The following is a 57,263-nucleotide window of genomic DNA, read 5'->3' as shown; positions in this document are numbered from 1 at the left end:
CAGGGGGCGATAGGCGTCCTGCTGCACGGCCTTGAGTATCAGGGACGGGTTGGTGGTGGCGTCGGTGGGGCGCAAGGCCTTCATGGCTTCGAAGTCCCCGGTGTCGGCGACCACGGTGGTGTGAAGGCGCAATGCGTCGAGTTGGCTGGACATGGGCGGTGCGGCTCGCTGCTAGGGGATTGCGGCCGCCGGCTGCCCTTGCCGGGCGCGGCGACCTGGAACAGACCCTAGCGTATCACCGTCGTGATGGTCCGGGCTGGCGCGCGGCAGGGCGGCGATTGGCCGCCGGCGGGTCGGAATCACCCGTTTCGGCCTTATTTGGCGCGGTTTCCCGGGGATTAGGGCCGCTCAAGGTATAATCCGAAGGTTTAATTATAGATTCTGAAACCGGGGTTTACTGTGCTGCCGCAACTCTTTCCCGAGGGGCTCAACCGCTTCCCTCCTGCAATTCTGGCTCTGGCGGACGGTACCATTTTTCGAGGCGTATCGATCGGTGCGCCTGGCCATACGGTCGCCGAGGTGGTGTTCAACACCGCCATGACCGGGTACCAGGAAATTCTCACCGATCCCAGCTATAGCGGCCAGATCGTCACGCTGACCTATCCGCATATCGGCAACACCGGCGTCAACGCCGAGGACGTCGAGGCGAACCGCGTCTACGCCTCCGGCCTGGTGGTCCGCGACTGTCCGGCCCGCGTGTCGAACTTCCGTTCCACGCAATCGCTGCCCGAGTACCTTGCCGAGCAGGGCATCGTCGCCATTTCCGGCATCGACACCCGCAAGCTTACGCGCATCCTGCGCGAGAAGGGCGCCCAGGGCGCCTGCATCTTCGTCGGCGCCGACGCCGAGCGCGCCGTCGAGCTGGCGCGCGGCTTCCCCGGCATGGCCGGCCAGGACCTGGCCCGCGTCGTGTCCATCAAGGACCGCGCCGACTGGACCCAGGGCACCTGGGAACTGGGCGAAGGCTACACCGCGCCCGACCAGTCGCGCTTCCACGTCGTGGCCTACGACTTCGGCGTCAAGAGCAACATCCTGCGCCTGCTGGCCGATCGCGGCTGCCGCATCACGCTGGTGCCGGCCCAGACCACGGCCGACGAAGTCCTCAAGCTCAATCCCGACGGCGTGTTCCTGTCCAACGGCCCTGGCGACCCCGAGCCCTGCGACTACGCCATCGAGGCCACCCGCAAGTTCCTGGACCAGAAGCTGCCGGTGTTCGGCATCTGCCTGGGTCACCAGATCATGGGCCTGGCGGTGGGCGGCAAGACCGTCAAGATGAAGACCGGCCACCACGGCGCCAACCATCCGGTGCAGGACCTGGCGTCCAAGCGCGTGTTCATCACCAGCCAGAACCACGGTTTCGCGGTGGACGCGGCCAGCCTGCCCGCCAATGCGCGCACCACGCACGTCTCGCTGTTCGACGGCACGCTGCAGGGCTTCGAGCTCACCGACCGTCCGGCCTTCTGCTTCCAGGGCCACCCCGAGGCCAGCCCCGGCCCGCACGACATCGTCGTGCTGTTCGACAAGTTCATCAGCCTGATGGCCGGCCAAAAGTAAAGATCGCATCATGCCCAAGCGTACAGACATAAAAAGCATCCTCATCATCGGCGCCGGCCCCATCATCATCGGGCAGGCCTGCGAGTTCGACTATTCGGGCGCCCAGGCGTGCAAGGCGCTCAAGGCCGAGGGCTACCGCACCATCCTGGTGAACAGCAACCCGGCCACCATCATGACGGACCCGGAAACGGCCGACGTCACCTACATCGAGCCCATCACCTGGCAAGCGGTCGAGAAGATCATCGAGCGCGAGAAGCCCGATGCGCTGCTGCCCACCATGGGCGGCCAGACCGCGCTGAACTGCGCGCTGGACCTGGCCCACCACGGCGTGCTGAAGAAGCACAACGTCGAGCTGATCGGCGCCAACGAGCACGCCATCGAGAAGGCCGAGGACCGCCAGAAGTTCAAGCAGGCCATGACCGACATCGGCCTGGAATCGGCCAAGTCGGGCGTCGCCCACAGCATGGACGAGGCCTGGGAAGTGCAGCGCCGCATCGCCGCGGACGTCGGCACCTCGGGCTTCCCCGCCGTGATCCGCCCCAGCTTCACCATGGGCGGCTCGGGCGGCGGCATCGCCTATAACGCCGAGGAATTCGAAACCATCTGCCGCCGCGGCCTGGAAGCCTCGCCCACCAGCGAGCTGCTGATCGAGGAATCGCTGCTGGGCTGGAAGGAATTCGAGATGGAAGTGGTCCGCGACAAGGCGGACAACTGCATCATCGTCTGCTCCATCGAGAACCTGGATCCGATGGGCGTGCACACCGGCGACTCCATCACGGTGGCGCCGGCGCAGACGCTGACGGACAAGGAATACCAGATCATGCGCAACGCGTCGATCGCCGTGCTGCGCGAGATCGGCGTGGACACGGGCGGCTCGAACGTGCAGTTCGCGGTCAACCCGAAGAACGGCCGCATGATCGTCATCGAGATGAACCCGCGCGTGTCGCGTTCGTCGGCGCTGGCCTCCAAGGCCACCGGCTTCCCCATCGCCAAGGTCGCCGCGCGCCTGGCCGTGGGCTACACGCTCGATGAGCTGAAGAACGAAATCACCGGCGGCGCCACGCCCGCCTCGTTCGAGCCCTCGATCGACTACGTGGTCACCAAGGTGCCGCGTTTCGCGTTCGAGAAATTCCCCACCGCCGACGCGCGCCTGACCACCCAGATGAAGTCGGTCGGCGAAGTCATGGCCATCGGCCGCACCTTCCAGGAATCGTTCCAGAAGGCGCTGCGCGGGCTGGAAGTCGGCGTGGACGGCCTGAACCAGAAGACCACCGACCGCGAGAAGCTGCAGGTCGAGCTGGGCGAGCCCGGCCCCGAGCGCATCTGGTACGTGGGCGACGCCTTCGCGCAGGGCTTCACGCTGGACGAAGTGCACAACATCACGCACATCGACCCGTGGTTCCTGTCGCAGATCAAGGAAATCGTCGACATCGAGCTGGCGCTCGAACAGAAGACGCTGTCCGACCTGGACTACGCCACCCTGTGGGAACTGAAGCGTCGCGGCTTCTCCGACCGCCGCCTGGCCTTCCTGCTGGATTCGTCCGAGTCCGAGGTGCGCAAGCTGCGTCACCAGCTCAACGTGCGTCCCGTGTACAAGCGCGTGGACACCTGCGCCGCCGAATTCGCCACCCGCACGGCCTATATGTACTCGACCTACGAGGAAGAGTGCGAAGCCGCGCCCACCGACCGCAAGAAGATCGTGGTGCTGGGCGGCGGTCCGAACCGCATCGGCCAGGGCATCGAATTCGACTACTGCTGCGTGCACGCCGCGCTGGCGCTGCGCGACGACGGGTTCGAGACCATCATGGTCAACTGCAACCCGGAAACCGTGTCCACCGACTACGACACCTCCGACCGCCTGTACTTCGAGCCGCTGACGCTGGAAGACGTGCTGGAGATCGTGCACAAGGAAAACCCGGTCGGCATGATCGTCCAGTATGGCGGCCAGACCCCGCTGAAGCTGGCGCGCGCGCTGGAAGCCAACGGCGTGCCCATCATCGGCACCAGCCCCGAGTCCATCGACGTGGCCGAGGATCGCGAGCGCTTCCAGAAGCTGCTGCACAAGCTCGGCCTGCGCCAGCCGCCCAACCGCACGGCCCGCACCGAGAACGAAGCGCTGGCCCACGCCGCCGAGATCGGCTACCCGCTGGTGGTGCGCCCGAGCTACGTGCTGGGCGGCCGCGCGATGGAAATCGTGCACGAGCAGCAAGACCTGGAGCGCTACATGCGCGAAGCGGTCAAGGTCAGCAACGATTCGCCGGTGCTGCTGGACCGCTTCCTGAACAACGCCACCGAAGTCGACGTGGACTGCCTGTCCGATGGTGAAACCGTCTTCATCGGCGGCGTCATGGAACACATCGAGCAGGCCGGCGTGCACTCGGGCGACTCCGCCTGCAGCCTGCCGCCGTACTCGCTGTCGGCCGACGTGATCGCCGAGATCAAGCGCCAGACCGCGATGATGGCCAAGGCCCTGAACGTCAACGGCCTGATGAACGTGCAGTTCGCGATCCAGGGCGGTGACGTCTACGTGCTGGAAGTGAACCCGCGCGCCTCGCGCACGGTGCCCTACGTGTCCAAGGCCACCGGCCTGCAACTGGCCAAGATCGCCGCGCGCGCCATGGCCGGCCGCAAGCTGGCCGACCAGGGCGTCACCAAGGAAGTCGTGCCGCCGTACTTCTCGGTCAAGGAAGCCGTGTTCCCGTTCGTCAAGTTCCCCGGCGTGGACACCATCCTGGGACCGGAAATGAAGTCGACCGGCGAAGTCATGGGCGTGGGCAACAGCTTCGGCGAAGCCTTCGTCAAGTCGCAGCTGGCCGCCGGCGTGCGCCTGCCGGAATCCGGCACGGCGTTCATCAGCGTGAAGAACCAGGACAAGCCCCGCGCCGTGGAAGTGGCGCGCGGCCTGCACGCCCTGGGCTTCAAGCTGGTCGCCACGCGCGGCACGGCCGCCGAGATCGAGGCCGCCGGCATTCCGGTGCAGCTGGTGAACAAGGTCACCGAAGGCCGTCCGCACATCGTCGACATGGTGAAGAACGGCGAGATCTCGCTGGTCATCAACACCGTCGAAGAGCGCCGCAACGCCATCGCCGACTCGCGCACCATCCGCACGCAGTCGCTGGCCGCGCGCGTGACGTTCTTCACGACCATCGCCGGCGCCCGCGCCGCCGTTGAGGGCATGCAGTACCTGCGTCAAGGCCTGGGCCTGCAGGTGTATCCGCTGCAGGAACTTCACGCGTCCCTGGCGGACAAATAAGGCTCTCGGGCGTGCGCGGCACGCCCGAAGTCATTCTGGAGGTGTAGGGATGAAGTGGTTCATTCTTGCGTTATTCATTGTTTGCGCCACGGTCGTGCATTTCCGTGGCCGGGTCAGGCACAGGTTCTCGCGCCAGGCGCTGGATCATTCCACGTTCACCGCGCCGCTGAACTGCTTCATGTACGCGTTTTCCAGCGTGCCGAACCAGCCGTACCTGGACCTGAAGGACTTTCCCGAGCTGAAGGTGCTGCTGGACCGTTGCGACGAGATTCGCGAAGAGGCCGTGCGCCTGTTCGGTGACGGCCATATCAAGGCGTCCGACAAATACAACGACGCCGGCTTCAATTCGTTCTTCAAGAGCGGCTGGAAGCGCTTCTACCTGAAGTGGTATGACGCCGACCATCCCTCGGCCAGCGCGCTGTGCCCGGTCACGACCGAGCTGCTCAAGGGCATCCCGAACATCAAGGCCGCCATGTTCGCCTCGCTGCCCCCGGGCAGCCGGCTGCCGCGCCACCGCGATCCCTACGCGGGCTCGCTGCGTTTCCACATGGGCCTGATCACGCCCAACAGCCCCGACTGCTACATCAACGTCGACGGCGAGACTTACTACTGGCGCGACGGCGAGGCCGTGGTTTTCGACGAGACCTTCATCCACTACGCCGAGAACAAGACCGATCAGAACCGGATCATCCTGTTCGCCGACGTCGAGCGTCCGATGCGCTTCCGCTGGGCCCAGGCCGTCAACCGCGTGGTGGGCGGCTTCCTGCTGCGCGCGGCGGCCGCGCCCAACCAGGAAGGCGACAAGACCGGCGGCATCAACCGCATCTTCGGCGCCGTGTACGCGGTGCGCCGTGTTGGCAAGGCCCTGAAGAAGCGCAGCCAGCCGCTGTACTACCTGACCAAGTGGCTGCTGGTGGGCGGCATCCTGGCCTGGATCTTCCTGTAGGACGGCCAGCGCGCGGCGTCCGTCCAGGCAGGTTCCGGACGGGTTTGCTGTAGCATGAAGGCGGTGCTTTCCGGTGACGGGGCGCCGCCTTTTTTCTGCCCGCCGTCCGCCGGTCCCCCTACCTTCCGATCTCTCCATCCGTCATGAACCGAGTCTTCATCACTGGCGCCAGCAGCGGCCTGGGCCGCGCGCTGGCGCAGCGCTACGCCGAGGCCGGCGCGACCCTGGGCCTGCTGGGTCGCCGCGAGGCGGCCTTGCGGGAACTGGCCGCCAGCCTGCCCGGACAGCACCGCTGCTATGCGGTGGACGTGCGCGACCGCCAGGCTCTGCATGCGGCCGCCACGGATTTCATCGCCTTCTGCCAGGGGCGGGTGGACGTGGTGATCGCCAGCGCCGGCATCAGCGCGGGCACCTTGACCGAGCATGGCGAGGACTATGACGTGTTCAAGGCCATCGTCGACACCAACCTGCTGGCCACCGTGGCGACCTTCGAGCCTTTCGTCGGCGCCATGCGCGATGCCGGCGGCGGGCGGCTGGTGGGGATTTCCAGCGTGGCCGGCGTGCGCGGGCTGCCTGGGGCGGGCGCCTACAGCGCGTCCAAGTCGGCGGTGACGACCTATTGCGAAAGCCTGAGGCTGGAACTGGCGGGAGACGGGATCCGTGTCGTGACCATCGCGCCGGGCTACATCAAGACCGCGATGACGGCGCACAACCCCTATTCGATGCCATTCCTGATGGAGGCCGGGGATTTCGCCCGGCGCGCCCATGCCGCCATCGAGCGCGGCGTGTCGTACCGGGTGATCCCGTGGCAGATGGGCGTGGCGGCGCGGCTGATGCGCCTGTTGCCCAATGCGGTCTATGACAGGCTGGCGCGCAACGCGCCGCGCAAGCCGCGCAAGGCGGGCTGATTCCGCCCGCCTGGCGTCAGCGCACCACGTCGTTGCGCGTCTCGCCGCTCACGTGGCTGACGTCGCCCCAATCCAGTACCTGCCATTCGCGACCGCTCACGCCGACGCGGTTGATGCTGACGTTCAGCATCGACGCGTCGCGCGGGGCGTTCAGCGGCACGCCGCTGGCGTGGCGCCAGACGATGTCCAGCACGCCGCCGTGCGTGAACAGCATGATGCGCTCGCCGCCGTGGCGTCCGGCAATGTCGTCCACCGTGGAAATCACGCGCGACTGGAACTGGCCCAGCGTCTCGCCGCCGTCCAGCGGGCGCAGCGGATCGCGGCTTTTCCAGGAGGCCGCCGCCGCCGGGGCCAGCGTGTCGATGTGTTCCAGGTCCAGCCCTTCCAGCACGCCGAAGCCGCGTTCGCGGATGCCGGGCTCGGTGCGGATGCGCAGGTCCAGCTGTTCGGCCACGGGCTGGGCGGTATCGCGGGCGCGTTGCAGGTCGCTGCTGTAGAGGGCGTCGAAGCGGGTCTGGACGGCCTCGTCGCGCATGCGCGCGGCCAGTTGCGCGGCCTGCTGCCGGCCGGCCTCGTTCAGCGGAATGTCTTGCCAGCCTTGCAGGCGGCGCTGGCGGTTCCAGTCGGTTTCGCCGTGGCGGATGAACCAGATTTCAGTCATGCGGGGTACGTAGCGGTAAGGGAAGAGGATCCCGGGAGCTTAACGCGACGCGCGGCGTCGCGCTAACCAAGGCCGCTGGTTTGCGCGGCGCCCGACTAGCCCTGCGCCGCGCGCACGCGCCGTTCGGCGCTCTTCATCTGCTCGGACTGGACCTTGGCGATCATGCCCTGGATGTTGACCGCCTGCGTGTTCAGCGCCTGGATCTGGTCCAGCTTCTGCTCGCTGGGCAGATCGGCGTTCTGCGCTTCCTTCAATTGCTGCATCACGCGCGCCAGCTGGGCATAGAGCTGCTTCAGGGTACGCGTGTATTCGTCCTCGGGCTCGGCCGAGGCGGATTCTTGACTTCGGACGACGCTGCCCAGCTTGCCGCCGTTGATGCGCACGCCGGCCGATGGATCGGCCTGGCCGGCCGTGCTGGCGATCTCCTTGGCTTCCTTGTTGGCGCGGATCTTCTGCGCCCACAGGTCCAGCATGCTGCTGTGGGAACTGCCATTGATGGGATCGATGGGCATGGTCGGCTCCGAAAGCGCGCGGCAGCGGAAGGGAAAGAGGACTAGCCGGCCGCCTTGGCCGCCTTGGCCTTGGCAACCAGGACCTTCTGGATCTGGCCCATGATCTGTGTGGCCTGCGAGTTCAGGGACTGCAGCTGTTGCGACTTCTGTTCCGGCGGCATGCTGCTGGCCTCGATCTTGCGGATCTGCTCCATGACCTTGCTCAGCTGGCGCAGCAACTGCTTGATCTGGCGGGTGTAGATGTCGTCGTCTTCCTTGGGCTCGAGGTCCGCGGCCTCTTCGGCCTTCTTGTTCGAGGCGGACAGGCCGCTTTGCTCGCCGTTCAAGCGCAGTTTGCCGTCCGCCGAGATGCTGACCGGATCCGAGCCGTCTGCGCTCTTTTCCTCTCTGTTCGCCCGGATTTTCTGGTTCCAGAGGTCGAACATGGCGTTATTCGAGGTGCTGCCGATAGGGTTGATGGCCATGATAGTCCCGCGTTGTTGGTGATTTTCTGGGGTAGGTCCTGACAAGTACGGCATTCTGGCGCTGAAATTAAGGCCCACCCCCGAAGCGCCTTTGGCGCTTCCCCCTCAAGGGGGCATGCCTACGGACCGGCGGAGCCGGATCCGTGGCATCCCGCTGGGGGAGGGGCGTTACATGCTTGGGGGATGACTTAAATATTGCAGGGGGTTCCCGCGGGCCTTTACACTGGCGCCCGCCCGCCGCTTGCCTCAACGGAGCGGGCGCCGTCCGGGCCCATCGACCCGACAACATCCTGGGGAATCCATGTCCAAATCGTACTTTCCGCGCTGGCGCCTGGCGGACGACGCCGAGCCCGGCGTCATCATCGCGCCCGACGAAAGGCTGTCCTGGCCCAAGAACGTGGCCATGGGCGCGCAGCACGTGGTCGCCATGTTCGGCTCCACGGTGCTGGCGCCGCTGCTGATGGGGTTCGATCCGAACGTCGCCATCCTGATGTCGGGCATTGGCACGCTGATCTTCTTCCTGTTCGTGGGCGGCCGGGTGCCGAGCTACCTGGGATCCAGCTTCGCCTTCATCGGCGGCGTCATAGCCGTCACCGGCTATGCGGGCGGCGGCGCCAACGCCAATATCGGCGTGGCGCTGGGCGCCATCATCGCCTGCGGCCTGGCCTATACCCTGATCGGCCTGATCGTCTGGGCCGTCAATGCGCGCGCCGGCGGCGGGGCGGGCTGGATCGACACGCTGATGCCGCCTGTCGTGACCGGGGCCGTGGTGGCCGTGATCGGCCTGAACCTGGCGCCCATCGCGGCCAAGGGCGCGATGGGGCAGTCGGGCTTCGACACCGCCATGGCCATCGTCACCGTCCTGTGCGTGGGCGGCATCGCCGTGTACACGCGCGGCATGGTGCAGCGGCTGCTGATCCTGGTGGGCCTGATCCTGGCCTGCGTGGTGTACGTGATCTGCGCCAATGTCCTGGGCCTGGGCAAGCCCGTGGACTTCGCGGGCGTGGCGGCGGCGGCCTGGTTCGGCCTGCCTCATTTCGCGGCGCCGGTGTTCAAGGCCGAGGCCATGGGCCTGATCGTGCCGGTCGCCATCATCCTGGTCGCCGAGAACCTGGGCCACGTCAAGGCGGTCAGCGCCATGACGGGCCAGGACCTGGACCGCTACCTGGGGCGCGCCTTCGTCGGCGACGGCGTGGCCACCATGGTGTCGGGCGCGGTCGGCGGCACCGGCGTCACCACCTATGCCGAGAACATCGGCGTGATGGCCGTGACCCGCATCTATTCCACCCTGGTCTTCGTGGTGGCGGCCCTGATCGCCATCGTGCTGGGTTTCTCGCCCAAGTTCGGCGCCCTGATCCAGACCATCCCGGCGCCCGTGCTGGGCGGCATGTCGGTCGTGGTGTTCGGCCTGATCGCCGTGGCCGGCGCCCGCATCTGGGTGGTGAACCAGGTCGATTTCAGCGACAACCGCAACCTGATCGTGGCCGCGGTCACGCTGGTGCTGGGCGCGGGTGATTTCACCGTCAAGCTGGGCAATTTCACGCTGGGTGGCATCGGCACCGCCACGTTCGGCGCCATCATCCTGTACGCCTTGCTGCGCCGCAGGAAATAAGGCCCGCCGGGCCGGGCGTGGGTCGCCCGGCCCGATCAGGGCCGCCCGGCTCAGGAGCGCGACAGGCGCGTCGCCCGGGCGCCATGGGCCAGCACGGACGCCGGTTCGGCCTCGATCACCTGGCCCGACTGGGTCTTGAATACCGCCGTGGCCTCGGCCAGTTTGCGCGCCTGGTCCTCCATGGCCGAGGCGGCGGCCGAGGCCTGTTCCACCAGCGCGGCGTTCTGCTGCGTCACCTCGTCCATCTGCGATACCGCCAGGGTGATCTGGTCGATGCCGCCGGCCTGCTCCGCCGAGGCCGCCGAGATTTCGCCCATGATGTCGGCCACGCGCTGCACCGAGGTCACGATTTCCTGCATGGTCTGGCCGGCGGCCGTGACGTGGGCCGAGCCCGACGTCACGGTGTCCACCGAGGTTTCGATCAAGGTCTTGATTTCCTTGGCCGCCTGCGCCGCGCGCTGGGCCAGCGTGCGGACCTCGCCGGCGACGACGGCGAAACCCTTGCCCTGTTCGCCGGCGCGCGCGGCTTCCACGGCGGCGTTCAGGGCCAGGATATTGGTCTGGAAGGCGATGCCGTCGATGACCGAGACGATGTCGGCGATGCGTTTCGAACTGTCCGAAATGCCCTGCATGGTATGGACCACCTGGCCCACGGTCTGCCCGCCGCGCTGCGCCACTTCCATGCTGACGGCCGCGAGCTGGTTGGCCTGGGCGGCGTTGTCGGCGTTCTGCTTGACCGTGGCCGCCAGCTGTTCCATGGTGGCGGCGGTCTGCTCCAGCGCGGCGGCCTGTTCCTCTGTGCGGCTGGACAGGTTGGCGTTGCCCGCGGCGATCTCGGCCGAGCCGACGTTGATCTCGTCCACGCCCTGGCGCACCGTGGAAACGGTGCGGGTCAGGCCTTCCTGCATGCGCTTGAGGGCGGCGAACAGCGCGCCGATTTCATTGTTCGAGCGCGTTTCCACCCGGCTGGTCAGGTCGCCGCCGGCGATGCGGTCGAAGTGCATGCCGGCTTCCCGCAGCGGCTGCAGCACGCCACGGCGGATGAAGGCCCAGCACAGCGCGGCCAGCAGCAGGGCGGTGGACAGCAGGGCGATGGCCGAAATCCGGGCCGAGGCGTAGGTCCGCTGCGAACTGTCGAGCACCGCGTCGCTGCGTTCGGCCACCCGGCCCAGGAAGGCCTGCATGTCCTTGGTGAAACCTTCATCGATCTGGCGCACCTTGCGCTGCCCTTCCTGGTAGCGAGGGACGGCGTTTTCCTTCAGCGCGGCATACTGCGCATCCAGAGCGGTGGTGTATTCACTGAATCGGGCCTGCAGCGTTTGTGCCAGCTGTTGTCCGCGCTCGCTCTTGGGTACGGCCATATACCTGGCATAGCGTTCACGCGCCATTTGCAGCTGGCTGGCGGCGGCCTGGAGGAAAATCGCCGCCTGATCCGCGGCGCCGGATTGCAGTTCGGATATGGTCGCATCCAGGGCCAGGCGGGTGCGCAGCAGGGCGCCGTTCGCTTCATACAACGGATCGACCTGGTGCACGGCGACATTATTCAGGTCTTCTATTTCCACGACGCTGCGCTGGGCATTAATCCAGCCGAGCCCGCAAGCGAGCGCCAGGGCAATAACGAAGCAGAACAGCACCAGCAGCATTCCGGTACGGACTTTCAGTTTTTCCAGCATGAGAGAGCTCCTCGGTCTTGAACGCGACCCATCGCGCGCCGGGAAAGTCCCCCGCCCGGACAGCGCCATGGGAGGCGGATGTCGCGCCGAATGACTGCGATGCATCCGCCGGACTGCAACACGCACAATCGATCGTTCTCGCGGTGAGTTTTTGGGAGAAACTCCGCGACCCCTTTTTAGTAATAAAGAGAAGCGCCGGTTGAAATACCGGTTGTTTTTAATTGTTTATTAATAAAGCAACTTTCCGGTTATACCTTCTTTGGACATTTTGACTACGATTTTTTACACACGCGCGGCTATCAAAAACCGTGTCGATATTGGGCAGTATCTTTTATGCAACGAACGATTTGTTCGTAATAAACAGCGGGTGAAGACGCCGGGAATGGGCGGCGGGTCGGAAGCGGCGCGCAGGCGGGCGCGATCATCCTGAAACAGCGACCGGCGCCGAGCATCGCGTTGGCGGCGGATGGACGCGGCAGGAGCGGAAAGGCCGCGCAAGGCCCGGAGGGATCTTGGCGGCCGTCAGCGTGGCGCAGCCCGCATCAGGGGCTTCTTGCGTGGAAACGACGTTTTCTCGCGGGTTACGGCGGCGAAATGCGCGGAAAACGACGGTTTTCCCGGTGGCTTGCAATTCGTCCGAACTTTGACCACAATATGACCTTGATTGCCCCGGTTCCGACCCGAGCCGGGGTTTTGTTTTGGTCGCAGCCCGCCGCCTCGCCGGCCGGCCGATCAGAGCGGGCAAAGGGGAAACCGATCGGGTTCAGCCTTGCGCCTTCCCTGATCCCGCCGTCCCGCAACAGTCGCCACGCAGCAACGGCGGCGCGAGAGACAGGCCTACGGCCTTCACACCGAGAACGCTCCGTCGGGGGCGTTTTCTACTTTTGTTTGGGAAACGACATGTCTGCCATTCCTTTGACCGTGCGCGGGGCCGAGCGCTTGCAAGAAGAGCTCCAGCGGCTGAAAACCGTGGAACGTCCTGCCGTTATCAACGCCATCGCTGAAGCGCGTGCGCAAGGCGATCTGTCGGAAAATGCCGAATACGACGCCGCGCGCGAGCGTCAGGGCTTTATCGAGGGCCGCATTGCCGAGCTTGAAGGCACGCTGTCCAACGCTCACCTGATCGACCCGTCCTCGCTGGACGCGGAAGGCCGGGCGGTATTTGGCGCCACCGTCGATATCGAAGACCTGGATTCGGGCGACCGCCTGACCTACCAGATCGTCGGCGACGTGGAAGCCGACATCAAGTCGAATCTGATCTCCGTGTCGAGCCCCGTGGCCCGCGCGCTGATCGGCAAGAGCGAAGGCGACGTCGTCGAGGTCCTGGCCCCGGCCGGCGTGCGCGAGTATGAAGTCCTGGGCGTGCGTTACATCTGACGCGGCTGCCCATTTAGCTGTAGACCATCAAAACACCATAGGTTGAACTTCACGTTCATCGGCAATCCGCGATAACATGCGGACCGCTTATGGTGGATCGGGCGCGTAATGCGCCCGTTTTTGTTGCCGCGGGTTCCGCATCGGGCCAGATCCTGGTGATGGATGGCGCGGCGCCCCAGGGGCACTTCGTCGCGGGCCGGTCCCGAGACGAAAAAAAGCCCCCTTGCGGGGGCAGTCCCGGCGCGAACAGGCGCTGCGCCGGATGGTTTTGCTTGTTCGGGACTCAGCGCTTGGACGACGAACGCCGGCTGGTGCCGCTGCGGGCTCCGGCGCGCAGGCTGAGCGCACTGCCGGCGCGGCGCGGAATCGCATGGGCGCTGCCAGAGGCCTTGCGATTGCTCGGGCGCATGGGCTTGCCGTTCTTGTTGAGCTCGCTGGCCGGGACGCGCGCCGGCTTGGCCGGGGCTTCGTCCGGGTCGGCCCGGCGCGACGGGCGCTTGGACAGCGTCTTGCCTTCGGCGGCGAGCTTCTTGGGCGTATGCGGCTCGGAGGCGCGGCGCTTGGCGGGGCGCTCGGGCTCCAGGGCGGCCAGCGCGGCGGGCTTGACGTTGCCCGGCAGCTGGCGGAACAGGATCAGCGTCTTGCCCAGGTGGTGTACCGGGGCGCAGGACAGCTTGTCGCAGATTTCCGACAGCATGGCCTCGCGCGCCTCGCGATCGTCACCGCCGGCGCGGACCTTGATCAGGCCATGGGAAGTCAGGGCCCGGTCGATTTCCTTGAGCACGGCCTCGGTCAGGCCGTTGTCGCCGATCAGGACGACGGGGCGCAGGGGGTGAGCGGCGGACCGAAGGTCGCTGCGCTCGCGAGAGGTAAGTTCTAATATAGGCATGCGTGGAATTGTACGGTAATGGCCAAAAATAAATTCTCCAAAGACTGGATTCACCAGCACATCAACGATCCCTATGTGAAGCTGGCGCAACAGAAGGGCTATCGGGCCCGGGCGGCGTTCAAGCTCATAGAGATCCTGGACACCGAAAAGCTGATGCGCCGTGGCGACCTGGTGGTCGACCTGGGCTCGGCGCCTGGCAGCTGGTCCCAGGTCGCGCGCGAGCGCCTGGCGGGGCCGGGCGGGATCGTGGACGGGCGCATCATCGCCCTGGACATCCTGCCCATGGAGCCCGTGGCGGGGGTGGAATTCATCCAGGGCGACTTCCGCGAGGACGAAGTCCTGAAACAATTGGAGGAAATGGTGGGATCCCGCGCCGTGGATCTTGTTATTTCCGACATGGCCCCCAACTTGTCCGGGGTAGGCATCGCGGACGCCGCGCGCATCCAGCATGTCTGCGAGCTGGCGATGGAGTTTTCCTGCGCCCATCTCAAGCCCAACGGGGTGCTGATCGTCAAGGCTTTCCACGGCAGCGGCTTTTCGCAGATCGTGCAGTCCTTCAAGCAGCGCTTCAAGCGGGTGGTCGAGCGCAAGCCGAAGGCGTCCCGGGACAAGTCCTCGGAAACCTTTCTGGTCGCCCGTGATCTGAAGTAGCCCTGCCGGAGCCTGGCGCTCCGGCGCCACAAAACCACGGCCAGCCCCTGGACTGGCCAGCGAGACAGCGACCGGAAAAACCTCGAATCAGACGTAACGCCACGGCTCCCAGGCCTCCCAGGACGCAACGCAGTCCGACAGGGTAGAATGGGCTATTGACATACTTGTGACTGTGCCATACGCGGGTGCGCAGTCGCCGGTCGGAATCGAAAGCAGGAGATCGACCTTGAACAACTCATTTTCGAAAGTCGCTGTCTGGATGGTGATAGCCCTTGTGCTGTTCACCGTCTTCAAGCAGTTTGACGGACGCGCCCAGACCCAGGACGGCGTGACCTACACGCAGTTCATGGACGACGCCAAGGCGGGACGCATCCGCAAGGTGGACGTGCAGGGCGGTCCTGGCGGCGACGTGCTGTACGTCACCCCGGACGCCGGCCGCGCCTACACGCTGACCTCGCCGGGCGACCTCTGGATGGTCTCCGACCTGCTGAAGTACGGCGTGCAGGTGTCGGGCAAGCCGCGCGAAGAGCAGTCGCTGCTGATGAGCATCTTCGTGTCCTGGTTCCCCATGCTGCTCCTGATCGGCGTCTGGGTGTTCTTCATGCGCCAGATGCAGGGCGGCGGTCGCGGCGGCGCGTTCAGCTTCGGCAAGTCGCGCGCCCGCATGCTCGACGAGAACACCAACCAGATCACCTTCGTGGACGTGGCCGGCTGCGATGAAGCCAAGGAAGACGTCCAGGAGCTGGTCGACTTCCTGCGCGACCCGAGCAAGTTCCAGAAGCTGGGCGGTCGCATTCCGCGCGGCGTGCTGATGGTCGGCTCGCCCGGCACCGGCAAGACGCTGCTGGCCAAGGCAATCGCCGGCGAAGCCAAGGTGCCTTTCTTCAGCATCTCGGGTTCCGACTTCGTTGAAATGTTCGTCGGCGTGGGCGCGGCCCGCGTGCGCGACATGTTCGAGAACGCCAAGAAGCACGCGCCCTGCATCATCTTCATCGACGAAATCGATGCGGTCGGCCGCCAGCGTGGCGCCGGCCTGGGCGGCGGCAACGATGAACGCGAACAGACCCTGAACCAGATGCTGGTCGAGATGGACGGCTTCGAGTCGGGCCAGGGCGTCATCGTGATCGCCGCGACCAACCGTCCCGACGTGCTCGACCCGGCGCTGCTGCGTCCGGGCCGCTTCGACCGCCAGGTCGTGGTGCCGCTGCCCGATATCCGCGGCCGCGAGCAGATCCTGAAGGTCCACATGCGCAAGGTTCCGCTGTCGCCGAACGTGGACGCGACCGTCCTGGCGCGCGGCACCCCGGGCTTCTCCGGCGCCGACCTGGCCAACCTGGTCAACGAAGCCGCCCTGTTCGCCGCCCGCCGCAATGGCCGCACGGTCGACATGTCCGACTTCGAAAAGGCCAAGGACAAGATCATCATGGGCGCGGAACGCCGCTCCATCGTGATGCCCGAAGAGGAACGCAAGAACACCGCGTACCACGAGTCCGGCCACGCGATCGTCGCCCGCCTGCTGCCCAAGACCGACCCGGTCCACAAGGTCACCATCATCCCGCGCGGCCGCGCGCTGGGCGTGACCATGCAGCTGCCTGAGACCGACCGCTACAGCATGGACAAGGGCCGCCTGCTGTCCACCATCGCCGTGCTGTTCGGCGGCCGCATCGCCGAAGAAATCTTCATGGACCAGATGACGACGGGCGCCTCGAACGACTTCGAACGCGCCACCGCCATCGCCCGCGACATCGTCACGCGCTACGGCATGACCGACGAGCTGGGCCCCATGGTCTATGCCGAGAACGAAGGCGAAGTGTTCCTGGGCCGCAGCGTCACCAAGACCACGCACATGTCCGAAGCCACCATGCAGAAGGTGGACACCGAGATCCGCCGCATCATCGACGAGCAATACAGCGTCGCGCGCAAGATCCTGGAAGACAACCGCGACAAGGTCGAAGTGATGACCTCGGCGCTGCTCGAATGGGAAACCATCGACGCCGACCAGATCAACGACATCATCGAGGGCCGCCCGCCGCGTCCCCCGAAGACGCCGCAAGGCCCGTCCGACACCTCCGACACGCCGCCCACCGGGCTGGCCGCCGGCGGCAACACGGCAGCCGCCGTCTGAGGTTTGCCATACTGAGTCATGGCGAATAATTTTCTTTGCGGGCGCTTCGAGTTCGATCTCGAGCGCCCGCTTGTCATGGGTATCGTCAATGTCACGCCGGATTCCTTTTCCGATGGCGGCCGGCATGACGACACCGACTCCGCAGTGGCGCACGCGCGCAGCCTGATCGCCGAAGGCGCGCACATCCTGGACCTGGGCGGGGAATCCACCCGCCCCGGCGCCGAGCCGGTCTCGGCCGCCGACGAGCTGGCGCGCCTGCTGCCGGTGATCGAGGCGCTGCGCGACTGCGGCGTGCCCTTGTCGATCGATACCTTCAAGCCCGAAGTCATGCGCGCCGTGCTGGATGCCGGCGCCGACATGATCAACGACATCTACGGCTTCAGGCAGCCCGGCGCCGTCGAGGCGGTGGCGCGGTCGCGCTGCGGGCTGTGCGTGATGCACATGAAGGGCGAGCCGCGCACCATGCAGGCCAGCCCGCCCGAGTACACCGACCTGATCGGTGAGATCGGCCTGTTCCTGGGATCGCGCGCGCAGAAGCTGCGCGCCGCCTGGGTGGATCCCCGCCGTATCGTGCTGGATCCGGGCTTCGGTTTCGGCAAGACGGCGGACCAGAACTTCCAACTGCTGCGCCGGCTGTCCAGCCTGCGCAGCTCCAGCTATCCGCTGCTGATCGGCCTGTCGCGCAAGAACATGATCGGACAGGCCACCGGCCGGTCCGTCGACGACAGGCTGCCCGGCAGCATCGCCGCCGCCCTGGCCTGCGTGGCGCGTGGCGCGTCCATCGTGCGGGTGCACGATGTGGCCGCCACGGTCGACGCGCTGAAGGTCTGGCAGGCGGCCGAACAAGGAGCAATTTGTTCATGATTCGACGCAAGTATTTTGGTACCGACGGGGTTCGCGGCGAAGTCGGCGGCCCGGTGATCAACGCCGAATTCGCGCTGCGCCTGGGCTACGCCGCCGGGCGCGTGCTGGCCCGTGAGCACGCGGTGCGCGGCGGTAGCCGCCCGCAGGTCGTCATCGGCAAGGACACCCGCATCTCGGGCTACATGCTGGAATCCGCGCTGGAAGCCGGCCTGTCGGCGGCGGGCATCGACGTGCTGCTGGCCGGCCCCATCCCGACGCCGGCCGTGGCCTATCTGACCCGCGCGCTGCGCCTGGTGGCGGGCATCGTCATCAGCGCCTCGCACAATCCCTACCAGGACAACGGCATCAAGTTCTTCTCGGCGCAGGGCATGAAGCTGGCCGACGATATCGAGGCCGATATCGAGGCCGCGCTGGACGAGCCGCTGGGCTGTGTCGGGTCCGAAGGGCTGGGCCGCGCCCGCCGCATGTCGGACGCGCAGGGCCGCTACATCGAATTCTGCAAGAGCACCTTCCCCAACGACCTGGACCTGAACGGCATGTCCATCGTGGTCGACGCCGCCCACGGCGCCGCCTACAACATCGCGCCGCACGTGTTCCGCGAGCTGGGCGCCGAGGTGCACGCCATCGGCGTGCATCCGGACGGCTTCAACATCAACAAGGGCGTGGGCGCGCTGCATCCCGAGCTGCTGGCGCGCGAGGTACAGGCCCGTGGCGCCCAGGTCGGCATCGCGCTGGACGGCGACGCCGACCGCCTGCAGATGGTCGACGGCGACGGCCGCATCTATAACGGCGACGAACTGCTGTACGCCATCGTGCGCGAGCGCATGCAGCGCGGCAAGGTCGACGGCGTGGTGGGCACGCTGATGACGAACTTCGGTTTCGAGCGCGAGATGCAGCGCCTGGGCGTGGGCTTCGAGCGCGCCAACGTGGGCGACCGCTACGTGCTGGAGCAGATGCAGAACCGCGGCTGGCTCTATGGCGGCGAAAGCTCCGGCCACCTGTTGTGCCTGGACTGCCATACAACGGGCGACGGCATCATCGCCGCCCTGCAGGTGCTGACCGCGCTGCGCCGCAACCAGGCCACCATGTCCGAATGGCTGGGCGAGCTGCGCATGTATCCGCAGAAGATGATTAACGTGCCGCTGGCGCCAGGCCAGGACTGGAAGACCCATGCCGGCCTGTCGGCCGCGCGCCAGGCGGTCGAGGCCGAGCTTGCGGGCCGTGGCCGGATCCTGATCCGCGCCTCGGGCACCGAACCCAAGCTGCGCCTGATGGTGGAAGCCGAAGACGAGGCGCTGGCCGTGTCCAGCGCCGAGAAGCTCGCGGCCAGCCTGGGGTGATTCCGCTGCCGCGACCGGGCAGGGCCATCCGCCGTATGACGGCGGGTGCCCCTGCTTTGTTGTTTCCGCGTATTGATTTGTAAAGTTTTGTTGAGCTTTGCGGAAATACGGTCTATCTGCTCCGAACTAAACTTCATAGTCACGTAACATATTGGTCAAGTCTTTGACATACAGGGCGTCCAAACTGACCGGACTCTCTAGGAGCTTCGCGCAATGCTGGAACTAGCACGCATCAACCCAAGCCGTAATGCCGCCGAACCGTGGACGGGCCCCGCCCCCAGGGTGCTGGTGGTCGGCCTGGCGCGCACGGCAGAAGAAATCGAGCAGATCCAACGTCTGCGCTACGACGTCTTCACAGAGGATATGGGCGCGGTCTTTCCCGATGCCCAGGACGGTGTCGAGCATGATCGCTTCGACCCGTTTTGCGAACATCTGATGGTTCGCGAACTCGACACCGGCCGTGTGGTGGGTACATACCGCATCCTGACCCCGGAAAAAGCCCGGGAGGCCGGCGGCTACTACTCCGAATCCGAATTCGATCTCTCGGGCCTGGGTCCGATCCGCGACGAGCTGGTGGAAGTCGGCCGCTCGTGCACGCACGCAGACTACCGCAACGGCACCGTCATCATGCTGCTGTGGTCCGGCCTGGCCGAGTACCTGCGCCGCGGCGGCTACCAGTACGTGCTGGGCTGCGCCAGCGTGAGCCTGCGCGACGACGGCGTCACCGCCGCCGAAGTGTGGCGCACCATCTCCAAGCAGCTGCCGCAAGGCGATGAGCCGTATGTCGAGCCGCTGCACCGCTACCCGGTGGAAAAGCTCAACAGTACGCTGCCGGCCCGCGTGCCGCCGCTGATCAAGGGCTACCTCAAGCTGGGCGCGCGCGTCTGCGGCCAGCCTGCCTGGGATCCGGATTTCAACGCCGCCGACTTCCCGGTGCTGCTGAAGATGGACGGCATGGACGAGCGCTATCGCCGCCATTTCGGCCTCGATCAACCCGCCCCGACCGGGCAGCGCTGATCATGCGCCGCCTGTTCCGTCGTATGAAGATCAAACTGATACGGCGGGCCACGCGGCCTTTGCGCCAGGAATTGCGGCGTCTGGAAAGGCAGACCGACCTGTCTCCTTTCTGATCCGGCATCAAGAAAAAAACCAGCGGGACGCGCGAGCGTTCCGCTGGTTTTTTTTCATCGCCGGGCCGCCGCCGTCAGAACTCCAGCACCTCGAACGAAAAGCCCACCTTGGACCATTCGGCTTCCTCGGCGCGCAGCGTGAAATCGCTGAGCGGGTGCTGGGCCAGCCATTCCTTGTTCACGCGCACGACGATGGAGTCGCCGCGCACCGACGCGGTCAGCGGCAGCGGCTCGATCTCGCCGCGGCGGCGGAACAGCAGCACGGCCAGGCGCAGGCTGAGGATGGCGGTCCATTGGGCGTGGTTGCGCACCAGCGGCTCCAGCTTGCTCAGCTTGCCCTGGTGGCCCAGCGCCAGCAGCGCCAGCAGCTGCTGGTCGGCGCGCGAGAAGCCCGGCATGTCGGCGTTTTCCAGCACGTAGGCCGTGTGCTTGTGGTACGCGTTGTGCGCGATCGACAGGCCCACTTCGTGCAGGTCGGCGGCCCAGCCCAGCGCGGTGCGCAGCTCGGCGCGCTCGGCGCCTTCGGGCATCATGGCATCGAACAGCGAGAGCGCGGCGTGATGCACGCGGCGGGCCTGGTTCGCGTCCACGTGATAGCGCTTCATGAACTGGCGCACGGATTCGTCGCGCTTGTCGTGCTCGACGTCGCGGCCCAGCAGGTCGTAGAGCACGCCCAGCCGCAGCGCGCCGTCTCCGGTGTGCATGACCTCGATGCCCAGCTCGTCGAACAGCGCGCTCATGATGGCCAGCCCGCCGGGCAGCACGTCGGCGCGCTCGACCTTGATGCCGGGCAGCTCCGACGGCACGACGCGCCCGGCGCGGACGATGCGGTCCTTCAGCTTGGACAGGCCGGCGCGCGTGATGCCGCGGTCGGACATGCCGCCTTCGGTCAGGATGGCGAACAGCGCCTTGGCCGTGCCGGACGAGCCGTAGGCTTCCTTCCAGCCGGTCTTGCGGTACTGCTTGGCGATCACTTCGATCTCGCGGCGGGCGGCCAGCTCGGCCTGCTTCATCTGGTGCGCGTCGATCACGCCGTCCGAGAAGAACTGGCGGCTGTAGCTGACGCAGCCCATGTACAGCGAGGACATCAGCGTGGGCTCATGGCCCTTGCCGATGATGACCTCGGTCGAGCCGCCGCCGATGTCGATGACCAGGCGCTTGTTGGGCGAGGGGGGCAGGGTATGGACCACGCCCGAGAAGATCAGGCGGGCCTCTTCGCGGCCGGCGATGACTTCGATGGGGAAGCCCAGCGCGGCTTCGGCGCGGGGCAGGAAATCGCGGGTGTTGCGGGCAACGCGGAAGGTGTTCGTGGCCACCGCGCGCACGCGGTTGGGGTGGAAGCTGCGCAGGCGTTCGCCGAAGCGTTCCAGCACCGCGATGGCGCGTTCGATGGCCTCGTCGCCAAGGCGCTTTTCGGTGTCCAGACCGGCGGCCAGCCGGACGGTTTCCTTGAGACGATCGATCTGGTAGATCTGGGGCGTACCGTCTTGCTGGACGATGCGTCCGATGGAGAGGCGGAAGCTGTTGGACCCGAGGTCCACGGCGGCCAGAAGTTGATCCATGCGGCTCGTGATGATGGCTGTAAGAGTGGCCCGATTATAGATACCTCATGTGACAGTCCCCCCGGATTCGGGTTTTCTCTTATGGAACAGGGGCTTGGCGCGCACGGGGCGCCGTCCATGCGTCCCGGTTTTGTCGTACCCTACGTTTGCAGCATGTGTCACGGAAACGTCACGATTTTGAAGTAAAACCTCACGCTCTCTTCATGTATGGAATCTGGTATGACCACGCGCCCGCCCGCAGAGCCCTTGCTGCTGAATCGAGAGTTGTCGCTGCTCAAATTCAACGAACGCGTGCTGGCGATGGCGGAAAGTCCCAAGACCCCCCTGCTGGAGCGCCTGCGCTACGTGTGCATCCTCAGCTCCAACCTGGACGAGTTCTTCGAGATCCGGATTTCCAGCCTCAAGGAGCAGCAGCGCCAGTCGCCCAACCTGGTCGGCCCCGACGGCATGACGCCGGACCAGGCCTTCGACAACGTGCAGCGCGCCGTCCATGATCTGGTGACGCGGCAGTACGCGTTGCTCAACGACGAGATCCTGCCGGCCATGCAGGCCGAGGGCATCGCCCTGCATCATGCCTCCGAATGGAACCCGCAGCAGCAGGAATGGGCGCACGAGGTCTTCATCCGCGACGTGATGCCGCTCCTGACTCCCATCGGGCTGGATCCGGCGCACCCGTTTCCGCGCGTCTACAACAAGAGCCTGAACTTCATCGTCTCGCTGTCCGGCGCCGACGCCTTCGGCCGCCAGGCGTCGATCGCCGTGGTGCAGGCGCCGCGCGCGCTGCCGCGCCTGATCAAGATGCCGCCCGAACTGTCCGGCCATCCGGAAGGCTACATCCTGCTGACCTCGCTGCTGCGCGCTTTCGTGGGTGAGCTGTTCCCGGGCCTGGAGATGCTGGGCTGCTACCAGTGGCGCGTCACGCGCAACAGCGACCTGTTCGTGGACGAGGAAGAAGTCACCAACCTGCGCCATGCCTTGCAGGGCGAGCTGTCGCAGCGCAATTTCGGCGCCGCCGTGCGGCTCGAGATCGACAAGATGACGCCGCCCGAGCTGGAGACCTTCCTGCAGCGCGAGTTCTCGCTCAAGCCCGAGGACACCTACCGCGTGCCCGGGCCGGTGAACCTGTCGCGCCTGATGCAGCTGTGCAATGCCAACACGCGTCCCGAGCTGTTGTTCCCTGACTACCGCGCGCCGGTCCAGGCGCCGTTCGACCGCGTCGGCGACAAGCCCGCAGAGCTGTTCGAGGCGGTGGCCGAGCAGGACCGGCTGCTGCATCATCCGTACCAGTCGTTCCAGCCCGTCATCGATTTCCTGACCGCTGCCGCGCTGGATCCGGACGTGATGGCGATCAAGCAGACCATCTACCGCACCGGCGAAGACTCCGAGCTGATGAAGATCCTGCTCGCCGCCGCCCGCGCCGGCAAGGAAGTGACGGTGGTGGTGGAGCTGATGGCGCGCTTTGACGAGCAGACCAACATCAACTGGGCCTCCAAGCTGGAGGAAGTGGGCGCGCACGTGGTCTACGGCGTGGTGGCGCACAAGACGCACGCCAAGATGGCCGTGGTGCTGCGCCGCGAAAAGGGCCGGCTGCGCCGCTACGCCCACCTGGGCACCGGCAACTACCACCCGCGCACCGCGCGCCTGTACACCGACTTCGGCCTGCTGACCGCCGATCCCAAGCTGTGCGAGGACATGGACAAGGTCTTCGCCCAGCTGACCGGGCTGGGCGCGCGCCGCGCGCTCAAGTCGCTGATGCAGTCGCCCTTCACCATGCACGAAGGCATGGTCGAGCTGATCCGCGCCGAAGCGCGCGCGGCCCAGGCCGGCAAGCGCGCCCGCATCATGGCCAAGATGAACTCGCTGCTGGAAGAGCAGATCATCGAAGAGCTGTACAAGGCCAGCCAGGCCGGCGTCAAGATCGACCTGATCGTGCGCGGCGTGTGCGCGCTGCGCGCGGGCGTGCCGGGCCTGTCCGAGAACATCCGGGTACGCTCCATCGTCGGACGCTTCCTGGAGCATTCGCGGGTGTTCTATTTCTACGCGGACGGCGACGAGACCGTCTACCTGTCCTCGGCGGACTGGATGGACCGCAATTTCTTCCGTCGCGTCGAGATCGCCTTCCCGATCTACGACAAGACGCTCAAGAAGCGCGTCATCGACGAGGCCTTCACCTACGCGCTGCGCGACAACCAGCTGTCCTGGCAGCAACTGCCCGACGGCGATTACGTCCGGGTGAAAAGCCGCGCGCAGCCCTTCAACGTGCATCAGTACCTGATGCAGAAGCTGGGCGCGTAGCGTCACGCCGGGGATACGTTGATCTGTCCCCTTCGTCTCGCCGCAACCCGGCAACGCAGTTCGAGGCACGGCATCTCCAAGCCAGGCCGCGCGGATCCGGCTCCACCGGTCCGCCACCGGCGCCCCCTCCGCAGCCCGACAATGCCGTTCGAGGCAGAGCCCCCCAAGCCAGGCCGCGCGGATCCGGCTCCGCCGGTCCGCCACCGGCGCCCCCTCCGCAGCCCGACAATGCCGTTCGAGGCAGAGCCCCCCCAAGCCAGGCCGCGCGGATCCGGCTCCGCCGGTCCGCCACCGGCGCCCCCCTGGGGGGGAAGCGCGCAGCGCTTCGGGGGGGGACCTAATGTGACTGTCACTAGCCTGTAATGTTGGGCTTCTAACATGCGAGGGTCGCTGAAAGACAGGCAGCAGAAAGCCTGCCAGATCCTCTAACGAGCACAGAAGGAACCAAGATGTTCAACCGTGTCTTCAAGCAAGTTTCCCTGGGCGTCGCGCTGAGCGCCGCCGTGTTCGCAGTGCAAGCCGCCGACGTGACCGGCGCCGGCGCTTCGTTCCCGTACCCGATCTACGCCAAGTGGGCGTCGGACTACAAGGCTGCCACCAACAACGCCGTGAACTACCAGTCGATCGGCTCGGGCGGCGGCCAGCAGCAGATCATCGCCAAGACCGTCGATTTCGGCGCTTCGGACGATCCCATGAAGGCTGCCGACCTGGAAAAGAACGGTCTGCTGCAATTCCCGGCCGTCATCGGCGGCACGGTCGCCGTGGTGAACATCGACGGCGTCGAACCGGGCAAGCTGAAGCTGTCGGGCAAGGTCCTGGGCGACATCTTCCTGGGCAAGATCAAGAAGTGGGACGACAACGCCATCAAGGCGCTGAACCCCGACGTCAAGCTGCCCTCGGCCGACATCATCGTGGTGCACCGTTCGGACGGTTCGGGCACGACGTTCGGCTGGACCAACTACCTGTCGAAGGTTTCGCCTGAGTGGAAGGAACAGGTTGGCGAAGGCAAGGCCGTCAAGTGGCCCACCGGCCAGGGCGGCAAGGGCAACGAAGGCGTCGCCGCCTACGTCGGCCAGCTGAAGAACTCGATCGGCTACGTCGAATACGCCTACGCCAAGCAGAACAAGCTGGCCTGGACCCAGCTGCAGAACAAGGCTGGCAAGTTCGTCCAGCCCGAGCAGAAGGCTTTCGCCGCCGCGGCCGCCAACGCCGACTGGAAGAGCGCGCCCGGCATGGGCGTGGTGCTGACCGACGAGCCGGGCGCCGATTCCTGGCCCGTGACCGCCGCCACCTTCATCCTGGTCCACAAGTCGCAGGACAAGCCGGTGCAAGGCAAGGCCGTGCTGGACTTCTTCGACTGGGCCTTCAAGAACGGCGCCAAGTCGGCCGAAGGCATGGACTACGTGCCGCTGCCCGACGCCGTGACCAAGGAAATCCGCGCCGCCTGGGGCGAAGTGAAGTCCGCCGACGGCAAGGCCGTCTGGAAGTAAGCCGCAGCAAGGCGGGCGCTTGCGCCCGCCTGCCTTGTCCCGGTCCCGCTCGCGGGGGCCGAGGGCAGGGCGGCCCCGGCTAGACAACCTCCGTTTTCCCATCTGGCCCTAAGGAAAGTCCATCCATGAGCGCGGTAATGGATAATAGTGTGCCGCTTTCGCCCAATGGGGCGGATGATTCCGTGACTACCGGCACGCCTTCGCCTATGAAGCAAAACAATAATGCGCTGATGGATGCGCTGTTCAAGAACCTGACCCGCCTGTTCGCCTTCCTGGTGTTCATCCTGCTGGCGGCGATCCTGGTGTCCCTGGTCTACGGCAGCCGCGAATCGCTGGCCAAGTACGGCCTGTCGTTCCTCTGGCTGAACGACTGGGATCCGGTCAAGCAGAGCTACGGCGCCGTGGTGCCGATCATCGGCACGCTGCTGACCTCGGCCATCGCGCTGATCATCGCGGTGCCTGTGTCCTTCGGCATCGCCATCTTCCTGACCGAGCTGTCGCCGGCCTGGCTGCGCCGCCCGCTGGGCACCGCGGTCGAGATGCTGGCCGCGATTCCCTCGATCATCTACGGCATGTGGGGCCTGTTCGTCTTCGTGCCGGTGTTCCAGCAATACGTGCAGCCCTTCCTGATCGCCACGCTGGGCAACGTCCCCATCATTGGCGGCATGTTCGCCGGGCCGCCGTTCGGCATCGGCATCTTCACCGCGGGCCTGATCCTGTCGATCATGATCATCCCCTTCATCGCGGCGGTGATGCGCGACGTGTTCGAGCTGGTGCCGACCATGTTGAAGGAATCGGCCTACGGCCTGGGCAGCACGACCTGGGAAGTGATGTGGCGCGTGGTGCTGCCCTTCACCAAGTCGGGCGTCATCGGCGGCATCATGCTGGGACTGGGCCGCGCGCTGGGCGAGACCATGGCCGTGACCTTCGTGATCGGCAACGCCTTCAAGTGGTCCGGCTCGCTGTTCTCTCCGGGCAACTCCATCGCCTCGGCGCTGGCCAACGAATTCAATGAAGCGGGCGGCATCCAGAAGGCCGCGCTGCTGGAACTGGGCCTGATCCTGTTCCTGATCACCACCGTCGTGCTGGCCCTGTCCAAGATGCTGCTGGTCCGCCTGTCGGCGGGCGAGGGCAAGAAGAGCTGAGCCCCCGCGCGAACGACAAGGAAAAGATCATGGCTGTCTCCGTACTCAATATGCAGAACGGCATCTACCGCCGGCGCCGCGTGGTCAACCGCATCATGCTGACCGTCTCGCTGTCGACGCTGCTGTTCGGTTTGTTCTGGCTGTTCTGGATCATCCTGACGCTGCTGATGAAGGGCGCGCCCGCGCTGTCGTACACGCTCTTCACCGAAATCACGCCGCCGCCGGGCCAGACCGGCGGCCTGCTCAACGCGGTCATCGGCAGCGTGCTGATGGCCGGCGTGGGCACGCTGATCGGCACGCCCGTGGGCATCCTGGCCGGCACCTACCTGTCCGAATACGGCCAGCGCGGCTGGCTGGCGCCCGCCACGCGCTTCTTGAACGACGTGCTGCTGTCGGCGCCGTCCATCATCATCGGCCTGTTCATCTACGCCGTCTATGTGGCGCAGGTGGGGCACTACTCGGGCTGGGCCGGCGCCATCGCGCTGTCCATCCTGGTGATCCCGGTGGTGGTCCGCACCACCGACAACATGCTGCTGCTGGTGCCCAACAGCCTGCGCGAAGCCGCCGCGGCGCTGGGCTGCCCCAAGTGGCGCATGATCACCATGGTGTGCTATCGCGCCGCCAAGACCGGCATCATCACCGGCGTGCTGCTGGCCATCGCCCGCATCTCGGGCGAGACCGCGCCGCTGCTGTTCACGGCCCTGTCCAACCAGTTCATGTCGCTGAACATGAACGGCCCCATGGCCAACCTGCCGGTCGTGATCTACCAATACGCCGCCAGCCCCTTCAAGGACTGGAACAACCTGGCCTGGGCCGGGGCCACGCTGATCACGCTGCTGGTGCTGGGCATCAACATCCTTGCCCGCAACATGTTCCGCAAATAAGGACCGCTCGCCGGCTCGCGCAGCGCGCGGGCCGAAGCCTAGGGAAACCAAATGGAAAACACCGCCACCGCCGTCAAGAACAAGATCGAGGTCAAGAACCTGAACTTCTACTACGGCAAGTTCCATGCGATCCGCAATGTGAACATGTCGATCCAGGAGAAGAAGGTCACCGCCTTCATCGGCCCGTCGGGCTGCGGCAAGTCCACGCTGCTGCGCACCTTCAATCGCATGTTCGAGCTGTACCCCGGCCAGCGCGCCGAGGGCGAGATCATCCTGGACGGCGAGAACCTGCTCACCGCCAAGACCGACATCTCGCTGATCCGCGCCAAGGTCGGCATGGTGTTCCAGAAGCCCACGCCGTTCCCCATGAGCATCTACGACAACATCGCCTTCGGCGTGCGCCTGTTCGAACGCCTGTCCAAGGGCGAGATGGACGAGCGCGTGGAATGGGCGCTGAGCAAGGCCGCGCTGTGGAACGAAGTGAAGGACAAGCTGCACCAGAGCGGCAACAGCCTGTCCGGCGGCCAGCAGCAGCGCCTGTGCATCGCGCGCGGCGTGGCCATCAAGCCCGAAGTCCTGCTGCTGGACGAGCCGTGCTCGGCGCTGGACCCGATCTCCACCGCCAAGATCGAAGAGCTGATCGCCGAGCTGAAGAACGACTACACGGTCGTGATCGTGACGCACAACATGCAGCAGGCCGCGCGCTGCTCGGACTACACGGCCTACATGTACCTGGGCGAGCTGATGGAATTCGGCCAGACCGACCAGATCTTCGTGAAGCCGGCGCGCAAGGAAACGGAAGACTACATCACCGGCCGCTTCGGCTGATGCCAGTCTTCGCGGGCATCGGGACGGAGTCTTCCCGGCGCCTGCAAGTCGCGCCGCGCTTGCGCGCATGAACAAAGCGCCTCGGCATGTCCGAGGCGCTTTGCCATTTCAGCGGGCCGTCCGCTCAGGACGACTGTTCGGGGCTCAGCGGGAAATCCCGTTCCAAGGTCTCCAGCCGCACGCGTTGCCGCAGCGGGGGAGCGAGGCGATTGAAGCAGGCCTTGGCGTGGTCGTCATCGCCCAGGCCCAGCGTCAGGTTGGGATACTTGTGCAGCAGCCTCGCGTAATCGCGTTCGTCCAGATCGGGGTTTTCCGCGATCCACAGCTGGCGCAGCCGCGGGTCGGCATCGGGGCTCGCTGTCAGTTCCTCGACATGGGCGCTCGTCAAGCCGCAACCCGACATGATGAGAACCGCAGGCAGGTGTTCCTGGGCCAGCGCGCGCAGCTGTCCGGGGGGGATGTCCGTTTCCGAGATGTCGACCGTTTCCAGCGACGGATGCAGGCCCAGGTCATCCAGATACTCGCCCATGCCCGCGCGCGCCAGCGAGATGTCCGAGACCTGATTGCCGAAGAGGACGCGCTGCCAGGCCTGGTAGGCGGTCTGGTCCTTGAGGAATAGCCGGGTGTCGTCGAGCCAGAGCGTGCGCAGGTCCTTCCATTGAATGTCGTCGTCCTCCGGCGACTCGATGAGCACCGTGCCGTCGGGACCGGGCGTCGTTCGCGCCGCTTGCGGCGGCTTGCGGTCGTCCTCGGGATAGCGGGTGACATTCGTGCCGCTCAGGTTCAGGGCCTGCAACGGCAAACGGTACAGCGCCGGGATGCTGGCCTCCGACAAGTCGGGATTGTCGCTGAGGTCCACCCGGCTCAGCCGCGACGTTGCGGGTATCCGGGACGCCGCCAGCTGGGTCGAACCGTTCGTGCCGATCAGGTTGGCCGAGAGGTCCAATGCGGTCAGCTTCGGCATGCCGATCAGCGCGTTCGCGCCTTTCCCCGTCACGCCGTTCGATGCAAGATCGATGGTCTGGAGGGAGGAGGATTGTGCCAGTGCGATGGCGTCCGCATCGTTCGCGTTGGCGCGCCATGCCCGTACCGACAGCAATCCCTGATGCCGTCCCGCCTCGGCCAACAGTGCTTTGGTAGGTAGCGCGTCGCCGACGATCACCAGCGCGCGCAAGGAGCGGGGCAGGACGATGGGCTCGTCGTGCGGCTGCAGGCCGGATGCGGAGTTCAGACTCAGCAGTTCGATTGGGAACTTCTGCAATTCCTGCAGGGCGTCGCGAGTCAGGTTCACGCCATTGAGATAAAGCTCGGTTGTTTCCCTGGACAGCAATCTGATGTGCTGTGCGGTAATGGTCGAAACATACTCTTTGGACAGGAGCGCCACCTTGCTCGAGCTCCAACCCGCCAGGTCTTTCTGAAACTGAGCCAGTCCGGGATTCAGCGCGGGTTGTTGCCCAGGATGCGCGTAGGGGACGGGCGCGCTTTCGTTCTGCGGTCGAGGCGCGGAGCGGCCTGTCGGCTTGCCGACGGATTGCGTCTCTTGCTGGTTCCAGAAGTTCCTGGCCGCCTGGGGGCCGCCGGCGGGCGCGCCGGCGGGTTTCAATGGCGCCGGGGCCGGCTTGCCGAACGTAGGCGGCTTGGACGGGGGCGGCGACGCATCAGCCGGGGCCGCGCCTGTCTTCGGACCGCTTTGCGACGGTCGCGAAGCCGGCTTCTTGGCGGATGCGGCGTCTTGCTGCGCCCAGAAGGTCTTGGCGGAGCCACCGGTCCCGGCAGGCGGTGCGTCGGGTGCGCCGGTTCGGCCCGAAGGCGCTGGCGATGGCTTGGGGGACGCGCCGGATTTGGGCTGGAAGGGCTTTGGCGGCACGCGGTCCGTGGCCGGTCTGGCTTGCTGGAAGCCAGCCCGGTTCTTGTCGGAGGTTTCCTGGCTTTTCTGTGTGGAGGATGGGGAGGGGCCTGTGGCGGGCAGTTTTCCGATGGTCATGCGCAGCTCTCCAGAAGGGTGCTCTGGTGAGTGACCGTCGACCGGGACCGGGTTCCGGGTTCCGGTCGCCGAGGCTGGCATTGACGAGCCGGCCGCCGTGTCGACGGCCGGGGGGAAGGCCGCTAGCGCGAGGCAGGCAGCGGGCTGCGGCGTTCCTGACCCGATGCGGACGATGCGACGCCGCCACGACGCGGGATCAGCAGCACGAAGACGGCGGCCAGTATCGCGGCGCAGGAGAACACGATGAAATTCCAGGCCAGCGGCAGTTTCAGGCTGGCCAGGTAACCGCCCACGATGGGACCGCACATGGCGCCGATGCGGGCGAAGGACAGGGCCCAGCCGGTGGCCGCGCCGCGCGCGTGCGCCGGGAAGTAACCCGTCAGGTAGCCGGTCAGGATCAGCGACGACGAGATGCTGCCGATGCCGGCCAGCGCCACCCACAGGTAGTTCACCACCAGCGGGTTGTTGTAGGTCAGGCAATAGATGCCGAAGCCGCCGAGCACGTAGAAAAGGGCCACGATCCTGCGCGGCTCGGTCTTGTCCGCGAACTGCCCCAGCACCAGGCCGCCGATGGCGGACGCCAGGCTGAAGACCAGCAGGAAGGACAGGCTGGAGCCCAGGTCGTAGCCGTTCTTGCGCATGATCTGCGGCAGCCAGGTGTTCAGGCCGTAGACCAGCATCATGCCCAGGAACAGCGCGCCCCAGAAGCACAGCGTGGCGCGCAGGTGGCGCGGCGCGAACACGGCCGCCAGCACGTCGCGCGTGGAAGTCTTCTCGCCCTGCACGTCGCGCGGACGGAAAGCGTCCAGCGAGGTGATGCCCAGGCGCGCGGCCTGCGCCCGCGCGCCGGCCTCGTCGCCCTTGGCCAGCAGGTATTCCAGCGACTCGGGCAGGAGGCGCGCCAGCACCGGCACCAGCAGCAGCGGCAGCGCGCCGACCGCGATCACCGAGCGCCAGCCCCAGTGCGACAGCAGCCACATGGCCACGGCCGCCGAACACAGGATGCCGAGCGAATAGCCGGAGTACATGACGCCGTAGTTGAAACCGCGGCGCGCGGGCGGGGAGTATTCCACCGTCAGCGCCGCCGCCACCGGGATCACGCCGCCCAGGCCCAGCCCGCCGATGAAGCGGAACGTGGCGAACCAGTTTGGCGTCGGCGCCCAGGCCGCGCCGATCATGGTCAGCGAGAACAGCGTGACGCAGGCCAGCAGCATGCGCCGGCGGCCCAGCAGGTCGCTCAGCGTGCCCACGGCGAACGAGCCCACGAACATGCCGGCCAGCGCATAGCTGCCCAGCATGCCCTGCTGCATCGGAGTCAGGTTCCAGCTCTTGTCCACGGCCAGGGCCGGCAGCACCGCGCCCATGACGCCGACGTCATAGCCCTCGAACAGGATGGTCAGCCAGCAGACGAACAGCACGGTATAGGTGGCCCGCGCGGGCGTGGCCCAGGCGGATGGGGTGGGCGAGTCTGACATGGGGTTCCCGATGGATAGGTATTGTGGTGCTGGAAGCGAAAATTAATTTAGGCTTGAAATATTTGAGTGTCAATCAGGGATTGCTCCGGATTCGCGGCTGCCCGCCGCCCGGGTTCCCTGCTTCGCTTCCCGCGAGGCCCGGCGCCAATTGGGGCATACTGCGCAACGCCGTCGGTATTACAACGGGTTGCAAGTTAAGCGTGGAATCCGCAGCAGGGTTTCCGCAAGCGCATCTCCCGCCGCGCGGCGACACCCACGACAGATACGCGCGCATCACAAGGCGCGACATAACGAAGGAAGAGACAGGCATGACCATGCAATCCAGGATCCAGGCCGCGTGCGGCGCGCTGGCGAAAAAACTGCTGCCCGCCGCATTCGTCGCCGCTGCGCTGGCCGGCCCGCTGCCGGCCGCGCACGCCGACGAGTTCCCATCCAAGCCCATCAAGCTGATCGTGCCCTTCGCGGCCGGCGGCGGCAACGACGGCATCGCGCGGTTGCTCGGGCAGTTGCTGTCCGATGGCTTGAAGCAGCCGGTGGTGGTGGAGAACCGCCCAGGCGCCGGCGGCAAGCTGGGCGTGGAGCAGGGCCTGCGGGCCGAGCCGGACGGCTATACGCTGACGCTGATTTCCAACAGCTACTCCGTCAATCCCAGCCTGTACAGCCTGCCGTTCGATCCCGTGGGCGACATGACGCCGATCGGCATGATCGCGCGCGCGCCGTTCTTCGTGTCGGTGCATCCGGGCGTGCCGGCCGACAACCTGGCCGGCCTGATCGACTTGGCCAAAAAGAAGCCGGGCCAGCTGGCCTATGCCTCGTCGGGCACCGGCGGCATCTCGCATCTGGCGATGGAGGCCTTCCTGAAGGCGGCCGGCATTTCGATGACGCACGTGCCGTACAAGGGCTCGGCGCCGGCGCTGACCGATACCGTGTCGGGACAGGTCCAGGCCATGCTGACCACGGCGGGATCGACGCTGCCCTATCGCAAGGACGGGCGCCTGAAAGTGCTGGCGGTGACCTTGCCCGAGCGCGTGTCGTCCGCGCCGGACGTGCCGACCGTGCGCGAGGCCGGCGTGCCTTTCGACGTGACGGTCTGGTACGGCATCATCGCGCCCAAGGGCGTGCCGCCGGCCATCCAGGCCAGGCTCAACGCGGCCATCAATGCCGCCGTGGTGCAGCCGGACATGGCCGAACGGCTCAAGACCACCGGCGAGGAAGCGGCGCCCGGCAGCCCGGCGGCGTTCCAGGAGCAGATCGTCAAGGAGATCGCCCTGTGGCGCGACGTGGTGCGCGACGCGGGCGTCAAGGTGGACTGAACGCGCCGTCGGGCGTCAGGCGGCGACGCCGTGGCGCTCGGCGATGCGCAGCAGCAGGGCGTCCAGTTCCTGGATGATCGGCCGATGGTCGTCGACCCGGCGCACCAGGGCCGACGGCATCGCCGGCAGATCGATCTCCACGAAGGCGATCTCGGGCGTGGCGTAGTAGCTGGCCGCGCGCTTGGTCAGCATCAGCAGGCCCTCGCGCGTGTTGACCGCGGCGATGCCCTCGCGGATCGTGCGTATCACCGGCCCGTCGCCGATCGGGCGTCCCTTGGGCGTGTGGCGGGGAAAGTGATAGTCCTGCCATTCCTGGTTCACCGAGCCGGGCACCATGCGGACCAGGCGCTCGTCGCCCAGCACCTCCGGATCCAGCAGCGTGGACGCGGTGAACGGATGGTCGTGCGGCACGCACAGCATGCGCTGGTCGCGCAGCACGATCGGACCGTGGCACAGCCCGTCCGCGCCCAGCGGCAGCCGGCAGAACGCCACGTCGACCGAGCCATCGGCCACGGCGGCATAGTGAGTGACATAGGTCAGCTCCACGAACTCCAGCTCGACGCTGGAGTGGGCCGCCTTGAATTCGGACACCAGCGGCCGATACAGCTCATAGAAACCGCCGCCCAGGAAGCCGATGCGCAGATGGCGCGGCTTGCCCGAAGCCTGGCGCCTGCAATCGTCGATGGCGCTCTTGAGCAGGATGACGGCGGGGCCGGCGCCCCTTCGCAGCGTTTCGCCCAGCGGCGTCAGGGCCACCCGGCGGCTGCTGCGTTCGAACAGCGGGCCGCCCAGCGTCCGCTCCAGCGCCTTGATGGCTTCCGATACCGAAGACTGGCTCATGTGCAGCGCCTCGGCCGCCCGGCCGAAGTGCAGGGTTTCGGCGACGGCTAGGAAACAATCGAATTGGCGCAGATCCATGGCGGCGTTCCTTTCCGGGGCGGGCGGATTCAGTGATTCAATCAATCGGAAAATACGATTGATTGGGTGAATAATACCGCTTGTTCCCCTCTGGCGGCATGGGCAGAATTCGGCCCTTGCATCTGCATTTATCGCAATCTCAATAACGCCAAGGAGAGGGGAATGACCGAATCGCGCACGGCGCGGCCGGATCCGGAAAAATCGGAAGAGCCGATTGAATTCGTGGTGGAAGGGGACCGCGTGCGCGGCACGCTCTACCTGCCGGCGCAAGCCCGCGGCCCTGTCGGGGCCGTGGCGCTGGCGCACGGCTGGTCGATGGTGGCGGGCGGCGATCTGGAGGACTACGCGGCCGCCATCGTCGAGCAGGGTCTGGCGGCGCTGACCTTCGACTTCCGCAACCTGGGCCGCAGCGAGGGCCAGCCGCGCCAGGAAATCGATCCGCAGCGGCAGATCCAGGATTTCCGCGCCGCCATTTCCTACCTGCGCCGCCGCCCCGAGGTGGACCGTGAGCGCATCGGCATCTGGGGCAGCAGCTACAGCGGCGGTCATGCCCTGACCGTGGCCGCGATCGACAAGCGGGTCAAGTGCGTGGTGAGCCAGGTGCCCACCACCAGCGGCTTCCTGGCGGCGCAGCGCCGCGTGCGCTATGACAAGGCGCAGGCCCTGCAGGCGGCGTTCGAGGCCGACCGCGAAGCGCGCGATGCGGGCCTGCCGCCCGCCACGCTGCGCATGGTCGATGCCGATCCCGAGGCGCCGGTGGCGTATCCGGGGCCCGACTCCCATGCGTACATGACCGGCGAAGCGAAGCGTTGCCCCGCCTGGGTCAACGAGGTCACGCTGCGGTCGCTGGAGCTGGCCCGCGCCTATGAGCCCGCCGCGTACATCCGCCGCATCGCGCCCACGCCCCTGTTGATGATCGTCGCGACCGGCGACGGCCTGACGCCCGCCGATCTGCAGCAGGAAGCCTTCAACACGGCCCACCAGCCCAAGCAGCTTCTGCTGCTGCCGGGCGGCCATTACTCCGTCTACACGGAACACTTCGAACGCACCCGCCGCGCGGCCGCCGACTGGTTCGCCCAGCACCTGCGCTGACCCCTCAAGGACAAGACAATGACGACAATAACAATGGAGACACAAGACCGCCGGCGCCGCCTGGCTTCGCTGCGCGCGGCGGCCGTGGGCAACGCCCTGGAGTGGTTCGACTGGACGCTGTACGGCACGTTCTCGGCCTATCTGGCCATGAACCTGTTCGACCCGTCCGATCCCACTTCGGCGCTGCTGGCCACGCTGGCGGTGTTCGCCGGCGGCTTCCTGGCGCGGCCGGTCGGCGGCTGGCTGTTCGGCCGCATCGGCGACCGCTATGGACGCAAGTTCACGCTGGTCCTGACGATGTGCCTGCTGGCCCTGACCAGCCTGGCCATCGCGGTGTTGCCGACCTACGGACAGGCGGGGGTGTGGGCGTCGGTCCTGCTGTTCCTGTGCCGGCTGATGCAGGGCCTGGCGCACGGCGGCGAGTCCGGCGTGGCCTATACCTACGTCGCTGAAATCGCGCCGGCCAAGCGGCGCGGCCTGTGGTCCAGCTCCGTCTTCGTCAGCGTGACCGTCGGCGTGATGGCGGCGACCGGCCTGGCCGCACTGCTGACGTCCTGGCTGGGCAAGGACGCGATGCAGGCCTGGGGCTGGCGCGTCGGTTTCGCGGTGGGCGCGCTGCTGGGCGTCTATGCGCTGTTCCTGCGGCGCAGCGCCAGCGAAAGCGATGTGTTCGAGCATCGCGCGGAAGCGGCGGGCGGCGTGAAGGTATCGCGGCGCCAGGCCTTGCTGATCGCGCGTAACATCATCATGATCGCCGCGGCCTCCAACGCCACCTACTACACCTGGGTGACCTTCGCGCCGGCCACCGCCATCGCGACCAAGGGCATGGATCCGTCGGGCGCCTATACCGCCAGCCTGATCGCGCAGCTGATTTGCCTGCTGTGGCTGCCGGTGTGTGGCTGGCTGGCCGACCGCTACGGCCGCAAGCCGATGGTGATGGCGTTCGGGCTGGGCGTCGCGCTGGCGGTGTTCCCGGTATCGCATCTGGTCACGAATCAGCCGTGGACTCTGTTCGTGGCGCAGCTGATCGGCCTGCTGGTCTGGGCACTGTTGGCGGCCATCTTTCCGGCGGTGGTGGCCGAACAGGTGCCCACCGGCGCGCGCGCCATGGGCGTGGGCTTCATCTCGTCGCTGTCGGTCGCCATCTTCGGCGGCACGGCGCCGTACATCAACACCTGGCTGGGCGCGCAGGGACTGGGCTGGGTCTACACGGCCTACGTGGGCGCGCTGGGACTGATGGCCTTCGCGGGCGGCTTCCTGATCAAGGAAACCGCCGGTGTGGACCTGAACGCCATCCGCCTGCCGGGCGAGCCTACGCGCGAATCCGTCGCCAAGCGTGCGGCCTTCAACTGAATTCCAACTTCTACATCCATTTCTATGAGCAACGTAAATTATCTGGACCTGGCAGGCAAAGTCGCGGTGGTTACCGGCGCGGGCGGCGGCATCGGACGCGCGGTGGTCGCGGCGTTGAGCGAGCAGGGCGCGCGCGTGGTCGCCACCGATCGCGACCTCGCGGCGATGGCGGGCGTGGACGCGGATTGCCGCGAACTGGACGTGACCCGCCCCGCCGCAATCCGGGCGCTGGCGGACGCGGTCGCGGCCGAGTATGGCGCGCTGGACATCTGGGTCAACAACGCGGGCTACATGGATCGCATGCCCGCGCTGGATCTGGACGAGGCCGCCTGGCAACGCACGCAGGACATCAATCTGAAGGGCACGTTCTTCGGCGCGCAGGCGGCCGCGCGGCACATGGTGGCGCAGCGCAGCGGCGCCATCATCAACCTGTCCAGCTATGCCGGCGTGAAGCCGCGCCCGAACTGCGCGGACTATGCCAGCGCCAAGGCGGCCGTGGCGCATCTGACGCAATGCCTGGCGCTGGAATGGAGTCCCATGGGCCTGCGCGTCAACGCCATCGCGCCGGGCTTCATCGAAACGCCCATGAGCAGCTGGATGCATGCCGACGCGGCCACCCACGCCGAATACATCGGCCGCCTGCCCGTGCGGCGGCTGGGCCAGCCCGCCGAGATCGCGGACGCCGTGCTCTATCTGGCTTCGCAAGCCTCCGCCTATGTGACCGGCCATGTGCTGCTGGTCGATGGCGGCGTGTCCAAGACCTGAGGGGCGCGCCATGACGACGCAATCCTATTGGAGCGGCAAGGCCGCCGTGGTGACCGGCGCGGCGCGGGGGCAGGGCGCGGCCGCGGCCCTGCGCCTGCTGCGGGCGGGGGCCATCGTCCATGCGCTGGATGTGCTGCCGGAAGACGACGCGACGTGGCACGCGCTGCGCGCCGAGGCGGGCGCGGACGCCGGGCGTCTGCGGGCACGGGTGGCGGACGTGGCCAGCGAAGCCGGCTGGCGGGCGCTGGCCGTTGAAATCGAGCGCGAGGGCGCGCCGCTGTACGGCCTGGTCAACAACGCGGGCGTGACCCTGCGCAAGACCGTGACGGAGACCTCGCATGCCGAATGGCGGCGTTTGCTGGACATCAACCTGGACGGGCCGTTCCTGGCGATCCACGCGCTCGCCGGCTTGATGCCGGCCGGCGCATCCATCGTCAATACCTCGTCCACCGCCGGCCTGACCGGCTACTTCAGCGCGGCCTATACGGCCAGCAAGTGGGGCTTGCGCGGGCTGACGCGCGCCGCCGCGCTGGAGCTGGCGGGACGGGGCATACGCGTGAACACCGTGTGCCCGGGGCTGGTGGAAACGCCGATGATCATGCAACCCAATGCCGTGCACGATGCCGGCCGGGCCCGGCTCTTCTATGAAGGCAACCGCGACGCCACGCCGCTGTCGCGCGGCGCGGATCCCGACGAGATCGCGGCGGCCGTCATGTTCCTGCTGGGACCGGATGCCTCGTTCATCACGGGCGCGGACCTGCCGGTCGATGGCGGCATGACGGGGGGCGGCGTGTACTGGCGGATCGGCAAGGCCACGGGCAATCTGTAGCCGCCTGACCTGGCGCTGGATGGCGGCGCGGGGCCGCCATCCGAATGCCGCTATCCGAACGCCCCGAAGTCGCCGAACCGGGGCGCTCGCGCGGACACTATTCTCCCTGGGCCTGATGAGCGACTTCGGCCGCGTACTCGGGGCCGCGACGCATGCGCAGGTAGTTCGCGTAGGCCTCGCGGTATTCCGCGCTGTAAATGTCCGGGCCGCTTTCACCTTGTTCCAGCTTGTCCAGTCCGGCCCGCTTCCAGAGCGCCAGGTCGGCCTCGACTTCCGCCCGCGACTCCGGCCGGGCGATCGCGTTGTCGTAGCCCTGGCTGGGCGCGCTCGCGCCCGCAGGAGCCGCATGGGCCTGGACGCCCACGAGAGCAATGGTGATCGACGCAATGGCAGTGGCTAGATTCATCTTCATGGCAGGATCCTCAATCATGGGCCAGGAGCGGGAGGCAGTACGGCTTCCGTAAGGCTCCTGACATCGAGGCTTCACTTTGCGCCGATTGCCGCAGCGGATAAATGCCTGTTCAGGGAAAGAGCTTTCAATAAGACGGGGCAATGCGCCGCGCGCGCCGCCGTGCCGCCAGCCGTGCACAGGCCGGGGCCTGCCCGGCGGACGCCGGAACGGGCGCAGTATCTGGTATAGTTCCCTCCCTTCGGGGCGTAGCGCAGCCTGGTAGCGCATCTGCTTTGGGAGCAGAGGGTCGCGAGTTCGAATCCCGCCGCCCCGACCAATTAAATCAAAGGCTTAGCTCATATTCTGAGCTAAGCCTTTTTGTTTGCACGCGCGGAGCTGAATCTGCTTGAACAAGCGCGCTGGCACCGTGGCTCGGGATCAGTTTTCTTCGGCGCCGGCCAGGGAGGATCGTCGATTCGCCCTCACGGCATCATGGACTGTCAGGACAGCGCCCAGGCCCAGGCCCGCCAGGAAGACGGTCGCGGCCAGAGTGGGCTTCCCTTGCGCGAGCAGTGTCGCCGCCAGCGGGAGGAACGACAAAATGGACAGGTTGTTCAAGGTTTCCGCCGCCGCCAGCGCCGCGCCCTTGTCGCGGTCCGAGCGGTTGGCCAGCACCGTGGTGGCCAACGGGGCGCCTGCCCCCAGGGATGCTCCCCACGCGGCCAGACAGGCGAGCGCGCCCCACAAGGGCAAGGGCGGCAGGTAGAACGCGGCGACCGATGCGAAGAGCAGCACATTGGTGATGACCAGCGCGCGTTCCTCGCCGGAACCCAGGCGTCGCAGCGCGCCGGCGGAAAGATTGCCCACGGCGAGTCCGATGCCGAATGCGGCCGTGCTCAGTCCGACCTGGGCCACGTCCAGGGCATAGCGCAGGCGCAGGACTTCTCCCGACAGCAGAAAGGCGGCGACACCCGTCCCGTTCCACAGTCCCTTGGCGAGCAGGGGGCGCGCGATGCCCGGCTTGCGCAGCCATCGCAGCGGGCGCCGCGCGGCCGGAACCGTCGCCGCCGTTGGGACGCGACCGCCGGGCATGGCCATGCGGCCGACGAGAAAGGCGGCGAGGCAGCCCGCCGAGACCAGCAAGAAAGGCGCGCGCCAGCCTATCCAGCCGGTGAGAACACCGGCGATGGCCGGGCCGGTCGCGATGCCCGCCGTCATGCCGAGCATGACGACGCCCATCGCCGCCGCATGACGCTGGCGCGGCAAGCGTTCGGAGACCAACGCGAAGGCGTTGGGAATGATGACGGCCGAGGCCAGGCCGCCAAGAATCCGCAGCGCCACCGCTATTTCAAAGGTGGGCGCGAGCGCGATGCCCAAGCCGTCCAACGCGAACAGGAACAGGGCGATCAGCAGGAGTCGACGCCCTCCGATGCGGTCTGACAGATGTCCGAAGACGGGCGCGGCGAGCGCATACGCAAGGGCATAGCTGGAGACCAGCCAGGTGATCTGGCCGGAATCGACGCCGAAGGCGCGACCGAGCGGGTCCAGCATCGCCGAGAGCATGAACTCGCTCGCGCCGACGAAGAACACCGACATGGAAAGCATGGACAACAACGGGCCGTTGTTGCCCGCAAGAGCAATCGTTTTGGAATGGGGCATGCCTTTCCTCGTGTAAACACACGTGTGGGGAAGGGGGGACGCGTGGAGGGATCAATGCCGCCAGGGAGGCGGCGCGTCACCGGGACGGTGGCGCGGAATGACGGAGTGCGCTTGGCAGGGGTGGCCGCAAGGACCGGGGAGCATCAGGGCCGGCGGCGCGCCGGATCAGATGCGCCATGATAGGTGCTTGCGACGGGCTTTTCAAGCCGCGCCGCCTGCGCGTCACTCGCCCGTATCGCCGGCGCCCGACGCCGCCGCCCGATGCGGTCGCGTGGCTGTCGCGTAGCGGTTGCGGCCGGCGGCCTTGGCCCGGTACAGCGCCTTGTCCGCTTCCTGCAGCAGCCGGCTCAAGGTGTCGCCATCGTCCGGAAAGACCGCGATGCCGATGGATCCGCTCAGGTCCACGAGCACGCCGGGGTAGGGGGCGGCAAGCGCCGCGTTCAGGTTCCTGGCGACCTGTTCGGCGGCATCCTGGCCGCCGGCGTCCAGCAGCACCACGAATTCGTCTCCGCCGAAGCGCGACAGTACGTCCGAGCCGCGCAGCGCGCCGCTCATGCGCTCGGCCGCGATCTTCAGGATCCGGTCGCCGGTGCCGTGGCCATAGGTATCGTTGACGATCTTGAAGCGGTCCAGGTCGATCGCCAGGATGGCGACGGAACGCGAGGTGCGCGCCGCCGCCGCCAGCGCGTGCGACGCCAGTTCCGTGAAGAGCACGCGGTTGCACAGCGAGGTCAGCGGATCATGGTAGGCGAGCCTTTGCGTATCGGACAGCATCTGGCCGGCATGGCGCAATGCGCTGCCCAGCAGGGCGGTTTCGCGATAGCGGGTGGGCGGGACGGGCAGGGTATCGCCTCGGCCCAGGGCGATGGCGGGTTCGATCAGCGCGGTGATGGACGTCCGGATCCGCAGGGCCAGCCGATAGGCTGCCCAGATGCCCATGGCGATGATCGCCAGGCTGACCGCCAGGACCCAGATCATGGAGCGCCACAGGTCGGCCTGCAGCGACGCGATGGGCGCGCCGATGGCCACGGCCCACATCCTGTCCCGGCTATGGCTGAAAGCCGTCAGTACCGGCACCCCCTCCTTGGTCTTGCTGTGCAGCGTGCCGTCCTGCTGGCTGCGCACCGCGTCGGCCAGCGTCGGCACGGCATGCTGGCCGATATACCGCGCTTCTTCGCGCGTGCGGCCCACGATCAGCGCCTCCTTGTCCAGCGCGGCCGCGACCCATCCCGTCGGCAAGGCCTGCCTGCGCAGGATCTGGCTGATGCGCTGCGGCCTGATCTCGGCGAACAGGCTGTACTGGACCTGGCCTTGCAGGGTCACCGGAATTCCGATGGCGATGGTCTGCTCGCCGCGCAGGGCGGTGTTGAACAGGTTCGTGACGACGCCCTGCGGCGACCGGGCCTGTTGCCGGACCGAGTCCGGCAGGACGCTCCTGATCGGGGGGCTGGGATACGGCGCGCTGCTGTTGGCCACCAGCATGTCCTGGCTGTCCACCAGCACGTAACCATCGACATTCTGCAATTGCAGCGCATCCTGCAGCCGGCGATGGAAGGCGCCCAGCTTGCCCTGCTGCAGTTCCTCGGACGTTGCCAGTATCCGCAGGCCGGATTCGATGCCGCGCAGCTCGCGCTCCAGTTCGGCGACCAGCGTGCGCGCCATGCTGACGGCGGTCTCATAGACGCGGTCCTTGCGCAGCAGGTAGTCCTCGTAGGCGGCCGCCGAGGCCACCAGGATGGTCGGCACGGTACAGGCTATGCCCAGCCAGAGCAGGGCGCGTCGGATGGAGGGCAGCTTTCGAGGCGAGCCATGCTCATCATCGATTGCCGCCATGGCCTTTTTCCTGCAGACGGGGTTCAGTCATCGTGGCGGGCATGGTGCGTAGCAGTAATCCGGATTCTGGCTACATGGTTTAATTTCTTCGATAATGATCTGAAAGCTTGCGGTCATAGTCAAACACTAAATCGGGGTGTGTGGTCTATGGGGAAGTTTGTAACAACGCTGGTTTTTGTTATCGGACTTGTCTTCGCTGCAACGGTGCCGATTTACTTTGGGCTTGAACTATCCACGCAATTCGCCATCGAGCGGGCCAAGACGCAGGCCAGGACGCTCTCGGCCGCGGTGCTGGCGCGCGCGGACCTCGTGTCTTCGCAGCTGCAGGACCTGAGCCAATCGCTGCGCGCGTTGAGTGGAAAGCTGCCCTGCGCCGCGTATGCGCAGTCTGAGATGGGCAAGCGGGTCTTGCAGTCCCCGGTGCTGCGCGCCATCGCCTATGCCGACGGAACGCGCATCGTCTGTTCTTCATTGGGACGCACGCTGGACGGCCTGGACCTCGGTCCGCCGGACTTCGTGTCCCTGCAGGGCATGCGCGTATGGCCGGACGTGGCGCTGCCGGCCGCGCCGGAATTGCGGTACATCGCGCTCTCCTTCAACGGCTACACGATATTCCTGAATCGCGGCGACTACGTGAACGCGATGACGCTGCTCGAGCCGTCCGCGACCATCGGCTTGTTCTATCCCGGCGAAACCAACCGCTTTTTCGGCATCGGCTATGTGAAGCCGGAATGGCTGCAGAGCGCGGCGACCAGACAGGCCGTGGTCGGGGAGCTGTCGGGCACGGTGCTGGCGATCCTGCCGTCCTCGCGGTTCCAGCATGTGGCGGTGGTGGCCATTCCTCCCGAGGCGTATCTGCACGACTTCGCGGGCACGCGATGGGCGGTCGCCGCGGCCGGCGGGATCGCCGGCGTGATGCTGTGCGGCGTGATCCTGTGGCGCAAGCGATGGGCCCGCGACATGCCCCAGCTGCTGCGCCGGGCGATACGGGACCGGGAGTTCTATCTGGTCTACCAGCCCATCGTCGATATCCGGACCAAGCAATGGATAGGCGCGGAGGCGCTGCTGCGATGGAAGCGCCCCTATGGCGCCGAGCCGATGGGGCCGGACATCTTCATACCGGCGGCTGAGCGTTGCGGCCTGTCCGAGGAGATCGCGGCGCTGGTGTTCGATCTGGTGGCCGAGGACCTGCCGATCATCGAATCGCATGTGCGGGGCTTCTACGTCTCGTTGAACATCTCCGCCAACGAGGTCAAGTCGGGATCGGGCCGGGCGCTGGCCGAAAGGCTGCTGCAGGAGACCGGCCTGCCGCCGTCATGGATCATCATCGAGCTGACCGAGCGGGGGTTGCTCGAGGAGAACGCCAGGGAAACCATAGACGGCATCCGCGCGCTGGGGGTGAAGGTCGCGATCGACGACTTCGGCACGGGCTATTCCAGCCTGGCCTACCTGGGGGCGTTTCCGGTGGATTACCTGAAGCTCGACAAGGTCTTCACGCAAGGGCTCTCCGAAAGAGGCGCCAAGCGCACGGTGGCGATGCAGATCATCGAGCTGGCCAAGTCCCTGGAGATCGAAGTGATCGCGGAAGGCGCGGAAACCGAGGAACACGTCAACGAGGTGGCCGCGCACGGCGTTTCCAAGGTGCAAGGCTGGTACTTCGAGCGCGCCCTGGCGCTGGAAAAGCTGCTCGAGGCGCTGCCCGTGAAGGGCGGGCGCGTCCTGCACGAGGACGGGCAGGACGCCGACGAAGCGCAGGCGCGGCAGCATCCCGCCGGCTAGGGGTGGATTTCGTGCGGGCGTATCTGCGGGGCAGCACACTAGCGGCCTGGCCGCCGGGAACCGTCCTGGCCGCGCCGCACACTCAATCCCTGCGCGGGACGCCGGTAGCTGGACCGCCGGCAGGGCGCGCGCCTTCCTGATCCACGGCGCCTGCCCGTCCGCGCATCGCGTCGGCCGACGCGGATCCACGCACGCACAGGGAGACCCGGATGACGATCAACCGCGACAGCATCAAACCGCATGGAGGCCCGCTGGCCGCCGGCAAGCCCGTCCTGCCGACCGCGCGGCCGGCCCAGGAACGGATCTCGGGCCTGGTCGCGGTCGTGCCGCCATCGCACGCCGGCCGGTCATATGCCAGCCGCTTCCATTCCGGCCTGGCCGGACTGTGGGCCGCCATCAAGGCATGCTTTTCCCCGGACGCCAGGACGCAGGCAGGCGAGACGGCCCGGCGCCCGGCAGCGGCGGCCACCGTGACCCGGGAGGCGCCGGCGGCGCAGGCGCCGATCGATCCCGTGGCAAGCCAGCGCGAGGCGATGGAGCAGCTGTATGCCGCCCTGGAGCAGCCGGCCGCCGACGGCGACAACCTGGACGCCGTGGTCCAGGGACTGCGCCGGGCTGTCGGAGGGCCGCAGGCGGAACGCCTGGCGTTCGCGCAGACGCTGGATGCCGCGATAGACAAGGCGATGGACCGGTACCGTGACTTTCACATGCCGGATTCCGATTCCTTCATCGAGTCCAGGCTGTGCCATCTGAAACGGCATCCTGACGTGGCCGAAAAGGTGTTGAGCGCGCTGCCGCCTGCGTTACGCGCCAAGGCCCAGACGCTGCTGTCGACCATCACCTGGAACATGGGCCATGGCCATGCCGAGGCGTTCTCCTTCCTGCTGCTGGCCCGCAAGGTCCAGGCAAGCATGGCTTGCGTCACGGCGGATGATGCGCGTTCCACGGGCGACAACCCCTATCTCGACCAGGCCCTGCGCTCCCCCTCGGGCTTGGCCTATGATGCGCCGGACCTGGGCTTGCCCGGCCTGACGCTGGGTACGCCTGATGTGCGTCTTGTGGACCTGGTGGAAAACCTGTCCTGGCGCTATCAATCCGGGCGCTACCCGGCCAGCCATGGGCCGGAGGTGACGCGCGCGGCGATGACCGGCTTCAAGGCCCTGACCCCACAGGAGCTGGACAAGCTGGAACTGGTCACACGGCTGCGCTGCGGCCAGCAGAAGTTTGCCGTGGCGACCGGGGATCACGTTCTTACCGGCGAGCAGGGGCAGCCGCTACGTGACTTCATGCGCGATGCGCTGCGGGCCTGCTACGAGGCGCGCATCGGCCAGGAACTGGCCTCATGCGCGCGCGACCTGCGGTTGCAGGGCTTTCCGCAGAGCTACGCCGGCAACATGCAGGCGGCTCGGTCGATGATGGTGGCCGTCGCTGGCAAGGTGCTGGGCAGCGCCGGCCATTACGCGCACACGCTGGGCGCGCCGCTGCCGCCCGATGCCGCCACAGCTGCCCGCCAGTTGCTCAATGCCGGCCTGGCGCAGCAATCGGCAGAGGACGCCGAACTGATCATGGGCCTGCTGGAAGGCGCTAGCGGGATGCCGCGAGCGACGGACTGATCCCGCTCGTTCCCGCGTTCTCGCGCAAGGAACGGGCGCTTCCCTGGATTCCCGTCGCCGGCTCAGATGGCGATGGGTTCCAGCCAGCTCCGCTCCACGACGCGAAAGCCGATCAACACCGGCCGTTCGCCGGACGGCACTTCCCGCACCGGGCGGACGGCGCTATCGTCGTGGCGCTCCCAGCCGGCGGCCGTCTTGCGGTACATCCAGTAGTGGCCGACGTTCGCCTCATCGTCGAGAGGGTCCGCATCCGCCACGCCATCGTGCATCACCACGGCGACGGGCTCCAGCGTGACCAGGTATTCCTGCTCCACCTCCAGATCCATGATGCGCAGGCTGACCGTGCCTTCATAGCGGATGCGCGTGGCGGCCAGGTCGGCCGCGCCCACGGGAAATCCGATGCGCAGGTTCAATCCCTGCAACTCGTTGATGTTGCGCGCCGCCAGGCCGTGCGCGCAGTACGGACCGGATTCCCCTGAGTGCGCCGGCATGTCGCTCAGGGACTTGTTCAGGATCGATTGCAGATCAAGGCCGCCGTCATGGCGTTCCAGCCTGACATTGACCAGGCTGGTTGGCAGGCCGTAAGGCTCGGTCGGCAGGCCGGCGCCGGGAATCCTGCAGAGCCGCAGCCGGTGCGAGGGCTGGTTGTCCAGGTCCATTGCCGCGATCAGCCCTTCCGCGAAGTCCGCCGCGTCGTGTTGCCGATAGGGCGACGCGTTGCGGAACAGCGCGAATTCGGGAGCGTCCTGCAATACGGAAAACAGCTGGCGCAGATCCGGCTCCAGCGCATCGGCTCGGGTCGTCAGCGCGCCCATGAAGTCCGCGATGGCCCGATGCGACGCGGTTGCGCTGGCCGGCAGCCGTGGCGAGTCGGGGGGACGCTGTACCGCCCGCGGGCCGTACGCGCTCAGCACGAACTTCAGCGCGGCGTTGGCGTAGCAGGTGTTGCCCAGGTTCGGCAGGCCGGGCAGCGGGGGCGAGGGCGGCTCCGTGCCGGTCTGCGCGGCAGGGGGCTTCATGGGCCGTGGCCTGGAGGCATGCGGGAGGATGGATGGCGTGGCGCGGGAGCCGGAGGGCGCCTGGTCCCGAGCGCCGCCAGGAGGCTGGCTTTGCCGGTTCCGTTCGAGATCGTTCCTGGCTCGCGAGATCACCCTGGGCGTCAGCGCGCCATCCAGGCTTATCCTCACGCGCCGCAGCATGCCCGATGTGGCCTGGGCGCCGTATTCGCAGGACAGGGCATGCAGGAACAAGCCGGTCGCGCGGGCGTTTTCCATTCGATAGCGCCTGGGCGCTGGAAAATTCTTCAATAGCGGCACGCAGCTGAGCAGCCTGACGAACAGCCCGGGCTGGCGGGCGCCGGCGATGGCCGGGTCGCCCTTGGCGTTGTCTATCAGGACAAGGCGGGCGTGTTGCGATGGCACGGAGAGAAAGGCGTTGAGGGCGATGCCCATGATGGCCTCTTGAGGTTGGGTTGGCGGCGGGCACTGGAAGTCGTTGGCATGACCGTCCGAGGCCATGCCCGGCATCACGAGCGGGGGCTTTTCCACCAGCCTGGCTGCTCGTCCTCCTGCATCGTGCTCAAGAGGTCTCCCTTCGTGCGAGTCAGGCGGCCACGCCCCACGCAGAGCCAGTCCATGTTCTTCCAGCGGTTATTGCTGTCCGCGGGAAGGTGCGTGATGCCGGTGCGATTGATGTTCGCCTCGGTCAGCGCAAGCCGATACAAAGCCGGGATGCTCGCGTTGGACAGCTGGGGGTTGCCGCTGAGGTCAAGCTTGCTCAGTTTCGTGTATGGGGGGACTTTTGATACGGAAAGCTGAGGGCTTCCGTTCGCGCCGATCTCCTGGTCCGGCAGATACAGGACTTCCAGCGCGGGCAGGCTGAGCAGGGCATGGACGCCCTTGGCGGTCACATGGCCTTTGCGCAGGATGATTTGTTCCAGGCTGGCGGACACCGCCAGAACGCCGATGTCCGCGTCGTCGATGCCGGTGTTGGACGCAGTGAGCATCTTCAAGCCTGGCAGCCGTCCCGCCGAGGTCAGCAGTTGCCGCAGCCCGGGCATCGGTCCTTCCAGATAAAGATCCTCCAACGACTCGGGCAGCGGAAAGGCGCCGCCGCCTGGAACGAAGTCGCGGATATGCTCCAGGGTCAGGCTCTTGATGTGCAGGTTGTGCGTCTCGCTCAGCGCCTGCATCGCTTCCTGCGTGATGCGGACGCCGTCGAAAAAGACGTGCTGCGTGCCGGGCGGGAACAACTTGACGTGATCGGCCGTCACCATCGTGACGCGGTTTGCGCTCAGCTTCACCGTGTTCTGGCCTATGCGCCATTTGGATGAGCTCTCCGCGAACCGGCGCAGCTCGTCCTTGTCGGGTCGCTGAATCGGCTCGCCGACGACCGGTTTCTGAGCGGGGGGCTGCTTGTGCGGGGCGGCGGGCGGCGCGGACGGGTTCCAGCCGCTGGCCATGCTGTTTCCGCTTGCCGTCGTCTGCAGCGCCGGTTTCGAGGATCCCGTGGCGACGCGTTCCAGCTGTTGCCAGAATGTCCTGGCGGATCCCTGGGCGCCGCCTTGCGGCGCGTCCAATGGTGCCTGGGGAGGCGCAGGCTTGCCGGCCGGCTTGGGCTCCGACACCGTCGGCTTGGGTGGCGCACCGCTTGACTTGGGCGACACGCCAGTCGAGGGTTGCGGCGGCTTGTGCGGCACCCGGTCCTTGCCGGGCGGGGCCGTCTTGAAGCCCGCGTTGCCGGCGGGCGGGGCGGGCTTGCGGTCTTGCGGTGGCGTGGCGCCGGGATCAATCTTGGGGAGTCTTCCTATCGTCATCGTGCATGTTCCTTGAGTCGCCTGCGTTGTGCAATGGCGCCCGGGCATCGCGCCGTTCCGTCCTCGTCCCTGCCCGTTGATCGGGTGGGGCCGCTACTGGATATTGGCGAGTTCTTCCATTTCGATTTCGTTCTCGGGACCCACTGGCGGGTCGCCGTCGCGGCCTCCGATCCGGTCGTCGGCAAGGGCTTCCTGCGGTGGTTGCTGATCGTTCTGCCGCGGATTTCCCTGCGACGCCACCTGTCCCGCGTTCTGCTGGGGGGGCGGCTCCACGGCCAGGTTCTGCGGCGGCGCTCCATCTCCGGCGGGGACTCGGATCAGCTGTCTCGCGGGGTCGGCGAACAGCGCATTGACGGCGCAGCCCGCCAGGGCGAAGGTCACCAGCTTCATTTCGGTCGATGCGTTCGTCGCATCGATGATTCCAGGGGCGATGCTGGACGCGGCCCAGGCGACGGCCAGGCCCAGGGCAACCTTCATGCCCAGCTGTGCGCAGGGTTCGGGCACGACGTGGCGGTTGTCATGGGCATAGCCACGGTCGTGGGTGAGGTTCTGATAACGGTCCGTGCCGCGCGCCCAGTCATAGGCATTGCCGAGCAGGCTGCCCGCGGCGCCCAGGCCCGTGTGCGAGCCGATGGCGGCCGCATAGCTCGCCGTCAGCGCGGGAATGGACAGCAGCGACATCCTGGGCAGGCTGTCGCAAAGGCAGCGGACGATCTGCATGACGTCCGCCGTGATCTGCTGCCGGTTGCCTGCCGGCTGCCATTGCGTGGCCTCGCGACTGTGCAGATTGGCGATGAAGGACTGCACGACTTTCGATGACACCGCGCCCGCCACGTTCGACAGATACGGCGCCAGCCGCTGGGCCAGCTGCTCCGCCGAAGCGGCCGAGAGCTTGAGGAATGGCATCGCGGCAAGCGCGGAGCCGGCGCCAAACAGCAGCGCCCCGCCGGCCGCGCCCGCGGCCTTCCATTTTCCGGTGGTTTCCGCGCCGGCATACTTTTCCACGATCCGGTAGCCCGCCATGCCGCCGATGATGAGGGCCGCGGCCCCGCCGATGGCCGCCGTGGAGTACACCGCGTGGCTCAGCGCGTCGCGCTGGGCCTGCGGTGAGCCGACGTAGTCCTTGACCGCCTTGCTCACGGCGCCGAAGACCGCGCCAGAACAGGCCGCGCCTATGACCTCCTTGGCGCGCACTGCATATCTGTGAGGGTCTCGTGCCTGTTGCTTTACCCAGTTGATTCCACCAGTAATGCTGACCATGATGTACCTCCCATGACGGTTGCGGATCAGGAGTGCATGCGCGGATCCATCAGCGGATCGGGCCTGGAGGCCGCCAGTCGCGTCAGCACGGTTTCTCCACGGCGCCACATCAGCGCCAGCTCGGCCAGGATGCAAAGGTGGGACGCGAGCCGTTCCGGCGTTGCGTCGGCCAGGCGTTGATAGGCCAGCAGCAGGACGTTGCCGGACTCCGGATTGACCGCGAAGCTGCTGCCGATCGATCCGCTGTAGAGCTGCAGATTGGTGTGCAGCAGGCCCAGGTATTCCCCGGCAGGATCGTCCTGCGGCAGCGGGCCGAAGTCGCAATAGATGAGGATGTCGTCGCGGCCGAGGCTGTCGTCATGGATCAGGGTGAAGGCGACTTCGCCGATGTGCAGATTGCCGTGCTCGAGGATGTCGGCGGTGTTCGCCGCCTGCACGTGCTCGCAGAAAGCGCTCAGCAGTTCGGTATATGCCTGTTGACTCATGAGTGGCTCCTGTGAAGTTGAGGGGAGGGCTGCTCGCCGCGCCGCCTGGCGCCGCAGCGGGCGCCGCAGTGGAACAGCACCGTGAGCACGAGATAGATCGCGCCCAAGAGCGCCAGCGCGCCATGCAGCCCCAGGGTGCTGGTCGCCGCGCCCACGATCAGCGGGCCGGCCATTTGGCCCAGCTTGTCCGACGCGCGCATCAGTCCCAGTGCGCCGGCGGTGCCGTAGCCCTGCACTTGCGGCAGGGCCAGCATGTAGGGCGCCTGGGACGCGCCCAGGCAGCAGCTGGCCAGGGCCAGCGTCAGCACGGCGACCGTCGCGGCGATCAGGCCGCTGTTGAAGTACAGGCCCAGCATGCCGGCGCTGCCGATCAGGCCGCCCAGGACGATCCAGCGCTTCTTGGCGCGGGTACGGTCCACCAGCTGGCCCATGAGCGGGCCCAGGTAGATCACGCCCAGTCCATACACCATCAGCACCCGGCCGATGCTCGACGCGGCCACGCCCTCCGCTTCCAGGTACAGCGGCAGCGCGTAGGAAAGCAGGCCGACCTGGGACATCGCGAACGGCGTCACGCTGGCGATCAGCAGCAGGGCGAAATCCCGGCTGCCCAGCAGGCTCGCGGTCCTGCGCAGGTGTTCGCGCGCGGTCGTGGCGATCATGCTGGCCCCCAGCGTCGGGGAGGGATGGGCGCCGCCGTTGTACGGGCGCAGGAGCAGCAGTACGCCGGCCAGGGGCGGGAGCAGCGCGACCGCTCCCGCGACGAACACGGCATGCGGACCCAGCTGCTCCATCAGCATCGCGCCGACGGCGGCGCCGGAGAGATGCCCCGCGAACAGCCCGGCGATCAACCCCGTCATGTTGCGCCCTCGGCAGTCCGCCGGGCTGCGCGACACCACCAGGCCCTGCAAGCCCATCCAGGTCAAGCCGTATCCCAGGCCGACCAGGCCGCGAGCCAGGATGAACTGCGGCAAGGTCGCGGCGGCCAGGCAGGCGAACATGCCCGCGCAGCTCAGCGCCAAGCCGATCAACACCGGCACGCGCCAGCTTTTCAGGTCGCTCAGGCGGCCCGCGCACAGCGCGGCGACCAGGCCGCAGGCCATCTCGGCGGAGATGGGCAGCGCGATCATGAGGTTGGGAGGCAGCGACAGGCCATCGGCCGGCAGCGAGCGCGCGAACAGCGGCAGGAATCCCAGCGGCAGCGCCCAGGCAAACAGGAAGCCGAACATGACGGGCCGGGTCGCGCGGCCCACGTCACGGCCGTCCTGCGTGATGGCGCCGGCCGTGGGGCCGCGTCCGGCCAGCAGCGACAGGAGCAGCAGCATTTCGATGGCGGCGACCATGGCCACGGCGATCACCGTGGCCGCGTCCAGGGCGCGCGCCAGCACGCTGGAGGCAATCACCGCCTGGGATAGCTGGATGATCAGGCTGCCGCGCGACTGGGGCGGCGCGCTGGTCGCGCCCAGCGGCAGCGTGATGGTCAGTTCGCCGGGCTGGCCGGAGGCGCTGGCGTCCGGCGCGCCGCCGCGCGCCAGCGCCTGGCCGTCCGCATCGGCCAGCTCGACGCTGGCGATGGTGGGGAAGGTCGCGATCAGCCGGTCGAACGGCGCCTCGACGCCGCGCAGCCTGCCGGTCTCCACGCCGTAGGCCAGCACGCGGTTCAGGTCGCGCTGCAGGCCTTCGGCCAGGTCCTGGGCATTGCCTCGGGTCACGTCCAGCCAGGCGCCGCGAAAGGTATGGATGGTGTATCCGGCATATACGCCCTGGGCGATCATCAGGGCCAGCAAGGGCGCGGCGAAACGGCCGCGCCGTCCGCGCACCGGGCCCGGCGGCGCGAAGATGCGGCGGGAGGCCACGGCCAGGCCCAGGCCGGCGACAAGCGTCACCAGCACCAGCATGCGCAGATTGTCCTTGACCAGCGCGCGCGATGCTTCGGTATTGCGCTGCGTGGACAGGATCACGGCGCCTTGCGTGACGCCGGCCGCGTCGCGCAGCGGCGTCGCCAGCGTCACGCTGCCGGGCAGGCGCAGCGTCAGCGCGCCGCCGGCGCGCCGCGTCATGCCCTTGGGCAGCACGTCGGTGGCGGGCACGCCCAGGGCGCGCAGCAGTTGCGGCACGCCAGGAACGGCGCGCTTCTCGGCGGCCAGCTCGCGGCCACCCAATAGATGGACGGCCGCGCCGCCCAGGTGCGCGGTCGCCTGGACGCTGTCGTGCAGATGACGGGCCAGCCCGAAGTACTGGCCCAGCGGCTTGCCCAGGCGCATCCCATTCTCGACGCGTCCGCCGATCTGGCGCGCGGCCACCTCCAGGCGGTCGGCGGTCATGTCGGTGATCTGCCGGTTCAGGGCCGACAGGCTGAGCACGCCGATCAGCGCCTGCGCCAGCAGCAGCATGGCCAGGCAGCCCAGCGTCATCGGCAGCGCGGGGCGGGCGCGAGTCTTGCGCCACAGGCGGCGCAGCAGGTGTCGCGCGCGCCTCAGCATGGCCGGGCCGCGCGCGCAGTCGGGGAAGGGGAGAGTAAATGCGTGGCGTGGGGCATGGCGTCGTCGTCCGTCTCGTCGGTTCGCTAATGTGAAATTGAGTGACGGCTTGGCGAATCCGGGTTCCGTCCGCGTGGCGGCGCGCCAGGGAACCGAGGCGGATCGGGGGTGACTCAGAGGGCCTTGCCCTCATTCCCGGACCGAACATGATCCTGCGCTTCCTGCTTGCCGCGCTGCTCTGCCTGCCTCATCCCGCCTGGCCCCAGAATGGGCCGCGCGACCTGGCGGGGCCGCCCCAGACCGCTTTCTTCCCGACCGCGCCGGTGGCCAAGGCGAACGGCGCGAAGTGGCGCATCGGCTACTACGAAAGCGGCGACTACGACGACTACCCGCGCGTACTGCGGGCGATCGCCGCCGGGCTGCAGGAGCTGGGCTGGATCAGCCTGCCGGCGATTCCGCAGAACCTGGGCGGCCGCGAACTCTGGCAGTTCCTGGCGCGCAACGCGCGCAGCCAGACCATCGAGTTCGTCGGCGACGCCTATTGGAAGCCGGCCAATTTCGACGAGGCCTCGCGTCCGGCCGTCAGGCAGCAGGTGGGCGTGCGTCTGGTCCAGGGTCAGGACATCGATCTGGTCATCGCCATGGGCACCTGGGCCGGGCAGGACATGACCGCGCTGGGCGCGCCGGTGCCCACCATCGTCGCGTCCACCAGCGATGCGGTCGGCGCGCGCATCGTCGCCAGCGCGCAGGACAGCGGGCTGGAGAACATGCACGCGCGCGTCCAGCCGGAGCGCTACCAGCGGCAGCTGCGGCTGTTCCACGAGATCGTGGGCTTTCGCAAGCTGGGCCTGGTCTACGAGGACAGTCCCTCGGGGCGCAGCTATGCGGCGGTCGACGCGGTGCGGCAGATCGCGATGGAGAAGGGTTTTTCCGTGCGCGCCTGCGACGCGCGCGCCAGCGGCGTCAGCGCGCGCGAGGCCACCGCCAATGTCCTGCATTGCTACCAGGAACTGGAGGGGCGCGTGGACGCCATGTATGTCACCGTGAGCCGGGGATTGACCCCGGCCGCCGCCGCGCAGCTGGGGCAGATCCTGCGCGCCGCGAAGATCCCGAGCTTCTCGATGCTGGGCTCCGAGGAAGTGCGCGCCGGCCTGCTGATGAGCCTGGCGCAGGCGGACTACTCCTACGTGGGGCGCTTTCATGCGGAGACCATGGCCCGCATCTTCAACGGCGCCAGGCCGCGCCAATTGACCCAGGTATGGGTGGACCCCGCCAAGATCGCGCTGAATCTGGAAACGGCCCGTCTCATCGGCTTCGAGCCCACGGTGGACATGCTGCTGGCGGCGGACGAGGTCTACGAGACGCGCTGAGCGCCGGCCGCTCTTGCTGTCCGGTCGATCCCGCGATCCGTGCTCAGGACGGGATATCCAGGGCGCGCCAGCGGGCCAGCAGGCCGAGGCGGGCGGCGCTGTCGCCGCCGCAGCGCCACAGGCGCAGCATGCGGTCGGCGCCGGTGCTGCGCGTGGCCACGCAGTGGCGCGCATAGGCCAGCCAGGGCCGGTCCCCGGGTTCCAGTCCGTCGTGGGCGACCTGGACCACGTCCCGCGCCAGGGCATGAACGGCATCGTCGGCCAGCGCATCGCGGATGGCGATCTGGCGCAACGCGCGCAATCGGTGCCAGCCCCAGTCGCGCATCAGCGCTTCGGCCTGGGCCAGGTTGCGCAGCAAGCCCAGCTGCAGCGCCGAGGGCGCCAGCGGCGCGCTGCGCGCGATATCGGCGCCGGCTTCATCGGCCAGCTGGCGGTCCGGAAACACCGCGCCGGGCGCGCGGCCTTCGATGTAGCCCTGCGCGCCCAGGCGCTCGAACAGGATTTCCAGGCCGCCCGGCCGATCCCACATCTCGCGCAGCTCGCGCAGGTCCAGCGGCGCGTCGAGCCGGTAGCGCCAGCGCGCGTCCAGGAAATGGGCGAACTGCGAATAGATGAAATGCGCGGCCTCGGGAACCAGCGACGATTCCCGGCCGGTCGAGCCGTCGCGGGCGGACCAGCGCGGCGCCGCGAGAAAGCGGGCCAGGCAAGGCGCGCCGCGCAGATAAAGCGGCGCGGCGCGCTTGTAGTCCTGCGAGGGCGCGGCCGGCAGCGCGCGGCTGGCCGTGGCGGGGCCGAACATCCAGCGGAAGTGGTCCCCCAGGTCCTCGAACGGCTGGGGCGGCAGCTGCTGCAGGTAATGATCGCCGGCGTAGCGCGCGTGGCGGAACATGCGATCCCACATGGTCAGGCGGTTTTCCTTCAGGCCGGTTTCGCGGCCGGCCTGCAGCGGGCTGTTGGCGAACAGCGCGATGGCCGCCGGCGCCAGGCCCAGGGTCACGTTCAGGGCGCGGCAGGCCAGCGCGGCCGGCACGGAGGTGCAGGGGCTGTTCTGCGCCTTGGCGTCGATGCCCACGCGGTGCAGCCAGCCGCGATGATCCACCAGCTCGTCGTAGATGGGGCGGGGCGCGCGCACCCGGCGATACCACTCGGCATCCAGCGTGCAGGCGGGATGCTCCGACGCGTTGAGCAGCACCGCGTCCTCGGCGGCCAGCGCGGCCTGGGCGTCGGCCAGTTCGCGCCATACCTGGCGGGCCAGCCGGTCCAGGCCGCCGGCACGGCCCGCGACCGGCGCGAAGGAGGTCTCCAGCAGGTTGAAGCCGTTGTCCACGCCGCTGACGCCGTGCTCGCCGAGCACCGCGATGTCGCGCCCGCCCTGTGCCGCGAGGCGCGCCGTTGCGTCCCGGCCGCGCTTCAGCCCGGCCAGCGTGTCGAAGTACCGGGCGACGGGATGGCTCAGGCCGGAGTCGCGGCGCGCGACGACCATTTCCATTTCCAGGCCGAGCGTGGCGCCGGGCGACGGCGCGGGGGGCACGCTCGTATCGGCGGGCGGCGTCGCGGCCCTGGGCGGGCAGGGGAAGGCGTGGATCATCGGCTGGCCTGTTCGGAGTCTCAGCGCCTTGTGTCGCGCCACGCGGGCCAAAGTTCCCGATGCCATCGCGCGGGGCGAAGGAACCGGCGCGCCGCCGGGGTTACACAGCGGGCGGTATTTCCTCAACGGCTCGCGCCGCCCTGGCGCGCGGACCTTGCCGACGAGCCCTTTCCCTTCTTACGGAGCTGCTCCATGGATGTGCATACCCTTGTTTCCCAGCTCGGCGATCGTACCGGAACGCCGCTGGCCCTGGACGAAGACGGAACCCTGACGCTCATGTTCGAGAACGACGTGGAAGTCACGATGGAGTACGACGATGAACTGAACGTGCTTCAGCTCTATGCGGTGATCGGCGAGGATCCGCTGGACGACGATATCCGCCTGACGCTGTACGGCACCCTGCTGGAAGCCAACATGGCCGCGGGGGGCATCTCCGGCGGCACCCTGGCGCTGGACGACGAGAGCGGCGAACTGCTGCTGACGCGCGAGATCGATCTGTCCGTGGCGGACCTGGACCATCTGGCCAACGCCACGGAAGCCATGGCCGAAACCGCCGCGCAATGGCGCGACATCCTGGATACGCCGCTGCAGGACGAGGGCGAGGAAACGTACAGCGAATCCGACGCCCTGGCCTGAGCGGAAACAGGGAGGGCGGAGAAGGCGGGCCGTCCGCCGCTTCGGAAATACGCGTCGCGCACGACGCTTCAGCGGGAACCGTCCGCGCCCGCGCGGCCACTCAGGGAATGCGTATACGACAGCTGCGCACCGGAAGACCGCCACGGCCGCCTTGGTCCGATGCGCGGCGCCGGGCTGGGCCTGCCCCTGTCGGAAAACACGGTTCAGACGCGCGACTGAACCGACTACAGAGACGAGAAAATGACGATCATATCGACCCTTAACGCCGCCAAGCAGGTGGCGCGCAATGACAAGCAGGACTACGCCGCGACGTCGATGGGCACGCTGGGGAACCTGAAGTTCCTGCTGACCGGAGGCACCATGGCGCGACGCCCCGAGGGACTGTTCGGGCGGCTCGGCACGGGCCTGAAGGCGTTCAAGATGGCGGTGTTCAGTTCGTCCTCCCAGCGCGCCGAGATTCGCAAGCAGGGGCAGGAACTGCGCGCGATGAAGCGTTGCGGCCATCTCTACGGCAAGCTCACCGCGGACCTGACCGAGCCCAGGAATGTCGCCAGCGTGGCAAGGACGCTGGCCCGCATGGGCGCGTCGGTGCCGCAGGGACAGGGCGCGAAGCAGACCTGGGGGCAGATGCTGGAGAAGACGCTGGGCCTGGTCACCGATCAGGACCGGCAGGATATCCTGGATGGGGTGCTGGCGATGAGGAACGCCGACGCGGAGCCGGGCGGCGTCGCGCTGCCCCATGCCAGCATGATGATCCTGGATCATATCGCGCGCACGCTGATGAACGCGGGCGGCGCCAGGGGCGCCGGTCAGGCCGACGCCGCCACCGCCACCGCCACCGAGACCAACACCGTCGCCGATGGCAAGGCGCAAGAGGTGCCCGTCGTCAAGCTCACCCAGACGGATTCCGGCTCGCCCGTGGCGCCGTCGAAGCTGTCCCCGCTGAATCTGTCCGAATCCGCCGTGACGCCGCCGCCGATTCCGCCGCGTCCGCCCGGCTTTGTCTCCAAGGCGCACGCGAAACCGGCGGGCCCTTCGCCGAAGATTCCCCCGCGTCCGGCCGGCCATGCGTCGAAAAGTCCGACCGCGCCCGCCGCCGATTCGAAGATGTCGCCGCCGATTCCACCGCGTCCGCCTGGTTTTGTTGCCACGCCGCGCATGAAGCCGGCGGGCCCCTCGCCGGCGATCCCCCCGCGTCCGGCCGGTCATGCGTCCGCGTCGACCGTCAAATCCGCCGAGGCCAAGCCGTCTGGCGCGGAAACCGTGCTGCCGAAACCGGTTCCCAGCCGGAAGTCACGGGTCGCGGACATCGTGAAGCAGATCGCCGAGGCGGCCCTGAAGGAACAGGAAAAGGCGGCCGCCTCCGGAGTCAAGACGCCCGGCGTGGCTCCCCGCGCCAGCGTCAGCGCGACGTCGGTTCGCGTGAAGTAGCGGATAGCCCCGCCAGGGCGAGCCCTGGCGGGGC

Annotated in this window: 45 protein-coding genes and 1 tRNA gene (1 of these 46 running past the window's edge); 27 read left to right on the top strand and 19 right to left on the bottom strand. The window is 67.3% G+C overall.

Going from position 1 to position 57,263, the window contains the following annotated elements; translation table 11 throughout:
• Nucleotides 1-153 carry the start of a transaldolase gene (gene tal / locus AC6LJ9_RS13265; RefSeq protein ID WP_498147908.1) on the bottom strand. 801 nt of this gene lie to the left of the window's left edge, so the window shows 153 of its 954 coding nt (coding positions 1-153); the start codon lies at nucleotides 151-153; its stop codon lies beyond the left edge, outside the window.
• Between the two features lie 246 nt (nucleotides 154-399).
• Here tal and carA point away from each other — a divergent pair, with 246 nt between their 5' ends.
• From carA to AC6LJ9_RS13245, 4 genes are all read left to right on the top strand, one after another.
• Entirely contained in the window at nucleotides 400-1,554 is a 1,155-nt protein-coding gene (gene carA, locus AC6LJ9_RS13260; protein ID WP_199770908.1) for a glutamine-hydrolyzing carbamoyl-phosphate synthase small subunit, read from the top strand.
• A gap of 10 nt (nucleotides 1,555-1,564) precedes the next feature.
• Complete coding sequence (carB, locus tag AC6LJ9_RS13255) at nucleotides 1,565-4,807, top strand: carbamoyl-phosphate synthase large subunit (RefSeq protein ID WP_498147907.1); 3,243 nt, start codon at nucleotides 1,565-1,567, stop codon at nucleotides 4,805-4,807.
• Between the two features lie 49 nt (nucleotides 4,808-4,856).
• Nucleotides 4,857-5,753, top strand: a complete 897-nt coding sequence (lpxO, locus tag AC6LJ9_RS13250; RefSeq protein ID WP_498147906.1) for a lipid A hydroxylase LpxO — start codon at nucleotides 4,857-4,859, stop codon at nucleotides 5,751-5,753.
• Nucleotides 5,754-5,896: 143 nt separating this feature from the next.
• Nucleotides 5,897-6,661 carry an SDR family oxidoreductase gene (locus tag AC6LJ9_RS13245; RefSeq protein WP_498147905.1) on the top strand — a complete coding sequence of 255 codons (765 nt, stop codon included), beginning with the start codon at nucleotides 5,897-5,899 and terminating at the stop codon, nucleotides 6,659-6,661.
• A gap of 16 nt (nucleotides 6,662-6,677) precedes the next feature.
• On the opposite strand, the gene AC6LJ9_RS13240 is transcribed toward AC6LJ9_RS13245, so the two are convergent.
• The 3 genes from AC6LJ9_RS13240 to AC6LJ9_RS13230 form a co-directional block, all read right to left on the bottom strand.
• On the bottom strand, nucleotides 6,678-7,322 hold the full coding sequence (locus AC6LJ9_RS13240; protein ID WP_103275743.1) for a histidine phosphatase family protein: 645 nt from the start codon (nucleotides 7,320-7,322) through the stop codon (nucleotides 6,678-6,680).
• Nucleotides 7,323-7,417: 95 nt separating this feature from the next.
• A complete protein-coding gene (locus AC6LJ9_RS13235; RefSeq protein WP_498147904.1) occupies nucleotides 7,418-7,834 on the bottom strand; it encodes a FlxA-like family protein in 417 nt (138 codons plus the stop codon).
• A gap of 41 nt (nucleotides 7,835-7,875) precedes the next feature.
• Nucleotides 7,876-8,298, bottom strand: coding sequence for a FlxA-like family protein (locus AC6LJ9_RS13230; protein WP_498147903.1), 423 nt, complete (start codon nucleotides 8,296-8,298; stop codon nucleotides 7,876-7,878).
• 301 nt (nucleotides 8,299-8,599) lie between these two features.
• Between AC6LJ9_RS13230 and AC6LJ9_RS13225 the strand changes: the two genes are divergently transcribed.
• Nucleotides 8,600-9,910, top strand: coding sequence for a solute carrier family 23 protein (locus AC6LJ9_RS13225; RefSeq protein WP_212314087.1), 1,311 nt, complete (start codon nucleotides 8,600-8,602; stop codon nucleotides 9,908-9,910).
• A 50-nt stretch (nucleotides 9,911-9,960) separates the two neighbouring features.
• Here the strand turns inward: AC6LJ9_RS13225 and AC6LJ9_RS13220 are convergent, their stop codons facing one another.
• Nucleotides 9,961-11,583 (bottom strand): methyl-accepting chemotaxis protein, encoded by a 1,623-nt coding sequence (locus AC6LJ9_RS13220; protein WP_498147902.1) that lies wholly within the window; start codon nucleotides 11,581-11,583, stop codon nucleotides 9,961-9,963.
• Between the two features lie 900 nt (nucleotides 11,584-12,483).
• Here AC6LJ9_RS13220 and greA point away from each other — a divergent pair.
• A complete protein-coding gene (greA, locus tag AC6LJ9_RS13215) occupies nucleotides 12,484-12,960 on the top strand; it encodes a transcription elongation factor GreA (RefSeq protein ID WP_103275738.1) in 477 nt (158 codons plus the stop codon).
• A 283-nt stretch (nucleotides 12,961-13,243) separates the two neighbouring features.
• On the opposite strand, the gene AC6LJ9_RS13210 is transcribed toward greA, so the two are convergent.
• Complete coding sequence (locus AC6LJ9_RS13210; protein WP_498147901.1) at nucleotides 13,244-13,849, bottom strand: YhbY family RNA-binding protein; 606 nt, start codon at nucleotides 13,847-13,849, stop codon at nucleotides 13,244-13,246.
• Between the two features lie 18 nt (nucleotides 13,850-13,867).
• On the opposite strand from AC6LJ9_RS13210, the gene AC6LJ9_RS13205 reads away from it, so the two are divergent.
• The 5 genes from AC6LJ9_RS13205 to AC6LJ9_RS13185 all read left to right on the top strand — a co-directional run bounded on the left by AC6LJ9_RS13205 (nucleotide 13,868) and on the right by AC6LJ9_RS13185 (nucleotide 19,846).
• The gene (locus AC6LJ9_RS13205; RefSeq protein ID WP_103275736.1) at nucleotides 13,868-14,500 is read left to right on the top strand and encodes an RlmE family RNA methyltransferase; all 633 of its coding nucleotides are present in this window, start codon (nucleotides 13,868-13,870) and stop codon (nucleotides 14,498-14,500) included.
• Between the two features lie 226 nt (nucleotides 14,501-14,726).
• Nucleotides 14,727-16,625: an ATP-dependent zinc metalloprotease FtsH gene (gene ftsH / locus AC6LJ9_RS13200; RefSeq protein WP_103275735.1), complete on the top strand. Its 1,899-nt coding sequence runs from the start codon at nucleotides 14,727-14,729 to the stop codon at nucleotides 16,623-16,625.
• A gap of 18 nt (nucleotides 16,626-16,643) precedes the next feature.
• Nucleotides 16,644-17,489 (top strand): dihydropteroate synthase, encoded by an 846-nt coding sequence (gene folP / locus AC6LJ9_RS13195; RefSeq protein WP_498147900.1) that lies wholly within the window; start codon nucleotides 16,644-16,646, stop codon nucleotides 17,487-17,489.
• Nucleotides 17,486-18,829 carry a phosphoglucosamine mutase gene (gene glmM, locus AC6LJ9_RS13190; protein ID WP_212314077.1) on the top strand — a complete coding sequence of 448 codons (1,344 nt, stop codon included), beginning with the start codon at nucleotides 17,486-17,488 and terminating at the stop codon, nucleotides 18,827-18,829. Before folP ends, glmM begins: the two co-directional genes overlap by 4 nt.
• Nucleotides 18,830-19,042: 213 nt before the next feature.
• Nucleotides 19,043-19,846 (top strand): GNAT family N-acetyltransferase, encoded by an 804-nt coding sequence (locus AC6LJ9_RS13185; RefSeq protein ID WP_498147899.1) that lies wholly within the window; start codon nucleotides 19,043-19,045, stop codon nucleotides 19,844-19,846.
• Between the two features lie 187 nt (nucleotides 19,847-20,033).
• Here the strand turns inward: AC6LJ9_RS13185 and ppx are convergent, their stop codons facing one another.
• Nucleotides 20,034-21,521: an exopolyphosphatase gene (ppx, locus tag AC6LJ9_RS13180; RefSeq protein ID WP_212314067.1), complete on the bottom strand. Its 1,488-nt coding sequence runs from the start codon at nucleotides 21,519-21,521 to the stop codon at nucleotides 20,034-20,036.
• Between the two features lie 219 nt (nucleotides 21,522-21,740).
• On the opposite strand from ppx, the gene ppk1 reads away from it, so the two are divergent.
• From ppk1 to pstB, 5 genes are all read left to right on the top strand, one after another.
• A complete protein-coding gene (gene ppk1 / locus AC6LJ9_RS13175) occupies nucleotides 21,741-23,816 on the top strand; it encodes a polyphosphate kinase 1 (RefSeq protein ID WP_498147898.1) in 2,076 nt (691 codons plus the stop codon).
• Nucleotides 23,817-24,265: 449 nt separating this feature from the next.
• A complete protein-coding gene (gene pstS / locus AC6LJ9_RS13170; protein WP_212314062.1) occupies nucleotides 24,266-25,306 on the top strand; it encodes a phosphate ABC transporter substrate-binding protein PstS in 1,041 nt (346 codons plus the stop codon).
• Nucleotides 25,307-25,431: 125 nt separating this feature from the next.
• Entirely contained in the window at nucleotides 25,432-26,451 is a 1,020-nt protein-coding gene (gene pstC / locus AC6LJ9_RS13165) for a phosphate ABC transporter permease subunit PstC (RefSeq protein WP_103275728.1), read from the top strand.
• A gap of 29 nt (nucleotides 26,452-26,480) precedes the next feature.
• On the top strand, nucleotides 26,481-27,335 hold the full coding sequence (gene pstA, locus AC6LJ9_RS13160; protein ID WP_212314059.1) for a phosphate ABC transporter permease PstA: 855 nt from the start codon (nucleotides 26,481-26,483) through the stop codon (nucleotides 27,333-27,335).
• Between the two features lie 51 nt (nucleotides 27,336-27,386).
• Nucleotides 27,387-28,163 (top strand): phosphate ABC transporter ATP-binding protein PstB, encoded by a 777-nt coding sequence (pstB, locus tag AC6LJ9_RS13155; protein WP_103275726.1) that lies wholly within the window; start codon nucleotides 27,387-27,389, stop codon nucleotides 28,161-28,163.
• Nucleotides 28,164-28,287: 124 nt separating this feature from the next.
• Here the strand turns inward: pstB and AC6LJ9_RS13150 are convergent, their stop codons facing one another.
• Both AC6LJ9_RS13150 and AC6LJ9_RS13145 read right to left on the bottom strand, forming a co-directional pair.
• The gene (locus AC6LJ9_RS13150) at nucleotides 28,288-30,147 is read right to left on the bottom strand and encodes a leucine-rich repeat domain-containing protein (RefSeq protein ID WP_498147897.1); all 1,860 of its coding nucleotides are present in this window, start codon (nucleotides 30,145-30,147) and stop codon (nucleotides 28,288-28,290) included.
• Between the two features lie 122 nt (nucleotides 30,148-30,269).
• A complete protein-coding gene (locus tag AC6LJ9_RS13145; RefSeq protein ID WP_498147896.1) occupies nucleotides 30,270-31,622 on the bottom strand; it encodes an MFS transporter in 1,353 nt (450 codons plus the stop codon).
• A gap of 308 nt (nucleotides 31,623-31,930) precedes the next feature.
• Here AC6LJ9_RS13145 and AC6LJ9_RS13140 point away from each other — a divergent pair, with 308 nt between their 5' ends.
• A complete protein-coding gene (locus AC6LJ9_RS13140) occupies nucleotides 31,931-32,935 on the top strand; it encodes a tripartite tricarboxylate transporter substrate binding protein (protein WP_498147895.1) in 1,005 nt (334 codons plus the stop codon).
• 15 nt (nucleotides 32,936-32,950) lie between these two features.
• On the opposite strand, the gene AC6LJ9_RS13135 is transcribed toward AC6LJ9_RS13140, so the two are convergent.
• On the bottom strand, nucleotides 32,951-33,853 hold the full coding sequence (locus tag AC6LJ9_RS13135) for a LysR family transcriptional regulator (RefSeq protein WP_498147894.1): 903 nt from the start codon (nucleotides 33,851-33,853) through the stop codon (nucleotides 32,951-32,953).
• Nucleotides 33,854-34,015: 162 nt separating this feature from the next.
• Here AC6LJ9_RS13135 and AC6LJ9_RS13130 point away from each other — a divergent pair, with 162 nt between their 5' ends.
• The 4 genes from AC6LJ9_RS13130 to AC6LJ9_RS13115 are packed head-to-tail and all read left to right on the top strand — an operon-like array spanning nucleotide 34,016 to nucleotide 37,892.
• Entirely contained in the window at nucleotides 34,016-34,945 is a 930-nt protein-coding gene (locus tag AC6LJ9_RS13130) for an alpha/beta hydrolase (RefSeq protein WP_498147893.1), read from the top strand.
• 18 nt (nucleotides 34,946-34,963) lie between these two features.
• Entirely contained in the window at nucleotides 34,964-36,298 is a 1,335-nt protein-coding gene (locus tag AC6LJ9_RS13125) for an MFS transporter (protein WP_498147892.1), read from the top strand.
• 24 nt (nucleotides 36,299-36,322) lie between these two features.
• Nucleotides 36,323-37,063, top strand: coding sequence for an SDR family NAD(P)-dependent oxidoreductase (locus AC6LJ9_RS13120; protein WP_498147891.1), 741 nt, complete (start codon nucleotides 36,323-36,325; stop codon nucleotides 37,061-37,063).
• 10 nt (nucleotides 37,064-37,073) lie between these two features.
• A complete protein-coding gene (locus AC6LJ9_RS13115) occupies nucleotides 37,074-37,892 on the top strand; it encodes an SDR family NAD(P)-dependent oxidoreductase (protein ID WP_498147890.1) in 819 nt (272 codons plus the stop codon).
• Between the two features lie 97 nt (nucleotides 37,893-37,989).
• Here the strand turns inward: AC6LJ9_RS13115 and AC6LJ9_RS13110 are convergent, their stop codons facing one another.
• Entirely contained in the window at nucleotides 37,990-38,304 is a 315-nt protein-coding gene (locus tag AC6LJ9_RS13110) for a DUF4148 domain-containing protein (protein ID WP_212314044.1), read from the bottom strand.
• Between the two features lie 239 nt (nucleotides 38,305-38,543).
• On the opposite strand from AC6LJ9_RS13110, the gene AC6LJ9_RS13105 reads away from it, so the two are divergent.
• A tRNA-Pro gene (locus AC6LJ9_RS13105) sits at nucleotides 38,544-38,620 on the top strand.
• Between the two features lie 101 nt (nucleotides 38,621-38,721).
• On the opposite strand, the gene AC6LJ9_RS13100 is transcribed toward AC6LJ9_RS13105, so the two are convergent.
• Both AC6LJ9_RS13100 and AC6LJ9_RS13095 read right to left on the bottom strand, forming a co-directional pair.
• Nucleotides 38,722-39,942 (bottom strand): MFS transporter, encoded by a 1,221-nt coding sequence (locus tag AC6LJ9_RS13100; protein WP_498147889.1) that lies wholly within the window; start codon nucleotides 39,940-39,942, stop codon nucleotides 38,722-38,724.
• Between the two features lie 222 nt (nucleotides 39,943-40,164).
• Nucleotides 40,165-41,775, bottom strand: coding sequence for a diguanylate cyclase (locus tag AC6LJ9_RS13095; RefSeq protein ID WP_498147888.1), 1,611 nt, complete (start codon nucleotides 41,773-41,775; stop codon nucleotides 40,165-40,167).
• A 204-nt stretch (nucleotides 41,776-41,979) separates the two neighbouring features.
• Between AC6LJ9_RS13095 and AC6LJ9_RS13090 the strand changes: the two genes are divergently transcribed.
• Together AC6LJ9_RS13090 and AC6LJ9_RS13085 are read left to right on the top strand one after the other, a co-directional pair.
• The gene (locus AC6LJ9_RS13090) at nucleotides 41,980-43,554 is read left to right on the top strand and encodes an EAL domain-containing protein (protein ID WP_498147887.1); all 1,575 of its coding nucleotides are present in this window, start codon (nucleotides 41,980-41,982) and stop codon (nucleotides 43,552-43,554) included.
• Nucleotides 43,555-43,763: 209 nt separating this feature from the next.
• A complete protein-coding gene (locus tag AC6LJ9_RS13085; RefSeq protein ID WP_498147886.1) occupies nucleotides 43,764-45,167 on the top strand; it encodes a hypothetical protein in 1,404 nt (467 codons plus the stop codon).
• A 62-nt stretch (nucleotides 45,168-45,229) separates the two neighbouring features.
• Here AC6LJ9_RS13085 and AC6LJ9_RS13080 read toward each other — a convergent pair whose 3' ends face one another.
• The 5 genes from AC6LJ9_RS13080 to AC6LJ9_RS13060 all read right to left on the bottom strand — a co-directional run bounded on the left by AC6LJ9_RS13080 (nucleotide 45,230) and on the right by AC6LJ9_RS13060 (nucleotide 52,207).
• Entirely contained in the window at nucleotides 45,230-46,618 is a 1,389-nt protein-coding gene (locus AC6LJ9_RS13080; RefSeq protein WP_498147885.1) for a hypothetical protein, read from the bottom strand.
• Nucleotides 46,619-46,692: 74 nt separating this feature from the next.
• Entirely contained in the window at nucleotides 46,693-47,982 is a 1,290-nt protein-coding gene (locus tag AC6LJ9_RS13075; protein ID WP_498147884.1) for a leucine-rich repeat domain-containing protein, read from the bottom strand.
• Between the two features lie 93 nt (nucleotides 47,983-48,075).
• The gene (locus tag AC6LJ9_RS13070; protein WP_498147883.1) at nucleotides 48,076-49,242 is read right to left on the bottom strand and encodes a hypothetical protein; all 1,167 of its coding nucleotides are present in this window, start codon (nucleotides 49,240-49,242) and stop codon (nucleotides 48,076-48,078) included.
• Nucleotides 49,243-49,268: 26 nt separating this feature from the next.
• On the bottom strand, nucleotides 49,269-49,727 hold the full coding sequence (locus AC6LJ9_RS13065) for a CesT family type III secretion system chaperone (protein ID WP_498147882.1): 459 nt from the start codon (nucleotides 49,725-49,727) through the stop codon (nucleotides 49,269-49,271).
• Complete coding sequence (locus tag AC6LJ9_RS13060) at nucleotides 49,724-52,207, bottom strand: MFS transporter (protein WP_498147881.1); 2,484 nt, start codon at nucleotides 52,205-52,207, stop codon at nucleotides 49,724-49,726. Before AC6LJ9_RS13060 ends, AC6LJ9_RS13065 begins: the two co-directional genes overlap by 4 nt.
• Before the next feature lie 203 nt (nucleotides 52,208-52,410).
• Here AC6LJ9_RS13060 and AC6LJ9_RS13055 point away from each other — a divergent pair, with 203 nt between their 5' ends.
• A complete protein-coding gene (locus AC6LJ9_RS13055) occupies nucleotides 52,411-53,574 on the top strand; it encodes an ABC transporter substrate-binding protein (protein WP_498147880.1) in 1,164 nt (387 codons plus the stop codon).
• Nucleotides 53,575-53,617: 43 nt separating this feature from the next.
• Here the strand turns inward: AC6LJ9_RS13055 and AC6LJ9_RS13050 are convergent, their stop codons facing one another.
• A complete protein-coding gene (locus AC6LJ9_RS13050; RefSeq protein ID WP_498147915.1) occupies nucleotides 53,618-55,105 on the bottom strand; it encodes a glutamate-cysteine ligase family protein in 1,488 nt (495 codons plus the stop codon).
• Between the two features lie 249 nt (nucleotides 55,106-55,354).
• Between AC6LJ9_RS13050 and AC6LJ9_RS13045 the strand changes: the two genes are divergently transcribed.
• The gene (locus AC6LJ9_RS13045; RefSeq protein WP_498147879.1) at nucleotides 55,355-55,798 is read left to right on the top strand and encodes a type III secretion system chaperone; all 444 of its coding nucleotides are present in this window, start codon (nucleotides 55,355-55,357) and stop codon (nucleotides 55,796-55,798) included.
• A 240-nt stretch (nucleotides 55,799-56,038) separates the two neighbouring features.
• Nucleotides 56,039-57,229, top strand: coding sequence for a hypothetical protein (locus AC6LJ9_RS13040; protein WP_498147878.1), 1,191 nt, complete (start codon nucleotides 56,039-56,041; stop codon nucleotides 57,227-57,229).
• The last annotated feature ends 34 nt before the right edge of the window (nucleotides 57,230-57,263 follow it).

The sequence above is a fragment of the Achromobacter sp. 1011811831 genome, assembly GCF_059760905.1.
This window is presented reverse-complemented; position numbering and strand designations above follow the sequence as displayed.

Bases quoted from the DNA above. Each gene is read 5' to 3' on its own strand.
- AC6LJ9_RS13100 (WP_498147889.1), bottom strand. From the start codon at position 39,942: ATGCCCCATTCCAAAACGATTGCTCTTGCGGGCAACAACGGCCCGTTG.
- AC6LJ9_RS13065 (WP_498147882.1), bottom strand. From the start codon at position 49,727: ATGAGTCAACAGGCATATACCGAACTGCTGAGCGCTTTCTGCGAGCAC.
- lpxO (WP_498147906.1), top strand. From the start codon at position 4,857: ATGAAGTGGTTCATTCTTGCGTTATTCATTGTTTGCGCCACGGTCGTG.
- AC6LJ9_RS13070 (WP_498147883.1), bottom strand. From the start codon at position 49,242: ATGGTCAGCATTACTGGTGGAATCAACTGGGTAAAGCAACAGGCACGA.
- AC6LJ9_RS13060 (WP_498147881.1), bottom strand. From the start codon at position 52,207: ATGCTGAGGCGCGCGCGACACCTGCTGCGCCGCCTGTGGCGCAAGACT.
- AC6LJ9_RS13130 (WP_498147893.1), top strand. From the start codon at position 34,016: ATGACCGAATCGCGCACGGCGCGGCCGGATCCGGAAAAATCGGAAGAG.
- AC6LJ9_RS13080 (WP_498147885.1), bottom strand. From the start codon at position 46,618: ATGGGCATCGCCCTCAACGCCTTTCTCTCCGTGCCATCGCAACACGCC.
- AC6LJ9_RS13045 (WP_498147879.1), top strand. From the start codon at position 55,355: ATGGATGTGCATACCCTTGTTTCCCAGCTCGGCGATCGTACCGGAACG.
- AC6LJ9_RS13210 (WP_498147901.1), bottom strand. From the start codon at position 13,849: ATGCCTATATTAGAACTTACCTCTCGCGAGCGCAGCGACCTTCGGTCC.
- AC6LJ9_RS13150 (WP_498147897.1), bottom strand. From the start codon at position 30,147: ATGACCATCGGAAAACTGCCCGCCACAGGCCCCTCCCCATCCTCCACA.
- AC6LJ9_RS13235 (WP_498147904.1), bottom strand. From the start codon at position 7,834: ATGCCCATCGATCCCATCAATGGCAGTTCCCACAGCAGCATGCTGGAC.
- pstB (WP_103275726.1), top strand. From the start codon at position 27,387: ATGGAAAACACCGCCACCGCCGTCAAGAACAAGATCGAGGTCAAGAAC.
- ppx (WP_212314067.1), bottom strand. From the start codon at position 21,521: ATGGATCAACTTCTGGCCGCCGTGGACCTCGGGTCCAACAGCTTCCGC.
- AC6LJ9_RS13115 (WP_498147890.1), top strand. From the start codon at position 37,074: ATGACGACGCAATCCTATTGGAGCGGCAAGGCCGCCGTGGTGACCGGC.
- greA (WP_103275738.1), top strand. From the start codon at position 12,484: ATGTCTGCCATTCCTTTGACCGTGCGCGGGGCCGAGCGCTTGCAAGAA.
- AC6LJ9_RS13225 (WP_212314087.1), top strand. From the start codon at position 8,600: ATGTCCAAATCGTACTTTCCGCGCTGGCGCCTGGCGGACGACGCCGAG.
- AC6LJ9_RS13245 (WP_498147905.1), top strand. From the start codon at position 5,897: ATGAACCGAGTCTTCATCACTGGCGCCAGCAGCGGCCTGGGCCGCGCG.
- pstA (WP_212314059.1), top strand. From the start codon at position 26,481: ATGGCTGTCTCCGTACTCAATATGCAGAACGGCATCTACCGCCGGCGC.
- folP (WP_498147900.1), top strand. From the start codon at position 16,644: ATGGCGAATAATTTTCTTTGCGGGCGCTTCGAGTTCGATCTCGAGCGC.
- AC6LJ9_RS13110 (WP_212314044.1), bottom strand. From the start codon at position 38,304: ATGAAGATGAATCTAGCCACTGCCATTGCGTCGATCACCATTGCTCTC.
- AC6LJ9_RS13205 (WP_103275736.1), top strand. From the start codon at position 13,868: ATGGCCAAAAATAAATTCTCCAAAGACTGGATTCACCAGCACATCAAC.
- pstS (WP_212314062.1), top strand. From the start codon at position 24,266: ATGTTCAACCGTGTCTTCAAGCAAGTTTCCCTGGGCGTCGCGCTGAGC.
- AC6LJ9_RS13185 (WP_498147899.1), top strand. From the start codon at position 19,043: ATGCTGGAACTAGCACGCATCAACCCAAGCCGTAATGCCGCCGAACCG.
- AC6LJ9_RS13085 (WP_498147886.1), top strand. From the start codon at position 43,764: ATGACGATCAACCGCGACAGCATCAAACCGCATGGAGGCCCGCTGGCC.
- AC6LJ9_RS13230 (WP_498147903.1), bottom strand. From the start codon at position 8,298: ATGGCCATCAACCCTATCGGCAGCACCTCGAATAACGCCATGTTCGAC.
- AC6LJ9_RS13140 (WP_498147895.1), top strand. From the start codon at position 31,931: ATGACCATGCAATCCAGGATCCAGGCCGCGTGCGGCGCGCTGGCGAAA.
- AC6LJ9_RS13145 (WP_498147896.1), bottom strand. From the start codon at position 31,622: ATGTCAGACTCGCCCACCCCATCCGCCTGGGCCACGCCCGCGCGGGCC.
- AC6LJ9_RS13120 (WP_498147891.1), top strand. From the start codon at position 36,323: ATGAGCAACGTAAATTATCTGGACCTGGCAGGCAAAGTCGCGGTGGTT.
- glmM (WP_212314077.1), top strand. From the start codon at position 17,486: ATGATTCGACGCAAGTATTTTGGTACCGACGGGGTTCGCGGCGAAGTC.
- carB (WP_498147907.1), top strand. From the start codon at position 1,565: ATGCCCAAGCGTACAGACATAAAAAGCATCCTCATCATCGGCGCCGGC.
- AC6LJ9_RS13240 (WP_103275743.1), bottom strand. From the start codon at position 7,322: ATGACTGAAATCTGGTTCATCCGCCACGGCGAAACCGACTGGAACCGC.
- AC6LJ9_RS13220 (WP_498147902.1), bottom strand. From the start codon at position 11,583: ATGCTGGAAAAACTGAAAGTCCGTACCGGAATGCTGCTGGTGCTGTTC.
- AC6LJ9_RS13075 (WP_498147884.1), bottom strand. From the start codon at position 47,982: ATGACGATAGGAAGACTCCCCAAGATTGATCCCGGCGCCACGCCACCG.
- ppk1 (WP_498147898.1), top strand. From the start codon at position 21,741: ATGACCACGCGCCCGCCCGCAGAGCCCTTGCTGCTGAATCGAGAGTTG.
- pstC (WP_103275728.1), top strand. From the start codon at position 25,432: ATGAGCGCGGTAATGGATAATAGTGTGCCGCTTTCGCCCAATGGGGCG.
- AC6LJ9_RS13055 (WP_498147880.1), top strand. From the start codon at position 52,411: ATGATCCTGCGCTTCCTGCTTGCCGCGCTGCTCTGCCTGCCTCATCCC.
- AC6LJ9_RS13135 (WP_498147894.1), bottom strand. From the start codon at position 33,853: ATGGATCTGCGCCAATTCGATTGTTTCCTAGCCGTCGCCGAAACCCTG.
- AC6LJ9_RS13095 (WP_498147888.1), bottom strand. From the start codon at position 41,775: ATGGCGGCAATCGATGATGAGCATGGCTCGCCTCGAAAGCTGCCCTCC.
- AC6LJ9_RS13125 (WP_498147892.1), top strand. From the start codon at position 34,964: ATGACGACAATAACAATGGAGACACAAGACCGCCGGCGCCGCCTGGCT.
- AC6LJ9_RS13040 (WP_498147878.1), top strand. From the start codon at position 56,039: ATGACGATCATATCGACCCTTAACGCCGCCAAGCAGGTGGCGCGCAAT.